Consider the following 54495-nt stretch of genomic DNA (forward strand, 5'->3'; position numbering starts at 1 on the left):
ATAGCTCCTCACCCTTCCAGGTTCCGGAGCCTCCAACCAACCCGGGGTGATCCAGAAGGCTCCACCGGGCCAGCATCCCACCTCCACATCGCGACATGATCACCGTGCAATCAGCCAGGGCGACCAGGGGTCAACCACGGTCACTCACGACCGGGCGAACGCCCAGTTCAGCCACCCCACCTGCCGTGCTCGCCGCACTTCCCAAGCTGACGGTGCATGGCCATGGACGAAGCTGTCGGCCTCCTCTGCCATGATCACCGCGATACGGTCCCGCGGAAGGAACGTGGATGAGCGGTGCGACGCCAGCGACCTATGAATGGCTCTGCCGGGAGTTCACCGATGCCACCGATGTCACCTGGCTCTACGCCTGCTTCATCCGGGGCCTGTCTCCTGAAGCCGCCTTGCAACGGATCGGCGTCACCCCTGGCCCTCTGGGCGACTCCGGATTCGGCGTCGCGGCCTACGGGGCCGATGATGGAGCCGTACTGATCGAATGCGGCTGGGCAGGGATCATCTACGACAGGGCCGACCTGCTGTCCGTGGGCACGGTCGCGGCCTCGGTGTTCGCGACCATCAAGAACGACGGCTTCGCCTACTGCGTCGACGGTGACCTGATCACCACGTTCGACCTGTACTCCTATCCCTACCGGAGCGGTTCCGACCCCGACCGGCTCCAGGCGGATGTCGAAGCCCTCGGCATGGGCGTCGATGGCGAACTACCCGATTTTCCCAGTGATGTCGTCTGCCGTGCTCTCGCCCTTGCCGAACGGGTCACGGGCGTCCATCTGTCCCCGGTTCGCTACGCCGGCCCCGCCCTGATCGGCCCCACTGATCACCTCGACCCTTATCGGTGACGATCCGGAACTTGTCAAGCCCGGAGACACCGGCCGGGGCCGCTTGCTCCAAGGGAGGACCTTCCAGGCTCCGACCGTCAGCGCGATGGGAACCGTGAAGAACTGGCCGACGCCCAGACCCATGAGCGCGGCCAGGCGTAGGTGCTCGAATTCATCGCCCCGCTGGATCCACAGGAGGGGAACCAGCACGGTCCCGCTGAGAAGCCCGATGGCAAGGAAGTGGAAGAACAGCATGATCACATGGTCTCGGACAACGGAAGGGGCGGGTCAAGAGCTGGGGAGGGAAAGTCTTCGTCGGCGGAAAGCGTGGTCTGCGGCTGAATCCCGGTGAGTGAGGGCTGAGGAGCGTGCGGGATATATACCCGGCGGCAGGCCCAGGATCCGAACCTGGGCCTGCCGTCGGCGGAAGAACAGCTCAGGGGCCCTACGGGGCTTCTTGTGCGTTTCGGGGACATGCAGCCGTAGGCTCCCCTGAGCGGCCGCATGCCGACGGTCGCGCAACATGCGCGCAATGATCTTTGTGGCGTTTCACAGGTGAACACGGGTTTCCCGGGCGGTTCGCGAGCGAGAACCGGGCCGGGCGGAACCGGGCCGGGAACGCCGAAGGACCCCGAGGAGCGCTCGGGACCCTGGTCGTACGTTGTGCGTCTCATGGGGCCGGCTACGCCTTCCGCCTCGTCGAAGAACTGCCCGGCCTCCTGATTCCGCGACTCGCCAACCACGTCACGGCCGCCGTTATCGCCCGCGCCATCGGCCGTCCGCTGTACGCGGAGCACGGCCGACAGCGGCCGAACCAATCAACACCGCTGCCGTCGGGAGGCGGGAGCACAGGTGGATCGTGCTCAGCCTGGCAGGGCCACTTGTGTGTCAACTCAGATAGACAGATTGTGTCTAGCGTTCTAGACGAAGGGTGGGTGGCGGCCCTAGGCTGCCGGCTGTGCGCTCACACTTCGAAAAGGTCTTCAGTGAATCCGACCTCGTGGTGAACCTCGACAACGGCGAGAGTGAGGGTGAGGTCACCATCTACCACGCGACCGTCACCCGCATCGGGAAGCAGTGGACCGCCACCATTCGCGATCTTCCTGGCGGACACGTTGTCCAGGCCCAGGGAGCGACCTGGAGAGAAATCAAGGAGAACGTCGCCGACGGTGTCTTCGAACTGCTCCAGGACGAGCCCGACACTGTCGCCATTCAGGTTGTCCCCGCCGATCCGGAGGTCGCGGCCGCCCTGGCCACCGTCGCGGCGGCTCGCGGTGCGCGCGTCTACGCCGAGCAGGCCGAGGGGGATGCAGTCCGCCGCGCCGCCCGTCTTCTTGTCGAGAAGGGCTGGAGCACCCGCGACGCGGGCAGCGCCCTGGGCTTGTCCCACCAGCGCATCTCTCAGATCGTCCCTCGCACCACTGCGTAAGTTTCAGGCGTCCACGCGGAGCCTGTCCTCCAACGCGACGCGTTGATGCGATGAAGGGGCGGGTCATCGATCTCTCGCGGATGTCGGCGGCCGCCGGTGGCGACACGGTTCGGCCACCTGTGACGAAACAGCGTCGCCGGCCGGCGTGACGACGGGCATCGCCCTGCGCTGGGACGGCACGGCCTGGACGGCGCGGCTGCCGAACGGGGCGGGCGACGTCGTGAGCCTGAACGACGTCCACGCGGTTTCCTCCGGCGACGTCTGGGCCGTCGGTCACAAGGTCGTGTTCGACTTTCCCAGGTCGTACTCCGCCGCTGTCGTCCTGCACTATGACGGGACCTCCTGGCATGATGCCGGGGTGCCGGAGGCCGTCGGCTCGGGCGTCTCGCTGGCCGCCGGTGGTGACGGCCTGTGGGTGTCCGTTCAGCTCAACGCTCCCGGTCTGGCGGGTACAGCCCGGTACCTGCGCTACGTGTCGGGCACGTGGGCGGTCGTGAACGGCCCGGCGATCCCCGGCACGGACGTGGTTACGACCCAGGCGATCGCCGCCGTGCCCGGCACCTCGGCGACTTGGTCCGTCGGCTACCAGGCCTCGATGGCCGCCCAGACGACCCTCCCGCACGTCGAGCTGTCGCGTCCCCCGGCTGGGTGAGGCACTTCTCGCTCGCGTACCGCAGGACATGGTGGTTGACGTACCGGACTCGTTCCCCCAGGCGTGCCTCGCTGCTCAGCGGGTGCCCGAGGCGGGCCTGATCATCTCGCGCGTAAGGTCACGGACTTCGGCGTACGGAGATGAGCGACGCGGATGTCTCCGGACAAGGCGATGAACGCCTGCGAATGCCCGTGGAGATCGTCCGGAGGCCTACGGAGCTGTGACCGCTGCGCACTCCCCCGGAAGGGAAGCCGCCGGTGTGCTGGCCACGGTCAGTGGCAGCGAAGGTCCCAACTGGGGTCGTGGAGGTTGTCCTGCACCTCAACGATGATCAGCTTGTCGTCGAAGCTCAAGGGGAAGGGCGGGGTCTCCGAAGGTGTCCAGACGACGACGGAGACTCCGCCCCCTTCGATGCCGATTTTCGCAGCTTCGTAGTGACGTACGACCTCGTCCACCGACAGCTTCGTTTGCAGGTTGAACCTGAGACGGTAGTCGCAGTGGTTGCTGTTGCCCCGCAGAGCCACTGACGCCTGCACCTCGTCATCGGAGAACTCGGTCTCCGGCGGGAGGGGATGGCTCAGGAACCGGTCGGCCAGTCCGCTCAGATGACGGTCATGAATCCACGCAGGCGCCATAGCCAGTACGTAGAGCAGGAGAACCGGCGCAAGGGCGACCGCCGCGCGACGAATTCTCCGCCGTTTCCGGAACCGTTCCCACGACAGCATGTTCTCGGAGTGAGAGCCGCGGAGCTTGCCCTGCATGTCATCCGGTGAAGTAGTCGGCATGGCCGCCCTCTTTCGGGTAGGACTACTGCTCCATTTTCCTGTGCCCAGGAATCTAATCGGTTCGGCGGTTTCCGGGCTCGGGAACGGCGATCGCCGATGTGGGCGGGATGCGGATCGGCGAAGAACGACCGGCACCGGAGCGGGCATTTTCTGAGGACACCGCAATGCGCCCAGCCGTTCGGCCTCGGCGGCGATGGCCGGGAAGGCCTGCCGCTTCCGGGCGTCCACGGCTGATCAGAAGCCGGCGTGTCCGCCGGCGGAGGCACGTGGAGAAGTTCGGCTCTTTGCCGTGAGGTATCCCGCGGCCCTGCCGGGCTCTCGCCCCACCGGGACAGGGCCGCGGGAGGTGAGGTCACCGGGTGGCGCGGGCCGCCGTCTCGATGACCTGGGTGACCGTGTCGGCGTCGCCTTCCCCGGCCTGTCGTCGGCCGTGCGGGCCCAGCTGCTGGCCCTGCCGGCCTTCAACCTCGTCCTCATCGACGCCGACGAGATCGCCGAGGCCGAAAGCCTGCTCCCGCAAGCACTCACGCCGCCGAGCAGACCCGGGACGCCGCCTCGCGCGCCACGCTGCTCGGCGTGGCGTCCATCGTGGCCTGCCACCGGCTCGACGTCTCGCGGGCAGAGGAACTCGCCGACGGGCCGCGGCGCCGGAGGACATGGGCACGGTCGCCGGCCGCGTACCGTTCGGGGACGTCGGCTTTGACGTTGCCGAACGGAGCACGGTCAGTGCCTGGTCCCCGCCGCCCCCGCGGGGTCGGTCCCTGCTCGCCGCCGGTGGCGTGGTTCCGGTCCGGCGTCACCCGAGGGCGGCGCAGACCATCCGGTGCTGCCCGGCGAAGGCCGGCCGGAAGGCAGGCGCGTCGGACCTGCCGCCGCTCCTCGAACCCGCGTTCCGGTTCGCGGGTCAGGAGACGGTGATGTCGTCGAGGCGGATGGAGACGATGAGGGGGTCGGGGACCTTGGCGTTGTTCTCGTCGCGGCCGTAGATCATGCGGGTGGCCGGGACGACCAGGCCGGAGACCTCGCGGTGGTCGGAGATGTAGTGCGCGCTGGGCGCGCCGCCGGCGATGTCGACGTTGTAGTCGCGGCGGCGGAGCAGGCCGTTGCCGTCGACGTAGAGGACCTGCTCGGTGCTGTGCGTGGTCAGGTCCGAGGGGTAGGTCACCTTGAGCCGGCGGAACTTCTCGCCGTCCTCGGTCCACGGGGTGATCTCCTCGGTCCGTACCCCGGGGAACGTCAGGGAGATCGGCTCGGTCAGGTAGGTCCACATGGCGTAGCCGGAGAAGTAGGCCAGCTGCAGCCGGTTCCACGGGGTGGTCAGCTCGTGCCCGGCGAAGGACGCGCGCGGGTTCCGCAGTTCCTCGACCACCTCGCCCTCGGTCGTCTCGACGGCGATCCGGTCCGGGGTGAACGCGGTGCGCCTGCCGGGCTCGAAGAACGGTTCCTGGGTGGTGAACTCGCGATGCAGGTCGACGGTCACCGTGATGCCGTCGAGGGCGCCGGGGTGTCCCTTCAACGGCCAGAGAGCGCCGTCGAAGAACTGCCGGGCCGAGATGCGCCGGGCTTCCTGCCAGCGCGCCAGGCCGCCGTGGGCTTCGAGGACGGTGGTCAGCAGATCGGTCATCGGAGTCTTCCTTCCGTGGGGGCTGCGGGACGGGGTCAGGCGAGGAACGCGGCGATGTCCTTGGCCACCTCGCCGGGGTACTGGAACAGGAACGCGTGGGCGGCGTCGGGGTAGATGCGGATGCGGGCGTCCGGGATGAGCCCGGCCATCAGGTGGCTGGCCTTGGTGGGGATCATCAGGTCGTCGTCGCCCTGCAGGATCAGCGTCGGGCTCCTGATGCCGGTCAGGCGCTGCAGGGCCGCGTGGTCCGGCACGCCCCACTCCAGGACGGCGTCGTACTGCGCGTCACGCGCCGCGAGGCTGCTGGGCGCGTCCCGGTCCTGGTCGCGCTGCAGGAACCGGCCCAGGAACTCCACGCCCTTGGCCTGGCTGGTCTCGGTGTGGGCGAAGAAGATGTAGAGCAGGTCCTCGCCGCCGGGCTCGTCCGCCCGGGCGTGGTCCGCGATGTCCTGCCGCCAGCCGTGCATGCCCGGCGCGCCCTTGGGGCCCGTCCCGGCCAGGATGAGCCGCCGGACGAGATGCGGGCGGACCAGGGCGATGTCCTGGGCGACGAACCCGCCGAGCGAGAACCCGAGCAGGTCGACCTGGGTCAGGCCGAGGGCGTCGGTGAACGCGATGATCTGGCGGGCGGTCTCGGCGACGGTGTGCGCCGGCTGCCCGGTCGAGGAGCTCACGCCGGGGTAGTCCACCAGGATGATCTCCCGGTCCGCGGCAAGCGCGTCGGTGAGCGCGGGGTCCCAGTTGTCGAGGTTGCCGCGGAAGTGCTGCAGCATCAGCAGGGGCGTGCCGCCCGCCGCGCCGAACCGGCGGTAGGCGTAGGCGGTGCCGTCCACCTCGGCGAACCGGGTGGGAGCGGTCTGGTGCGTGGTCATGGGAACCCCTATCAAAATGACCGGTCGTCTTGAATCGGTGAAAAAGACGGCCTCCCGGGGGGAGGGGGGAGGCTCGGATCTCAGGCGCGCAACGCGGCGAGGGCGATGTCGAGCTGCTCCGCCACGGCCGACTGATCTCCCGCCGTCTTCGCGCGCAGTGTGGCGCCCTCGAAGGAGTCGATCAGGAAGGCCGCAAGCGTCCCGGCCGGGCGGGCCGAGGTGATCTCGCCGGCCGCCTGGCCCGCCTCGATCGTTCTGGCTACGGCGTCGGTCCAGGTGTCGAGGATCTGGCGGACGGCGGTGAGCACCTGGTCTCCCGCGGTGGCGCTGTCGCTGGCGAAGGTGCCCAGGAGGCAGCCGAACTCCACACCGGTGCCCCGGGTCCGTTCGGCCTGGGCGAGGAAGTGCTTGCGCAGCCGCTCCAGGGCGGGTTCGTCGCCGTCGAGCATCGAGAAGTCGGCGCCGCGGGCGTAGCGGTGCACGATCTCGGCGGCGAGCGCCTGCTTGCTCTCGAAGTGGTTGTAGAACGAGCCCTTGGGCACGCCGGCGGCCTTGGTGATGTCCTGCACGCTCGCGCCGTTGAATCCCCGGCGGCGGAACACGTCCTCGGCGCTTTCGACCAGCTTGTTCTTCACGCTTACCTGCGGCATGGTTCCAATATGACCGTTCATCTTGAAGGTGTCAAGCCCGTCCGGCGGATGCGCGGCGCGGCGGGAACGGCTGCCGTGGCCACGGAAGCCCCGGCGGGTGCGCCGTGGGCGACGAGCGTCGGCAGGTGTGTCACCGTGCCGTGGTGATCCGTCTGCGCGGTGCGGCTCGCCGGGGTCGACGCGACGGCCGCGGGGGCGCCATGGCCGGCTGTTCCCCACGCGTTCCCGCGACCGGGGGGTACGACGTCCGGGCTCCGGCGTCGGACGGCGAGCGCGAAGTCCTTGCAGAAGCAAGGGACAAGTTCATGTTGACGTGCTGCAATGGGATTTTCCGGTCATTCTCGGTGGTATGACGCACTCGCATTCCCCCAGCGGCGGGACCGGGCATGGGCACGGGCATGGGCATGGGCATGGGCACACTGAGCGGAACCGGACGTGGGCGCGGCTGCGCCACCTGCTCCGCCCGCACCGTCACGAGGCGGCCGACAAGGTGGACGCGGCTGTGGAAGCCAGCGCCGAGGGCATGCGGGCGCTATGGATCTCGCTCGCGGTCCTCGGCGTCACCGCGGTCGTCCAGGCGGCGGTCGTGGCCGCGTCCGGGTCGGTGGCGTTGCTGGGCGACACGATGCACAACGCGGCGGACGCGCTCACGGCCGTGCCGCTGGGGATCGCCTTCCTGCTCGGGAGGAGATCGCCGAACCGGTGCTACACCTACGGGTACGGGCGAGCCGAGGACCTGGCCGGGGTGGTCATCGTGCTGGTCATCGCGGCCTCGGCGGCTGTGGCGGCCTACGAGGCGATCGACCGCCTCATCCACCCTCGTCCCGTGTCGAACCTGCTGATGGTGGCGGGGGCCGCGGTCACGGGCTTCCTCGGGAACCAGTGGGTCGCCCGGTACCGTATCCGGGTCGGGCGGAAGATCGGGTCGGCTGCCCTGGTGGCCGACGGGCTGCACGCCCGGACCGACGCGCTCACCTCTCTGGCCGTCCTGCTGGGAGCGGGCGGGGCCGCCCTCGGCTGGGGATGGGCGGATCCGGTCGTCGGACTGTCGATCGCCGTGGTGATCCTCACGGTGTTGCGTCAGGCGGCACGTGAGGTCTACCGGCGTCTCATGGATGCCGTCGATCCCGCTCTTGTGGACCAGGTGGAGGCGGTGATGCGTGAGACGCCGGGTGTGCTCGACGTGGGAGAGGTCCGGCTCAGGTGGATCGGTCACCGGCTCCGTGCGGAGTGCGCCGTCGTGGTGAACGCCGATGCCACTGTTCTCCAGGCCCATCAGGTGGCGGTCGATGTGGAGCACGCGCTCCTCCACGCGATTCCCCGGCTGTCCGCGGCGCATGTCCACACGGACCCGTTCGCCCCCGAGGGCGTTGACCACCACCTCGTCCTGGTCGCCCATCGTTGAGCGTCACGGCTGCTCGGCACCTGCGGAAGGCCCTTCGCCGCGGAAGCGGGTGAAGGGCTGCCGCTGTCCGCCGACGCGAATCACGTCCGACTTACCGCCCCGGCGCCGGGGTGCGTGTCCGGTGCGGTGGTGTGAAGGCGTACAGGGCCACGATGTCCGGCATCGCGGCCAGACCGGGCCCACCGGCCCGCAGCCAGGCCGCGATGTCGTCCACCACGTCCAGGTCGTTGGCCAGGCCGAGCCAGACCGGGCGCCCGCCTGCGGCCCGTCCGGCGGCCGAGGGCTGGACCACGATGACGTTGGCCTGCTCGCACACGTCCAGGCATTCGGTGACGCGTACGTCGGCGATCCCGGCCAGGCGCCGGACCTGCTCGTCGTGGTCGAGGCGGGGGATCTTTCGGGGGCTGCCGCAGCAGCAGCCGCGGCAGACGGTGATCCTGCTCATGTGTGCGCGCGAGTCCTTTGCCGATGCTGTCGGGGGTTCGGGTTCCGGTGGGGGCCGGTGCCGTCGGGTCCGGGCCCCTGCCGGGTCCGGCGCGCCGACCCTACCCCGGGCTCACCGGTCCGGTGAGCCGGCCCAGCGGCAGGAAGACCCGGGGCAGGCCGTCGTGGCCGCGGTCGACCTCGGCCTCGACCCGGTAGACCGCGCGGAGGAGGTCCTCGGTGACCACCTCCGCCACGGGGCCGTCGGCGACGATCCTTCCACCGTCCAGGACGACGAGGCGGTCGCAGGCGGCGGCCGCGAGCTGGAGATCGTGCAGGGTCACCAGGACGGTGACGGCGAGGGTGCGGATCAACCGCAGGAGATCGACCTGGTGGCGCAGGTCCAGGTGGTTGGTGGGCTCGTCGAGGATCAGCAACCGGGGCTGCTGGACCAGCGCGCGGGCGAGCTGGACCCGCTGGCGCTCACCTCCCGACAGGGTGGCGAACGGCCGCCGGGCGAGGGCGGTGATGTCGCACAGCTCCATCGTCTCCGCGATGAGCGTCCGCTCCGCGGCCGAGAGCCGGCCGAGCGTCCCGAGATGGGGGATCCTGCCCAGGGCGACGACCTGCTCGACGCTGTCGTCGAGGTCGGAGGGGGTGTCCTGGGTGACGACGGCGATCTGCCGGGCGACCTCCCGGGCCGGCGTCCGCCACACGTCGGCACCGCCGATCAGGACCCGGCCGCCGTCCGGGCGGATCCGGCGGTAGACGCACCGCAGCAGGCTGGACTTGCCGCTGCCGTTGGGGCCGATCAGTCCCGTCACCTCCCCCGAACCGACCGTGAGGTTGACGTCGTGCAGCACGTGCAGCCAGGAGACGTCCCGGATGTCGACGTTCACCGCAGGGCCCTTCGGTCGGCGCGGACGAGCAGCATGAGGAAGAAGGGGGAGCCGAGCACCGCGGTGATCACCCCGATGGGGATCTCGTCGGGCCGGTTGAGCATCCGAGCCGCCACGTCGACCCAGACGAGGAGGAGCGCTCCCGTCAGCGCGCCGAGGGGGATCACCCGGCGGTTGTCGCCGCCGAGCGCGAGCCGTACGGCGTGCGGAACCATGAGCGCGACGAAGCCGATGCCGCCGCTCACCGCGACGACCGTGCCGATGACCAGCGCGCACATGACGATCAGACGCAGGCGTAGCCGGTCGACCTCCACGCCCAGGCTGGTGGCTCCCTCGTCGCCGAGCACCAGGGCGTTGAGCAGGCTCGCCCGGGCGGCGGTCCAGACGGTGGCGGCGGCGACGACCAGCGCGGGCACGCCCACGTCCCGCCACTGGGTGCCGGACAGGCCGCCCAGGGTCCAGAACAGCGCCGAGCGCACCTCCTTGTCCGGGGTGGTGAGCACGATGTAGCTGGTGACGGCCTCGGTGAGCGCGGCGACCGCCACACCGGCGAGGATGAGCCTGGTCGGCGCCAGCTGCCCGCCGCGCCGCGAAAGCGCCAGGACCGTCGCGAAGGCGGCCATGGCCCCGGCGAAGGCCGACAGCGGAAGGGACAGCGGCCCGAACGGTGAGAATCCGGTCAGCATCACCAGCACCGCGCCCAGGGACGCCCCGGAGCTCGCCCCGATGATGTAGGGGTCGGCGAGGGGGTTGCGCAGCACGGCCTGCAGCACCGCGCCCGCGACGGCCAGCCCCGCGCCGACCACCGCGCCGAGCAGCACACGGGGGAAACGGATGTCCAGCACGATGACCGCCCGGGGACCGCCCGGCGCTTCCTCCACCAGCCAGGGCAGCAGCCGGTGGCCGAGTATGCGGGCGACGTCGCCGAAGGGAATGCCGACCGGTCCGAGACCGACGGCCGCGATCAGCGAGACGCCCAGCAGCGCCGAGAGCAGGAGCAGGACACCCGGAAAGGTGAGGCGGCCGCCCGGCGCCCGCGACGGGACCGCGGACCCCGGATCCCGCCGCCGTCCGGGCACGGGCTCCCGCCGCCGTGGTGCCGCGGGGGGAGGCTTCTCGTGGGAGCCCGGCGACGGAGCCTGGGGCTCCGCCCCGGTTCCCGTCTCGGAAGACGTCACTTGGCCAATCCGGCGACGAGCGTCTTCAGCGCCCGGCCGCTGCGCAGGCCGGGCTGGGTGTCGTTGACCGGGATCACGATGAACCGCTTCTCCTTGATCGCGGTGACGTTCTTGATCGGCTCGTAGGAGGTGAGGAACCGGATCGCCTTGTCGGCCGGTTCGAACGCCTGGTCCTCGACGACGATGGCGTCCGGGTCGCGCTTGACCAGCTCCTCCCAGGAGATCTGGGAGTAGGAGGTCACCTCGGGGAAGACGTTCTCGCCTCCGGCCCGGCGGATGAGGTCGTCGATCAGGCCGTTCGATCCGGCGGTGCTCGGCTTCTCCAGCCCGCCCGCGTAGTCGAACACCTTCGGGGCGCCGGAGACCGGCTGCACGGCGTCCACCTCGGCCTTCAGCTTCGCCACCAGTTCCCCGGCCCTGGCCTCGGCGCCGAGGATCCGTCCCAGCTCACGAATGTCGGTGTAGGTGTCCTCGACCGTGGCTTTGTGGCCGGGGCAGTTGCCGGACAGCAGATAGGAGTTGACGCCCTCCTTCTGCAGCTGCGCCCGGTCTCCCAATGCCTTGGGGCCGTAGTCGTCGCCGTAGCCGCTGACCACGAAGTCCGGGTCGGCGGCGAACACCGTCTCCTTCGAGGGGGGCGGGAAAGCGGACTTGGCGATGATGTTCACGCCCTTGAAGGATTCGGCGACCTCGGGCAGGAGCTCACCGGGGGCGACGGTGCCGGCCAGCCGGTCCCGGACGCCCAGCGCCAGCACGATCTCGGTGGCGATCGTGCTGGAGGTGACGATGCGCCGCGGCGGGCTGTCGAAGCGGTAGACGGCGCCGCAGTTGTTCACCTCCACCGGGGCGGCCGAGGACTGCGCCGTGGCCTGCGCGGCGACGGTGGGGCTCTCGGTCCGGCCGCACGCGGCGGCGGCGAACAGGGCGGTTCCGGCCAGCAGAGCCTGGGCCGCGCGGGGGGTGACAAGTCTCATCGGAGGTGGTCTCCTTTGGATTGGTGCAGTTTCTTCAGGTGGTGGGCGTACCGGCCGCGCAGCCGGAGGACGTCGAGGATCGCGCCGGGCAGCTCGGCCTCGACTGCGGCGCAGGCGTCGACCAGCGCGGCCTGGTCGGCGGCGAACTCCTCGAGCTGCAGGTCGTCCAGGTCCTCCAGGTCGGCGGCGGGCACGTGGGCGCGAACCCGTTCCACCCAGCCGGCCAGTGCCGCCCCGGCTGGGCGGGGGTGGTGGCGGGTGGCGAGCAGGCGCAGCGTGGCGGCGCGTTCCAGATCGGGGTAGGAGTCCTCCTGCCGTACCGCATCGAGCAGGGCGTTCAGCCGGGCGGGGCCGAGTCCGGTCGAGCGGGGGGCGGGGCGGGTGGCGCGCCACTGCTCGGTCTGCTCCAGGTGCCAGGTGACCGGGGCGGGCTCCGGGCGGCCGAGGACGAGGCGCAGCAGCGTTCGGGCATCTGCGGCTTTGACGCCGCGTTCGCGGCCGGGCAGCCAGTCGCGCAGCACCGGCGTGCCGCTTGCGATGGCCGGCCAGCGCCGGTCGGGATAGTGCAACCGCTTGGCCTCGGCGACCAGCGCCGCGCGGGTCTGTGCGGAGATCACGCCTTCGGCTTCGGCGGCGGCGAGCGTGGCCCGGATGTCGACCATCGCCGTCGAGACCGGACGGTGGCCGTCCTCCGGCCCCAGGTGGGCGACCGCGACCTCGTCGTCGTCGACCAGGTCTCCGGATACGACGGCGGCGTAGACCTCGCCGACGCCGACCATGCCGAACGACGCCAGCTCCGCGGCGCGCAACGCGCCCATGCTGGCCGCGCCGCCCACCCAGACGCCCCGCGACAGCGCCCAGAGGATCTCCTTGTGCCAGACGGCGGGCACCCGCTCGTACACGCCGTCGATGACGGCGATCCAGCGCGGCCGCCGGGCGGCGGGCAGAGCCACCAGGTGGGCGATGTCGCCCTGCGCCACCGGTGGGAGCACGCGGACGCCCTCGGGGATCCCGGTCCGGGGGAGCGTGGGACCGACGAACGCCACGATCTCAGACATCGCCGTCCTCCCCGTCTTCCGCTCCGCCCGCGTCGGCGATCATGCGTTCGGCTCGCGGGCCGGGCAGCACCGGCGCCTCCGTCAGCGCGGAGGCGCCCTCCAATCCGGGGACCAGTACCTTGACCACGGGAATCCCGACCTCCGGGCGGGTGAGGTCGACGGCGACGACATCGGACAGGCCGACCGCGGCCAACCGGCCGAGCAACCATGGCAGCGCTTCGTCGAGCGCCTGAGGGCCCGCACCACCGGATCGCCAGGGGCGGGCGTGCGTCTCGGTGGCGCGCAGGGCGTCGCGCAGCTCCACGGCCGCCTCCACGTCGGCGACCCGGTCGTACTCGGCGCGGGTCACGTCGTCGCGGCTGCCCGAGATGGTGATCAACCGGCTCTGGGCCGCCTCGGCCAGCGCCCGGACCAGTGCCTGCCCCGGATCAGGGTGGCAGCCGAGCCCGGCGGCCGGAGGCAGCGGCCGGAACGGGTCGGGATCCGCCTCGACGATGTGACACAGGACGGCGGGTACGCCGACGTCGGAGGTGATGTCGAAGAGCGCGACCTCCACCCGCGCCGCGGCGTACCGTTCCAGCAGGCCCAGTGCCTGGCCGTGGTCCACGGTCGAGACGTCGATGCGGGTGGCCGCCTGTTCTCCGGCCGGGCGCAGATCCCACAGGGCGGCGGCGTCGCGTTCGACCAGCTCGCACAGAGCGTGCACCACGGCCTCGCGCACGGTGTTGCCCCCGGCCAGCCCGTTGCTGTCGCGGCACAGCCCGAGCGGGACGAGCCCGCGCGGCAGGGTGAAGTCCAGGCTCACCGCCTCGTACGGCACGGCGACCGGCGTGCCGTCGGTGACCCGGCGACCGTCGATCCACAGCACCGGCGTGTGTTCGTCGGCCCCGCTGTCGACGGTGCGGGGCAGCCGCCAGGGGGCGACGGCCTCGGCGAGTTCGGCGGTGCGGACCAGTCGTAGCGAGGCGTCGATGCGTTCGGCGTGCGCATGCTCCACGGCCTCCATCGCGGCCGACACCATCGCGGCCTGAGAAGTCGGCCCCTTGCCCTGGCTGACGGCGAGGCTGCGCGAGTTCGGGCGGTAGGCGGTCGCGACGGGGATCCCGACGGTGTCCAGGCCGGTGATGTCGGAGACCCGGGTGACGCCGAGGGCGGGCAGGAACGGGCGGATCCTCCGCCAGGTCTCGTCGAGGGGAACGGGGCGGGCGAGGTCAGGCATGGGGAACCGGCGACAGATCGGGGCGGGCGGGGAGGGGGTCGGCGCCGTCCCCCAGGAAAGGGAAGGCCGCCGGGGCCGTGGCCCGCAGACCGGGCACGACGACGCGGGCGACGGCCAGCCCGCAGGCGGCGACGTCCGGGGTGGTCAGATCCACCGTGACGGGCGGCAGGCCGCGGGAGGCCAGCGCCGCGTCCAGGTCGAAGCGGCCCGTCGCCGCGGGGGCGACGGGTCCGCCGCGGGCCAGGCGGGCCAGCACCCGGGCGGAGTGGGCGCGGTCGGCCAGGAGCTGCAGGTGGCAGGTGACGTCGGTGACGTCGGCGAAGTCGGGCCGGTAGGCGTCGGCGAAGGCACGGTCGGGGCGGTGGGGCGCGAGCGGGCCGCGCGGGTGTTCCCACTCGGGCAGGGCACCGGCGGCGAGCTGGGCGGTGGTGTCCAGGGACTGGACGGCCTCGGCGGCGGCCTTCCAGGCGGCCGACGTCACCGGGTCGGCGGCGCCGGGAACGAGCGCGCAGCCGACCCCCACCGTCCCGCCGAAATCCTCGCCGGTGTCCTCGGCGACGCACAGCACCACCGGGACGTCCAAAAGATTCGGTACGGCGTGCACGCTCAGCCGCACTCCGGGCACCGGGGGAAGCCGCACCCCGGCGAGCTCCGGGAAGGCGCGGCCCGAGGCCCACGCGGTGGCCAGCGCGTGCCGCTCCACGACTTCCGCCAGCGCGGAGGCACGCGCGGAGGCGAGATCGGGGCCGGCGGCGATCCCCGCCGACACCGGCAGGGTGACCGGCCGGGGCCGCCGGGCTCCCGCCGGAAATGTTCCCGTCGTGGTGTGCGCCGCTGCGGGTGCCCGGACGGCGAACGGGGTGAGCCAGGCGAGCGCGGCGGGCACCCACAGTCGCGTGCCGTCGGAGCGGGTGCCGCGCACCCACTGCGTGCGGTCGGCGCGCGTCAGGCCGGTGAAGGGAAACCCGTCACGGGCGGCCTGCTCGGCCGAGTACAGCGCCAGGGCATGCGGGTCGACGGCGTCGGGGGCCAGCTCGTCCCAGGTGCCCTCCACCAGCCGGCCCGAGGGGACGAGGTGGCCGCAGTAGCGTTCGGCCGCCTCTCCCAATGCGCGGCGGCGGGCTTCGGCGGGGTCGTTCCAGGAGGCGCCGGAGACCGTCGGGTTGCCGAGCGGCAGGCCGTAGCCCGTGGTGGCGGCGAGATCGGCGAAGGCGACGTGCAGGTGTCCGCGCAGGACCGCGGTGCGCACGTCGGTGACGAGGCCGGAGCGGGAGTCGACAGGGATCATGTGTGTGGCAGGGGGACGAAGTTGACGTGGTCGGCCGGGCGCAGGCCGAGCCGTGCGGGGTCCTCGCGCAGGCGGTTCCCGCCGAGGAACGGGAAGGCCGCGGGCGCGTTGGAGTAGGCGCCGGGCACGATCACCCGGGCGACCGACAATCCGGCGGACGCGACGTCGGGGGTGGTCAGGTCGGCCGCGTAGGCGCCCAGTCCCCGGGCCGTGACCCGCTTGAGGTAGCCGTCGAGCGGGTCCCCGTCCACGCGCGGCAGGTCGGCGAGGGCGACCGCGTCGGCGGACGCGGTGATCGGTGCCAGGTGCCCGCGCATCCGGGGGTCAAGCCAGAGTTGGCTGTGGCAGCCGAGGTCGACGACGTCGCGGAAGTCGCTGCGGTAGTCGTCGGCGTAGCGGCGGTCGGTGCGGTGGGGCTTGAAGACCCGTGGGTCGATGACGCCGGCCGCGGCGGCAGCCCAGATCTCCCCGTCGGGGTCGAGCAGGCCCAGCGCGTAGCGGCGCAGGGTGACGGCCTCGGCCAGTGCCTTGCGCACCGCCTCGGCGGGGTCGGGGCGGGCGGCGACGCCGAATGCGGCGATGCCGGTCTCCGGGTCGTCGAGCAGGACGCCGAGGACCGCGACCTCGAAGACGGTGGGGATCACCACGACCCGGTAGCGGCAGCTTCCCGCCGCGCCGTCGGCGCGGTACCAGCCGGGTTCCGCCTCCGGGACCAGCGGCGTCGCGGGGTGGCCGGCGCCGGTGACGGGGCGGGCGGGAAGCGCGTTGGCCCACCAGACGACCGTGGCGTCACGCTCGATGACCTCTTCCAACGCGGCCGTGCGGGCGGCCCGCGCGGAGGGGCCCGCGGCGATGCCGGCGAGCATGGCGTAGTTGGTCGGCGGCTCGTCCTCGCGGGGTGGGCTGAGGTAGTTGACGTAGACGAGGGAGGCGGGCAGCCACGCGGGCGTGCCGTCCGCCAGGTCCGTTCCCCGGGTCCACAACACCTCCAGGTCGGCGGTGAACGGCGTGAACGGGAAACCGGGCTCGGCGTGCTGACCGTCGGAGTACAGGGCGAGCCGGGCCGGGTCCAGGGCGGGCTCGCGCAGTTTCCGGTAGGAGGAGCGGAGGAGGCCGGCGGGGACGAAGTTGCCGCAGTAGCGTTCCACCGCCTCGCCGACGGCGCTCATCACGGCCCGGCCGGGGTCGCCGAAGGCGGTCCCGGTGGCGACGCGGTCGGCGGGCCAGGGCAGCAGCCGGTACGGCGAGCTCACCTCGGCGCTGCAGATCGTCAGCCCGTCGGGCCACCACGGTTCCGGCTCCAGGTGGTCCAGCCTGCGGATCAGGCCGGTTCGGTCGTCGGCCAGGACCGTCAGCGGGTCGTTCCCCGTCCACGCCGTGTCCGGCCGGTCCGCGGCGCCCGCCGTACCGTCGGCCGTGCCGCCTGCGTCCGTCATGCGAAGGCTCCCTTTCTCGGGCGGGGTAGGTGCAGCGCCACGTCGCGGAAGCGGAGTTCGGTCCGCCGCGGCGGCGCCGGGTAGCGAGGGGGGCGCCCGGCGGTCAGCTCCACGTGGAGCCGGTGTCCGGGCGGCAGTTCGGCGGCGGCCGGGGCCAGACGGACCTCGCAGCGGGAGGTGCCGGGCCCGACCGGCGCCGTGCCGTCGGCCATCCGGGTGGCCGTGCCGCAGGGCTGCTCGTGCACGAGGGTGACCACCAGCTCGGCGCCGGCGTCGGCGGTGACCTCGGCGGTGAGCCGCGCCGCGCCGTGCCAGCGCATCGGGCCGTCCAGGCGCAGCCGGACGACGTCACCGCGGCCGGCCAGCGGTGCCAGATCGGCGGAGTGCGGTGCCGACGGGCAGGGGTCGGCCGGATCATGCCGGAGCACCGTGTCCTCTTCGGCGAAGGGCAGGACGGTCCATCCGGGCCGGTGGGGTGGGACCGGATCGGCGTCCGTCCAGCGGCCGGTGCCCAGCAGGAGGCACCCGCTGCGACGCGCGCCGCCCAGCCACTCCAGTGCCAGCGCGAAGGGGTGCGGCCCGGCGGGTTCCGGCAGGGCGCACTCGGGCTGGAGGCGGTGGGTGAGGGCACTCGCCCAGCCGCCGACGACGGCCTCGGCGCGTGGCGACAGCATGGCCTGGCGCAGCGTGGTCTGCGCCGACCGGCAGTACCAGCTGCCCAGGTGCAGGCTGGGCGCCGCGGCGGTGCGCGTGGCCCGCGCCATGCGCCGGGCGGCGGGCTTGTAGGTGCTGGGCGTGGCCGGCCACGGGCCGACGTCCACCGGCCACCCCTCGGTGACGGCTGCCGTCGGGATCAGTCCGGCCAGTTCCGGTGCGCGGGTGAGGGCCGCGTCGTACAGGCCGGTGCGCACCGTCCGCCCGGTGCCCAGGTCGGTGCGCCACCACAGCTCGTCGTCGAGGACGGGGGAGCCGATCGGCGGCCAGGGCTGGCGGCTGACGATCCCGCGGACCGCGGGGTGGGCGGCGGCGCACCAGGCGGCGTACGCCTCGTAGGAGAGGCCGTACAGGAAGACGTCGCCGTCGCACCAGGGTTGAGCCGCCGTCCAGTCCAGGGTCGCGTGGCCGTCGGCGGTCTCGTCGGCGCCGGGGGTGAAGCTTCCCTCCGACAGGTGGCGGCCCCGCAGGTCCTGCACCAGGCAGGCGTATCCGGATTCGGCCAGGGTGAGGGCCTCCGGCAGGCAGCCCGAGGTGCCGTACGGCGTGCGGATCACCACGGCGGGGGCGGGCAGCCGGTCCGGCAGGACCAGGTCGGCCACCAGTCGCGTGCCGTCGGCCGCCGTCACCGTCAGGCCGGTGCGTACCTTGCTCACGCGGGGGTCTCGCGCATCAGGCCGTGGGGCACCGGCAGCACGGGGTGACGGCGGATCTCCCCGGCCGCCAGGTCGATCCCCACCTGGTGCCCGTCGCCGGGCGGCGGCGCGCCGTCGAACCAGGCACGCAGGTCGGTGGTGATGAGGGCGGCGGCGACCTCGGCTCCGGCCGGGTCGGCGGGGGCCGCCGGGCGCCCGCCCGCGTCGAGGAAGGCCCAGTAGGCGGTCAGCTCGTCCGGCCACGGGCAGGCGGCCAGGCGGCGCAGCCGCAGGTCCTCGTAACCGGTGCCGCCGGTCGGCGGGGTGAACGGGCCGACGTACCAGCGGCGGCCCTCGCTGTGGCCGCGGTGCCAGGCGATCCGCAGGTCGCGGCACCGGGCGTCCAACTCCCGCCAGGCCGCGTCGGGAAGGTGCTCGGCGCAGGCGACCAGGGCCGCGGCCTGCGACCCGACGTCGTCACCGGACCGGCCGTGCCGCACGGCCAGGCCCGCCTGGCGCAGGCACCGGGAGAGCGGGTCCAGCAGGGGGCCGTCACCTACCAGGAGGACCTCGGCCGTGTGCGGGAGCACGGCGGCTCCGGTCACCGTACCGGCCGTGTCCTCCGGTGTCGCGGCGAGCTCGGAGACAAGGTCGGCGGCGGCCGGAACGCGTTCCAGCGCGGCCCGCACGCCGAGGTCCCCGCTGATCAGCCCCGTCACGACGGCCCGGTCCTCCGGCGGCACCTGCACGACCATGAAATCCTCGTCGGGGCCGTGGACCAGCCATCCGTCCCCGGTGGGCACGAATGTGGTCCCGGCCGCCCAGCGCGCGGGCCGGTCCAGCCCGGAAGTCATCGCGAGCGCACCTTTCTTCGAAGTAGCATCCGTCGCACCCGGGTGCGGGCGTGGTTGGCTCATGCCCGCACCCGGGGCCTTACTGTGCGACTAGCGCCAGGCCACCTTGGCGAGCGCCACCGTGGCGTGGTTGGACGAGTGAACGGACGCGTTGCGCGCCTTCACCTTCAACTTCTTGACGGTCATTCCGGGTCACCTCCTTTCGACGGTCGGGGGATGGGGGCCTCGGGCGCTCCGGTCAGCAGCACCGTGGTGTCCGCCTGGGAGCGCACGAGACGTTCGTAGGCCTCGCACCGGGCGAGGAGCTCTTCGTGGGTGCCGACGTCGGCGATCCGGCCGCGTTCCAGTACCGCGATCAGGTCGGCGGCGCGCAGGGTGGCCAGCCGGTGGGCGATGACGAGGGTGGTGCGCCCGGCGCGGGCGCGGTCCAGGGCCGCCTGGACGTCCCGTTCCGACAGCGCGTCGAGCTGACTGGAGGTCTCGTCCAGCACCAGCACCGGGGCGTCGCGGAGCAGCGCGCGGGCGATCGCCACCCGCTGCCGCTCACCGCCGGACAGGCGCGCGCCCCGGTCCCCGACGACGGTGTCGATGCCGTCGGGCAGGCGGTCCAGGAAGGAGGTGACCTGGGCGGCGTCACAGGCCGCGGCGATCTGCTCCGGGGCGGCGTCGGGCGCGGCGAGTTCCAGGTTGGCGCGGATGCTGTCGTGCAGCAGGAACACGTCCTGCGGGACGTGGCCGACCAGGCGGGTCAGCTCGGCGTACGGCAGGTCGCGCAGGTCGACGCCGTTCAGCGTGACCCGGCCCCGCTGGGGATCGAAGAAGCGCAGCAGCAGGTGGCCGAGGGTGGACTTGCCCGCGCCGGTGTGGCCGGCCAGGGCGAGGGTCCGGCCCGCGGGGATCGTCAGGTCGATGTCTCCGACCGCCCAGGTCTCGCCGTCCGGACGGGAGTCACCGGCGCGGGTGCCGTCGTACCGGAACGACACGCCGTGGAAGGTCACCTCGACCGGTTCGCCCGGCGCGTCGCCCGTGCCGTCGTCGGGGACGGGGGCGGGCTCCTCCAGCAGGTCGAACACCCGGTCGGCGGCGGCCGAGGTGATGCCCCAGACACGTGTCACGTTGAGCAGGGTCAGCACGGGGGCGAACGCTCCCGCCGCCAGTACGACGGCCGGGGCGAGCGTCGTGGAGTCCAGTCCGCCGCCGGCCACCTGCACCACACCGGCGGCCAGCACGCTGAGCGTTCCGGCGCTGACGGTCAGCGCGGTGACAGCGGTCTCCAGGCCGCCGCGCAGGGCTTGGCGGCGCTGCGCGGCGGCCAGGTCGCGTGTGGCGTCGGCGACGCGGGCGCGGCGGTCGGCACCGCGGCCGAACACCGCGATCTCGCGCAGCCCGTGGACGAGGTCGACGACCTCCACGTTCACCGCGGCGGTCTTCTCCCGCACCGCGCGGCCCTGCTCGGCGGCCCGCGCCCGCAGCCACAGCGGCACGGTGTACGCCAACAGCAGCCAGGGCAGGAGCGCCAGCGCCAGCCAGCCGTTCCAGAAGACCAGGACGGTCACGGCCGCGGGCGGGACGATTCCCGCGACGGCGATGTAGATGGAGGTGTGCGCGTAGAAGATCTCCAGGCTCTCGCTGTCCTGGAGCGCGGTCGACACCATGTCGCCGGCGCGGCGCCGGAGCAGCCCGCCGGGCGCGATGCGCTCGAAGGCCCAGTAGAGCCACTGGCGGACCTGCGCGAGGATGCGGAACGACAGCTCGTGGGAGAGCCACGCCTCCACCCAGGTGGCCACGGCCCTGACCACGACCAGTGCCAGCAGCAGCCCGGTCAGCCGCCACAGCTCGCCGGTGCCGGCTCCGCCGAGGGCGCGTACGACGATGAAGGCGCCGAGCGTGCCGGCGGCGATCCCGCAGGCTTGGTTGAGCACACCGGCCAGGACCGACAGGCCGAACGTCCGGCGGTGGCCGGCCAGTACGGCCAGCAGGCCGGGCAGACCTCGGCGGGGGGCTCCGGCGCGCAGCCGTCCCGCTTCCCAGCGCTCGGCCGTCGGCTCTCCCATGACCGGGACCGGGGCCGAGGCCGTCGTCGCGGCAGGGGCCGTGACCGGGTCCGCTCCGCCGCGGCGCGTCCCTGACGCGTTCACCGGGCGGCCCCCGCCTGGACGGCGACCAGCTCGGCCCAGGCGCCGCCGGTGGCGAACAACTCGGCGGGCGGTCCGTGTTCGACGACGCGGCCTCCGTCGAGGACGGCGACGTGGTCGGCGGTGAGCACCGTGGACAACCGGTGGGCGATCACCAGGGTCGTGCGCTCGGCGGTGATCTCGGCCAGGGCCTCCTGCAGGGCCTTCTCGGTCTGCCCGTCGACGCTGGAGGTCGCCTCGTCGAGCACGAGGATCGGGGCGTTCTTGAGCAGCGCGCGGGCGATGGCCAGGCGCTGGCGCTCCCCGCCGGACAGGGTGGCGCCGCGCTCGCCGATCACGGTCTCGTAGCCGTCGGGCAGGGCCGCGATCACCTCGTGCACGCGGGCTCGCCGGGCGGCATCCTCCAGGCGCTCGCGTGTCGCTTCGGGTGCCGCGATGCGCAGGTTGTCGGCCACGGTGCCGTAGAAGAGGTGGACGTCCTGGCTGACCACGGCGGTCATCGCACGCACGTCGTCGGGAGCGGCCCGGCGCAGGTCGACCCCGTCGATCAGGATCCGGCCTTCCTGCGGGTCGAAGAAGCGCAGCAGCAGCGAGACGAGCGTGGACTTGCCCGCGCCGGAGCGGCCTACGACGGCGAGCGTCGCGCCCGGGGCGATCCGCAGGTCCACCCGGTCCAGCGCGGGTACCCGGGAGCCGGGATAGGCGAAGGTCACGTTCTCGAAGCGGACCTCCGGCGGGCCGGCCGGGTCCAGCGGGATGGCGCGCTCGGGAGCGCGCACCTGCGGTTCGGCGTCCAGCAGGGAGAAGATGCCCCCTGCGGCGGCCAGCCCGTAGAAGCCCTCGTGCCAGTAGTTCTGCAGTTCCTGCAGCGGCCGGAAGCACTCGGCTGCCAGGAACAGGACGGTGAACAGGGCGGCGGCGTCCAGGTGCCCGCCGGCCAGCCGCAGCGCGGCGACGGCGACCGACAGCGCGGTCCCCGCGGTCATCACGAACGCGGTGACGCAGTAGACCCCGGTCGAGGCCGCCAGGTTGCCCATCGTGGCCCGGTACAGGCGCTCGGCGTCGGTGCGCAGCCGCACGCCGTACCGCTCGCCGGCGCCCAGGGTCTTCAGCGTGGTCATCCCCGTCAGCGCGTCGAGGATGCGTGCGGCGAACCGCTCGTAGGCGTCCCAGTGGGCGCTCGCCCGATCGCCCAGCAGCCGCCGCCACAGCGGCCGCGACAGCGGCACCAGCAGCACGCAGGCGCCGACGGTCACCCCGACGACCGGGTCCAGCCAGGTCAGCGTGGCCACGATGGCCAGCGGCCCGGCCAGGCTGACGGCCACCTGGGGCAGGTAGAAGCCGACATAGGCCTGGATCGCCTCCACGCCGTCGCCGACGGTCGCCTGCGTCCTGCCCGCCGGGTGCGTCAGGGTGTGTCCGGGCCCGAGCTTCAGCAGCCGGTCGACCAGCCGGTCACGCAACCGTTCCTTGATCGCATGAGCGGTCCAGGTCGCCGTCATGTCCCTGGCCCACAACAGGGCTGTGCGGGTGGCGACGAGCGCGGCGACCGCCGCGACCGGGACGAGCAGCTCGTCCAGGGGCCGCCCGGTGAACGCCCGGCGCAGGGCCTCGGCGATCGCGAAACCCTGGCCGACGGCGCAGGCCGTACCGCCCAGCGCGAGCAGCACGGTGCACAGCACCGGCACGGGCGTCTCCCGCACCAGACCCACCAGCCGTCGCCTCACCAACACCCTCACTCACTCCTGTTGTCCGTGATGTCCCTACAAGTGATATTGAAAATGAAAATCAATGTCAAGACTTGATCCATGATGACATAGCAATGAAAATCATCACCAACCGATTGTCGGGAGTCCAGGTGGAACCTGCGCGCACTCTGCGCGAGCTGCTCGTCCGCAACCGCGACCTTCGCATGCTCTGGCTCGGCAACCTGATCAGCGTGTGCGGCGGATGGTTCTCCGCGGTCGCGGTGTTCGCGATGGTCTACGAGCACAGCGGCGCCGGCCTGGCCGCCGGGCTCACGCTGGCCGTGCGTTACCTGCCCGGCGTGCTGGCCGGGGTCTGGGGCGGCGTCCTGGCCGACCGGGCCGACCGGCGCGCGGTGATGCTGGTGACCGACGTGCTCATGGCGGCGCTCGCCGCCGCGTTCCTGCTCGCCGACGACCCGGGACGGCTCTGGCTCGTCTACCCGTTGACCTTCGCCTCCGCCGCCGCCGGATTCGTCTTCCAGGCCGCCCGCAACGCGTGGATGCCCAGCCTGGCCCGGCCGGAGGAGTACCCCCTGTACTCGGCGGCCGTGCAGGTCAACGGCCTGGTGTTCCAGGCGCTGGGCGGCGCCGCCGGAGGTCTCGTCGTCACGGTGGTGGGCTGGCGGTGGGCCTTCGCCGTCAACGCCGTCTCCTTCCTGCTGTCGGCCTGGCTCACCGCGACCGTCCGCTCCGGCGACCGGTCCGCGGGCTCCCCCTCGCACGGCTGGTTGCGCTCCCTGCGCGAAGGGGTCACGGTGGCCGTGCGCACCCGCGTCATCGCCGCCCTGCTCCTGTTGGAGGCGCTGTTCTGCCTCGGGCTGGGCGGCACGATCACCGCGATGACCTACCTGGCGCTGCGCGTACACGCCCTCGGCGAGGGCGGGACCGGATGGTTCTACGCCGTCCAGGGCGCGGTGGGAGGCGTGGTCCTGGTGCTCGCCGCCTCCCGGATCCGCGCCATGGGGCCACCCGGGCGTCACCTGGTCATCGGCCTGTCCTGCCTGGTCGAGGGCGGCCTCACCATGCTGCTCGGCCTGCCCGTCGGCGTGCTGCCCGCACTGGTGCTGTGGGGGATGATCTCCGCCGCCGAGGTGGTGTACGGCCCGGCGGCCATGACCACCCTGCTGACCGCGACGTCGAACGAGACCCGCGGCCGGGTCACGTCCCTGTGGAGCGCCACCGCCACCCTCAGCCTGGGTGTCTCGGCGGCCGTCACCGGCGCGCTCGTCGACCGGATGGGCGTCGCCGTCTTCGTCGTGCTCGGCCTGCTCATGGCGGTCGCCGGCGCCGCCTGGCTGGCCGTGCACGGTCGCGCTCCGGCGGCCTCCGGCACCGGAGCGGCTCCCGGGCGGCCGGTCGTGCCCTGACGCCTTCCGCCGGGGGAGCCGACCGGCCGGTCGTGCCCTGACGCCCTCCGCCGGGGGAGCCGATCGGCCGGTCGTGCGCCGACGCCTTCCGCCGGCGGAGCCGACCGGTCGTCCGTGCCGGCGGAGAGCCGGTCCGTGCGGATGTCAGCCCGGGATGATCAGGCCGCGCCGGTAGGCGCGGACGAGCCGGCGGGGCACCAGCAGTTCCCGCCCGTTCACCACGACCGGCACCAGGTCGGGAGCGGTGGCCTTCCACTGGGAGCGGCGGTGGCGGGTGTTGCTGCGCGAGGTCTTGCGCTTGGGAACCGCCACGGTCACCAGCTCGCCTTCGTGACGCCGGGAAGCTCGCCGCGGTGGGCCATTTCGCGGAAGCGGATGCGCGACAGCCCGAACTTGGTCAGGTGGCCGCGGGGGCGGCCGTCGACGGAGTCGCGGTTGCGCACGCGGGTGGCGCTCGCGTCACGCGGCTGGCGGCTCAGCGCGCGTACGGCCTCGGCCCGCTCCTCGGCGGTGCCGGTCCGGATGATCTCCTTCAGCTCGGCGCGGCGCCCGGCGTGCCGGGCGACGACGGCCTTCCTGCGCTCGTTGGCTGCGATCTTGCTCTTCTTGGCCATCAGACCTTTCCTCCTCGTGCCCGGATGCGGGCCACGGCGGCCTCGACGCCGATCTTGTCCACGGTCTTGATCGCTCTGGCGCTGAGGGTGAGGCGGACGAACCGGTTCTCACTGGGCAGCCAGTAGCGGCGGTGCTGGATGTTGGGGTTCCACCGGCGGCGGGTGCGCCGGTGGGAGTGGGAGACGTTGTTGCCGAAGACCGGCGCCGTACCGGTGAGCTGGCAGTGCGCGGACATCAGTTCCTCCCGTAGCGCTGGTTGAACCGCTCGACGCGGCCGGCGGTGTCGAGGACCCGGCTGCGGCCGGTGTAGAAGGGGTGGCTGGCGGAGGAGACGTCGACGTCGACCATCGGGTAGGTGTTGCCGTCCTCCCACTCGATCGTCTTGTCGCTGGTCATGGTGGATCGGGTCAGGAAGGCGACGTTCGCGCCCGGGTCGCGGAACACGACGGGGCGGTAGTCGGGGTGGATGCCCTTCTTCACGGGGTCATCGCTCCTCTCGGAAGAGCACGTGCCGGCGGAGGATCGGGTCGTACTTGCGCAGGGTGAGCCGGTCGGGATCGTTACGCCGGTTCTTGCGGGTGACGTAGGTGTAGCCGGTGCCTGCGGTCGATCGGATCTTGATCACGGGTCGGAGGTCGTTTCGGGCCATGGCGGTCCCTTCCGGGTGACAGCTGTGTCATGATATTGAAAACGGTTTTCATTATGCACCGTCCTTCAACCCGCCCGCCACCGAGCAAGGAGGCCACGTGCGGCACCCGGTCCTCACCGGCCCGTCCCCCGATCGGCAGGCCCCCGGCCTGCTCGACCGCGACCGTCCGGATCCGGCGCCGAGACACTGAGCAGGTGATCGATGGATCATCAGGACGCGCGCGAGCTCCGATCACGAGGCATGGCCGCGACCGGCCGCCGGTTGCTGGTCCTGCGCTTCCTGCGCCTGCAACGGGAGCCCAGGAGCGCCGCGGAGATCCACGCCTGTCTGCGGTCGCACGGCGACCACATCGGCCTGACGACCGTCTACCGCACGCTCGCCATCCTGGTCCGGGCCGACCTCGTGCACGCCTTCAAGCGGAACGGGGAGACGGCCTACCGGATCTGCAACCGGGGCCGCCACTGCCACCTGGTGTGCCGCGGCTGCGGAGCGGTCACCGAGATCGTGGCGTCCGGGCTGGAACCCGCGTCCACGGCGGGCTTCCGGATCGAGGAGATCTACGGAACCTGCTCCGCCTGCCTGGAGAGCGAGCCGCCGGTCCGGCCCGGCACCGGCCCCGGGCCGGGCTCGTCGGCCGGGTGAGGCTGGCGCAAAACCCGGGGCGGCCCGGCGCAAAACCCGAGGCGGCCCGGCGGAAGGCCCGGGGCAGGCCGGCGCGGTGGCCGGTCTCAGGTGCGGGGACGGGAGGTGTAGGGGAGCAGGGCCATCTCGCGGGCGTTCTTGATGGCCTTGGCGAGCTGCCGTTGCTGCTGGACGGTGACGCCGGTGACCCGGCGGCTGCGGATCTTCCCGCGGTCGGAGATGAACCTGCGCAGCAGGTCGGTGTCCTTGTAGTCGATGTAACCGACCCCGAGCAGCGGGTTGGTCTTCTTGCGGGGGGTGCGGCGGGGCTTCATGCGATCTCCTGGAGGTCGAGGATGGGGGCGAACGGGTCGTGGTAGCCGGCCCACGCGCCGGGGCCCGCCTGCTCCTCCGCCTCGGTGAGCAGGCAGGAGTCGAGCAGCGCGCGGATGCGGTCGCGATCCAGATCGGGGCCGGTGAAGACCAGGTGCTGGATGCGGTCGCCGTGTTCGGCGTCCCAGTCCAGGGTGGCCGCCATGCGGCGGGCGGGGGAGACCATCTCCCAGGCGGCCTCGGGCAGCGCCGCCAGCCAGGGGCCGGCGTCCTCCACCGAGACGATGCCGGCCACGGCGTCCCAGGCCAGCATCCGCTCGGCGCGGCCGGCCAGCCAGAACCGGCCGCGCGAGCGCACCGACTCGGTGACCAGCTCGTCCACGGCCTCGAAGAGCCGAGCCGGGTGCAGCGGGCGGCGGCTCCGCCAGACCATGGTGACGATCTCATCGGTCCGGGCGTCGCAGGGCAGCTGGGCGGTGGCGGGGTCGACGCGTTCGGCCAGCTCGGCGGTGCACACCGCGGCGCCGGTGACCTCGGGCATCGCGGTGACCTCGTGGACCGGGGTGACGGGGGCGAGATGGGCGAGCACCCTGCGGGAGAGCTCGACGTCCTCGTCGTCGCCGCCGTGCAGGACGAGGCCGGTGGGGTACTCGATCTGCCGGGCCAGCACCTCGGCCAGGTAGCGCTGGTCGCCCGCGGCGGCCGGCCTGCCGATCTCGGCCAGGCGCTCGCCACGGGTGATGTCCTCGGGCGTGGCCTCGGCGTCCAGCGCGGTGAGCACGGCGGTGAGCCGCAGCAGGTCCCGGGCCTCGTCGCAGTCGATCGCCTCGGCCACCGAACGCGGCTCCACCGAGTCCCACAGGTCCACCACGAGCAGCGAGGCGGCGGCCGCGAGCCGGACGAGCCGTGGGAGCAGGTCCTCGCGGACGGTGCAGGTGACACACCCGTGTGCGAGCTGCACATCGGACGTCTCGAGCACGCCCGACCGGTCGCGGACCACCCGCCGGACGCGGCCTTGCGTGACGGAGCGCAGGTCGTGGTGGATCGCGACCGACCCCGGATGCTCCGCCAGCAGCCGGTCGACCGCGGCCGCGCGGGCGGAGCGGTGCAGACCCGCGACGAGGACGACGGGAATGGACACAGGACCTCCGGCTACATAATGAAAACCGTTATCATTCTTATAGTACAGGTCCGCGTGCGGAGTGCGTCCCCCGCGCCGCGGGGAGAGGAGCCACCTAGACTCCGATCATGGGCGTGGACGTCGTCATGGTGCGCGCGGAGAACCGGGGAACGAGCCCGCGCAGGCGTAAGGTCGTGCCCGTGGCCGATGTCCCGGACCGCGACGACGTCTTCGTGCGGCTCGTGGAGCGGGTGCGCGGGCGGAGCCGGGCGCCGATGCTCGGGCGCGTCGATCCGTACGGAACACTGGTCCTGACCTGCTCGGAGATGCCGCAGCTCCTTCAGGAGCTCGCCTACCTCGCCGGGCTTGCGGTGGACGAGGCCGAGGCGCGGATGATCGACCGGGTGGCGGAGATCGCCCGCGCGTGCGCCGGGGATCCGGCGTCCGAGCTCCGCCTGGACGGCGATTGACCCCCGGGTGGGCGGTGCCGTCCGGGGGCGGTGAGGTCACGGCGGATTCGTCTCGGCGCTGCCGGATCCTGCGCGCGTGCGATGTCCGCCTCGGTGCAGCCGGGACCGGTCTGGTGGACTCGACGGAGAAGATCCGTCTTCCGGATCGAGTACGGCGAGGTCGCGGGGGAGCGTGCCGACGACGTCGTCGCGGCGGCGCTCAAACCGATCTCCAACCTGGAGATCGGCGAGCGGGTTCTCTACGGCCGGATGGAGAACATCGAGGAGGGCACCCTCATCGACTGAGCGCGGCCCAGAGCGTGCCGAACTCCTCGGCGGTCAGCGCGCTGAGGCCGAAGTCGTCGGGGTAGAGCGGGCCCTCGGCCAGGAAGCCGTGCTCGTCTTCGATGCGGTCCCAGGAGTATCTGCGGGCGACGCCGTCCGGGCCCAGCTCGGCGTGGCGCACGGGCCAGTACTCCCCGCCGTCGTCGATGACGGTCTCGAACAGCCACACGTGGCCGTCGGCGTCCGTCCCGTGCCAGTACAGGTGCGGTCTGTCGCTCTCGTCGAGTGCCCGAATCGCTTCTTTGCGGCGGTCCTGCACTGCTGCGCTCCTTCTGCTGCCGAGCAAAAGGCGATCGCACCTGCATGCGCTGCCTTTTGCCGGGTCGCGTGTTCTCGGTCCGCTCCGGGCGGAGGTCGACGGTCGTACGGCGGACCTGGGCGCGTCCCGGCAGCGAGTGGTGGTGGCCGGCTCGTGGCCGCGGGCGGGCACGTGGTCTCCGCCGATCGTTTCATCGATGACCTGTGGCGTGGGCGACCACCGCCCAAGACGCCGGCCGCCCTGCGGGCGCGTGCGCCCGGCCTGCGGTGGGTGCTCGAACCGGCGGGCTGCCCGGGGCCGGGTCACCGCGCCGGTGGGCGCCCGGCGGCGAGGTGGCGCCACGGAGCGTGTTCGGAGCCCGAGAAGCCGCGGATCGGCGGGCGTCGGCCGTACGATGCGAAAGGCCCTCCGGCGGATGATCGTCATCCGCTCGACGGGCGCCGCGAACCCTCCCCCCGAACGTTCTCGACGTGCGACGACGAGGGGAAGAGATGAGAAGGATCGCCGCCGCGCTCGGCCTGGGCGTCATCGGCCTCGCATCCCACGGGGCGGGCGGAGCCGCCGCTTCCGGGAGTGTTCCGGCTCCGCGGCCCGCCGTGGTTCCGGGAAGCGCCTCGGTCGCGGAGCCCGCGGCCGCTCCCGCCGAGCCGGTCTACGTGTTCAACCTTTACGGCGCGGAGGAGGGGCGGGCCGATCACCGGCCCGGGAACCTGGTGCTGTCAGAGTCCAGCACGGTGCGCGGCGTCGCCTGGCGGACCTGGCAGGGGCGGGCGGCGGCCGGCACGGGACTGCTGAGCGGGACCTGGTGCCTGCCGGGCTGCCTCACCGAGCCGTACACCGTGACGGTCACGCTCGGCACCGTGAAGAGGATCGGCGGGAGGAAGTACTTCACCCGCTTCGCCGTCCACGGCGACTTCCCCCGGCCGGAGGAGCCGGACGGCGCGATGTCCGGGGCACTTCCCACGCCGTGAGGGCGTCCGTCCGGACGGCTCCCGATTGATTTCGCATCCCGCTCCAGAGGCGTGTATGGTTACACCTGTCCGCAAGCGAGAGCGACAAGCAGGAGCGACACGGACAAGGCCCCTTTAGCTCAGTCGGCAGAGCGTCTCCATGGTAAGGAGAAGGTCTACGGTTCGATTCCGTAAAGGGGCTCAAAAGCCTGAAGGCCCTGACCGTGCGGTTGGGGCCTTCGGCGTGGAGGGCCGACTCGGTCCATCCGGAAAATGCTCAAGGTTCCCGGCCGTGAACGGGCATAATGGGGTGACCCAGAAGCGATCGCCCCTGACCCGTGCAAGTACGCAGGCACTCTGCGGGTCGGGTATCCTTGCGAGGTCGGTCGATTTCGTCGGCCTCAAGGCGGAGTAGCTCAGTCAGGCAGAGCAAACGGCTCATAATCGTTGTGTCGCCGGTTCAAGTCCGGCCTCCGCTACTACCCACCGGGTCCTCTCCTCAGGAGGGGACCTCTGCGTGGGTTGTCCACTGTCCCGAACGTAGAAAGGCACTCCCAAGTGGCTGCCACCGACGTTAGGCCTAAGATCACGCTGGCCTGCCAGGAGTGCAAGCACCGCAACTACATCACGCGGAAGAACCGGCGCAACGACCCGGATCGGCTTGAGCTGAAGAAGTACTGCCCGAACTGCAAGACGCACCAGGCGCACCGCGAGACCCGCTAGTCCGCGCGGCCTCCCACTTGCACGGGAGACGAGTGCTTCACCGGCACGCAATGAACTCAACGAGAACCGGCGCCTCCATCCGGAGGCGCCGGTTTGTCGTATCCGCGGAACTTTGTCGTTTCCGCACAGCATTTCCCGCCGGGTGTTGACCGCGGCCGACAGCCGGCGTGGGGGCGGACCGGGCTACGGTTTCCTGGTGGCCCGCGGGGGCTACATTCTGGAATCTTGTTCTGTTACTGTCGACCCCACCACCGGTGTCGGTCTCATCAGCTCGGTACTCGGTATCCGCAAAGGAGCACGATGGCTCTGAACCGCGATTTCGTCGGGCGGGCGTCCGCGCCTTCCGCGCCCTACGAGGTCAGTCGCGTGAAGATCAAGGAGTTCGCGACGGCGATCGGCGACGACAACCCGCTCTACCGGGACAGGGAGGCCGCCCGGGCGGCCGGGTACCCCGACGTGATCGCGCCGCCCACGTTCCCGATCGTGTTCAGCCTCGCCGGCGGGTCGATCCTGGCGGACCCCGAGCTGGGTCTGAACTTCGCCATGGTGGTCCACGGCGAGCAGCGCTTCGAGTATCACCGGCCGATCCACGCCGGGGACGAGCTCGTCAGCGTCTCGACGGTGACCGACATCCGCAGCGTCGGCCGCAACGAGTTCATCACCGTCAGGAGTGACGTCACGACCGTCGAGGGTGAGCCCGTGTGCACGACCTACAACACCATCGTCGAGCGTGGAGGGGCGGGCTGAGATGGCCGCGACGGTCAAGTACGACGAGGTCGAGACGGGCCAGGAGATCCCGCCCGTCGACTACCCGGTGCGCCGCGTCAACCTCGTGATGTACGCGGGGGCGTCCGGCGACTTCAACCCCATCCACTGGAACGAGCGGTTCGCCAAGACCGTCGGCCTGCCCGACGTCATCGCGCACGGCATGTTCACCATGGCTCAGGCGGGTCGGTTCGTCACCGACTGGGCGGGTGACCCGGGCGCGGTCGTCGACTACGGCGTGCGGTTCTCCTCCATGGTGGTCGTCCCCGACGACGAGCAGGGCGCCGTGATCACAGTGAGCGGGATCGTCGAGCAGAAGCTGGAGGACAAGCGTGTGGTGGTGGCGCTGACCGCCAGGTCCAACGACTCCCGGGTGCTGTCCAAGGCCCGCGCGGTGGTCCAGCTCTCGTAGGCGCGTCGCGGCGGAGGCGTCGGGCGCGCTCGGCGGGCCGGGATTCTTCTCCCGGTCCGTGGGTAGCGTCCCGGCATGAGCGAAGTACCACCTCACGTGACGGCCCTCGCCGAGCGACGGGCCGAGGCGCGGTCCCGGCGCGATCACGCCGTGGCCGACGCGCTCCGTGACGAGATCGCCGCCGCGGGCTGGCTGGTCCGTGACACCGCGGACGGGTTCGAGCTCGTTCCGGACGCGCCCTTCAAGGTCTGGCCCACGGTGCGGTCCATCCCCGTCCCGTCCGCCCGGCACGCCGGCCCGCAAGGAGCGGCCGCCGCCGCGGAGGGCTCCGCTCCGGGCCCGGAAACCGCCCGCGCCGACCGGACGCCCCCGCCCGCTGGCAGGCACGCCTCCTCCGCCGCACCGGATTCCTCGGCGCGCGCCGACTCCGCGTACCCCGGCCGGCACGCCTCCCCGGAGAGCGCGGACACCGCCGCGACCGGCCGTGACGGGGCCGCCGTGCGCGGGCGGGAAGGCACCGCGGAGGTGGGCCGCGACCGTTCCGGGGTGCTCAGCCGGGACGCCTCGGCCGACGAGAGGCGGGTCGAGGCGGCGGCGGAGCCGGGGCGGCGCCCCGGGGAGCTCGGCGTCGTGGACGCCGAGCGCGTCGCCGAGAAGGAGGCCGCGCCCGAGCAGAAGCCTCGGGGGTCCGAGCTGGTGGGCAGGGCGGACGACCTCGAAGGCCACCCTGAGCGGATGCTCTCCTCCCAGCTGCTGTGGGACGGCAGCCTGTCGATCTCCCGGCTCGACGAGTCGATCACCCCTCCGGCGGAGGTCGAGCGCCCGCGGCCCGCGCGGCCGACCGTGACGGTCGCGCTCCTCGTCGACGGCCGGCCCGACGATCTGCGCGAGTGCGTACGCGCCCTGGTGGCCCGGACCAACGCCAAGATCATGGCCCTGGACCTGGGAGACGTGGACGGCGCGGGCGGGGTTCTGCACGAACTGGTGCGAGAGTTCCCGCGCCGGGTGGAGGCATGGCACGTCGCCGAGACTCCGCACTGGCGGGGAGGTACCGCGGAGTGGGGCGAGAGCCGCGACAAGCTCCTGGCCCTCGACACCTCGGACGTGCACGTCGTGATGGAGACCTCGACCATCCTGGACGGCGACGCGATCACCCCGCTGGTCGACGAACTCGCCGAGGAGGACGTGGTCGCCGCGGGCTGGAAGGGTGTGAACCCACGTGACGACGGCCAGGAGTGGCTGGACGCCGAGCCGGGGGAGGTCCGGGGGCTGCTCGGCCAGCTGTTCGCGGTCAGGCGCGACGCCGCACTCGCCGCCGGAGGTTTTCCCGCCGGGGCCCACCGCTACCGCAACGCCGACCTGGAGTTCTCGCTCGCCCTCCCCGGCACGCTCGTCGCCCTCGGCAAGGACCTGCCGGTCCACGAGACGCGGCACCGCGGCCACCACGACGTCGACCCCGGCTGTCGGGACAGGGAGTCCCGCCGGACCTACGACCGGGTGCTGAGGCTGCTGCGCACCCCGTAGCCCATAGGCTGGTCGCGGATTTCGGCCGGGTCGTAGGGAAGCGCATGACTGAGCGGATGGCAGGGGTGCGGCTGGCGCCGTACACGACGTTGGGGCTGGGCGGACCGGCCGGGGCGTTCGTGGAGGCCGGGTCGGCCGAGGAGATCGTCGAGCTGGTGGCGGCGGCGGACCGGGCGGGCGAGCCGGTGCTCGTGCTCGGCGGCGGCAGCAACTTGGTCGTCGCCGACGACGGGTTCGACGGGCTGGTCGTGCGCGTCGCCTCGCGCGGCGTCGAGGTCGACGGCGGCCGGGTCACCGCCCAGGCCGGCGAAGACTGGGACGCCCTGGTCGAGCGCGCGGTCGCCGAGGGGTGGTCGGGCGTCGAGTGCCTGTCCGGGATCCCGGGCCTGGTCGGGTCCACCCCCATCCAGAACGTCGGCGCCTACGGGCAGGACGTGTCCCAGACGATCACCGGGGTCCGCGTCTACGACCGGCGCGCCGGAGAGGTCAGGGACCTGGACGCGCGCGAGTGCGGGTTCGCCTACCGGCACAGCGCGTTCAAGGCGGATCCCGGGCGCCACGTCGTGCTGGCGGTCACCTACGAGCTGGCCGCGGGCGGGCTGTCCGGTCCCATCGCATACCGGGAGCTGGCCACCCGGCTGGGTGTCGGCCTGGGCGAGCGGGTGCCGCTGGCCCGGGCCCGCGCGGCGGTGCTGGAGCTGCGCCGGGGCAAGGGGATGGTCCTCGACGCGGCCGACCCCGACACCCGCAGCGCGGGGTCGTTCTTCACCAACCCCGTCCTGACCGCGGACGAGGCCGCCGAGCTGGAGCGCCGGTCCCCGGGATTCCCGCGCTGGGACATGCCGGACGGCACCGTCAAGGTCCCGGCGGCATGGTTGATCGAGAACGCCGGCTTCCCCAAGGGTTACCGGCGCGGACCGGCGCGCATCTCCACCAAGCACACCCTCGCCATGACGAATCCCGACCTCTCGGCCACCACGGCCGACCTGCTCGACCTGGCCAGGGAGGTCCGCGACGGGGTGTTGGAGAAGTTCGGCGTCACCCTCGTCAACGAACCGGTGATGGTCGGCACCCGCCTCTGACCCGGTCCCGCTCCGCCACCGCTCCGCCACCGCTCCGCCACCGCTCCGCTCCGGCCCGGGCCCACCCGCCCCGCTCCTCCGATTCCGGTCCGGCCGGCCGGCGGGTTCCGGCGGTGGGCAGCCGGCCGCGGGCCCGGACACCGCGGACGGGTTCCTCCGGGGCGGCGTGCCCGGGAGGCGCGGGGAGACATGCGTCACTCCGGGAATCGGCGCGGCGGGCAGGCTGTTAAGGTCTGAGGAAACACCCGAGGGGGAGTAGTCCCAATCGCGTGATCGACATACTGGCGCCCCGTGGCGCCCGGTCGCGCGGGCCTCGGATCCGCCTGTCCGGGCGTGGTCCGCGGCGGACGAGACCTTCGGCCTGGCAGTCATTCGTCGATGCTGCCGGGCCGAAGACGTGCCCGAAACTCCCCGGGTGCCCGCTTCAGCCCGGCCGCGCGTGCGGGAAGGGCAATCTCGTTGGAAGCGTTCTGGATCAGCCTCGCCGTGATCTTCGTTGCCGAGCTCGGCGACAAGAGCCAGCTCATGGCGATGACCTTCGCGACCCGGTTCAAGCCGTGGCCGGTCCTGGCCGGCATCACCCTGGCCACCACGGTGGTCCACCTGATCAGTGTCGGCATGGGCGGGCTGGCGGGTGACCTCCTGCCCACCACCGCGATCACGATCATCGCGGGTCTCGCGTTCCTCGGCTTCGCCGTGTGGACGCTGCGCGGGGACGAGCTGACCGAGGAGGAGGCCCAGAAGGCGCGGCGCACCACCCGGTCGGCGCTCATCGCGGTGACCGTCGCCTTCTTCCTGGCCGAGCTGGGTGACAAGACCATGCTCGCCACCATCACGCTCGCCACCCAGCACGACTGGGTCGGCACCTGGATCGGCTCGACGGTCGGCATGGTCGCCGCCGACGCGCTGGCCATCGTGGTCGGCCGCATGCTCGGCAAGCACCTGCCCGAGAAGGTCATCCGGTACGGCGCCGCCGTCGCCTTCGCCGTCTTCGGCGTCGCCCTCCTGCTTGAGCCGCTGTTCGCCTGATCCGATCCGACTCCGCCGACCGTCCGGACGAGGCGGTGGGGCCTACGCCGTGCCGGACAGTGAGCCGGAGCAGGCCCGCCAGGCTCTCGGCCATGTCGGGGACGCGGGCAAGGCGACGCCTGATCGCCGCCGGTTTCGCCCCGGATATCCGCCGCGCGGTGGACGCACGGGAAGCCGGGCTCGTCTAGCGTCGTCGAGCCCGGGTTTGGACGGGCGAATGGTTTCGATGGGGTGTATCTATGTTCAAGCAGAAATATGACGTGATGCCGCGCCACGTGCTCTGCGTGCTCGGCTCGGGGCTGGATCTCGGCACGATCGAGGAGGTCGTCGGCGAGGTCGGGGGTCCCGGCTTCACCGTCGACCGGGAGAGTTTCCGGCAGGCTCCCGACCCGCGGATGGTGAGATCGTTCCGTTCCTGCCTGATGGACGACACCTTCGAGAGATCCGACTGGAAGGCCGTGGAGGAGCACGACTCCGTGGCGTACGTGCTGTCGCCGCCGATGGCGGTGCACAGCGGGTTCGACCCCCACCGGCCGACGATCGCCGGTGACGACGACGAGACCTTCGAACTGGTCTGGTACGACGCGTTCGACGCCTCGCGGCTGATGCTGGCGGTGACGGCGGCGCTGCTGCGCTCCGGCGCCACGGCCGCGAAGAACGAGAGCAGCGGCCTCACGCATGGCCGGGACCGGTGGCTCGCCATCGCCGACCGGGCAGCCGGGGCGGACGACTGGGTGGCGTTGGCCGTCGCTCTCTACTACGCCTGGGTCAAGCGGCCGCTCGCCGACGGCAACCTGCTGCGGAGCTGCGGCATGCATCTGCTGGGCGCGCCCGACGTGGAGGTCGAGGCCGCATGGCTGGCCCAGGAGACCGGGAGGCGGCCACCGGGGGCGCAGGTCGACGACAGCGTGGAGCTGATGGACCAGATGGCGCTCTACCTGCTGTGCGAAGATCGGGCACGGAAGATCCAGGATGGTGAGGGGTTCCGGCTCGCCCCCGACGCCCCGCGGTGGATCCTGGAGAGACACCCGTGCCGCCAGTACGACGAAGACGACTTCTACTTCAACCCGTACGGGTACTGGCGTCTCACACCCGACGCGTCTTCCACGCCCGCCGAACGGTAGGCCGCCACCGGTGAACGACGCCCGCCGGACGGCCGGATGTCCCCGTCCGGAGGTGCCCGCGCCCGCCGCCGTCCGGCGGCGATGACCCACAGGGGAGACACGGCAGGACGCCGTGGAGGGCCCTCGGTCCTCGGAGAGCGGGATCAGAGTGAGGACGCGGCGGCGGGCGGCGCCGATGGTGCGGACGTGCTCGGACTCGGCGGCGAAGCGCAGGGTGTCGCCGATCTCATCATGATGGGGGAGGTCAGCCGATCAGGGCGAGGCGGTGGGCGGTCGCGGCGGCCTCGCCGCGGCTGGAGACGCCCAGCTTGCCAAGGATGTTGGAGACGTGGACGCTCACGGTCTTGGCCGAGATGAACAGCTCGGCGGCGATGTCACGGTTGGAGAGCCCCTTGGCGACCAGCCGGAGCACCTCCACCTCGCGCGGGGTCAGGGCGGGCTCCGCGGCGCCGGGCTCGGCGGTCCCGGTCTCCGCGGCGAGGGAGGCGCCGACCCGGCGGGCCAGGGTCTCGATCTCGGCGGCCAGCGGCCGGGCGGAGAGGGCCACCGCGATCGGGTACGCCGTGCGCAGCCGGGTCGCGGCGCCGGCGCGGTCGCCCGCGGCGGCGGCCGCGCGTCCCGCGTGGAGCAGCGACCTGGCCCTCGGGAAGGGACGGCCGAGCCGTTCCCAGGCGGCGGCCGCGGCGTCGTGGTCGTGGATGAGGCCGAGCCGGTAGGCGTCGGCGACGGGGCTGTCCACGGTCATCGTGGCCGCGGCCTTCTCGATCTGGCCGCGCAGCGCCGCCACCCGTCCGGGCGCGAGCCGTTCGACCGCCTCGCAGATTCTCCCGAGCAGGCCGAGCACCCGCCAGCCCAGCATGGGCTTGCTCATGATCCGTGCCTCGCGGACGACGCGCTCGGCCACCTCCAGCGCGGCCAGCGGTTCCCCGCTCAGCATGTGGAAGCCGATCAGCAGCCGGGCGTCGGCCGACAGTTCCTGCATGAACTCCTCATGGGCACCGCCGAAGGCGCCCACCTCGGTCAGGACCGACCTGAGCACCTCCGTCTCGCCGCGGGCGACCGCCACATATCCGCGGACCCGCAACAGGTGGTGGCGGGTCCGCAGGGTCGGGTCCATGCGGAGGGCGTACTCGACGAGCCGGGCGGTCTCCTCGAACCGGCCCAGTGCCTCCAGGGCCTCGGCCCGGTTGTTGGCGATGAACGTGCCCTGCGCCCGGTAGCGGCCGTACTTCCTGGCCAGCCGCTCGCCTTCGAGGGCCAGCTCGATCGCCTCGGCGGAGCGGCCCATGTTGTTGAGCGCGTCCACGTTGTTGCCGATGGCGCGCAGGGTGATGCGGCCGGAGCCGACCCGCTCGCCGATCGCCTGGGCGGTGGCGTTGACGGCGATGGTGGCGGCGAGGTTGCCCGCGATCGAGTGCCCGAGGGCGAGGTTGAGCAGCAGGTCCGCCTCAAGCGACTCGTCGCCGTGCTCGCGGGCGATGCGCAGCGCCTCCTCGGTGAGCGTGGTCCCCTCCGCCACCTCGCCGCTGAACGTCAGGTACGAGCCCAGCTTGGAGAGCACGTCGGCGCGGTCCAGGCCCGGCTCGGGGACCAGCCGCTCGGCGTGGCGCAGGTCGTCGAGCACCCCCGGCTTCCGCCTGGACTTCCTCAGCTGCGACCGCTGCACCAGGAGGCGGGCCACCCGCGCGGGCTCGGCCCGCTCGTCGAGCTCCTCTAGCGCGGCCATGGCGAACTTGCTGCCCCGGTCGACCTCGCCGGAGGCCAGCGCGGCCGCCGCGGCCTTCTCCAGGACGGTGGTGTGGTCCACGCCGATCCGCTCGGCGGCGTCGGGGACCTTGCTCCACAGGGTGAGCACCCGCTCCAGGAGCTTCATCATCTCGTTGTGGGCGAAGGTCTTGGCGGCCTTGCCCGCCGCATCCCAGGCGGAGATGAGGGCCCAGACGTCGTCGCGGGCGGAGTACCAGTGATGGGCGATCTCGATGGCGGCCCGGCCGGGCGGGACCAGCGTGCGGTCCCTGCCGATCTCCTCGGCGAAGCGGGCGTGCAGCCGGACGTGCTCGCCGGGCAGGAGCTCGTCGTGTACGGCCTCGCGGATCAGCGCGTGCCGGAAGACGTAGGCGCGGCCGTCGGCGACCTGCAGCACGTTGGCCGCGATGGCGGGCCGCAGGGCGTCGTCGAGGTCGGGGCCGGACAGGCCGCTGACGGCGGCGAGCAGGTCGTGGCCCACGCGGGTGCCGCCCGCCGCGGCGACGCGCAGCACCCGCTGGGTCTCCTCGGGGAGCTGTTCGACGGAGCCGATGATCAGGTCGTGCAGCGAGTCGGGGAAGGCGCAGTCGCCGCCGCATTCCAGGAGCGCCTCGACGAACAGGGGGATGCCCTCGCTGCGCCGGAAGACCGAGTCGACCTGGGCGAAGTCGGGCACGGTGCCGAGGATCCCGGCCATCTGGGCCGCGACCTCGGCCTGGGTGAGCCGGGGCAGGTCCATCCGCAGGACCCCGTCCAGCCGCCCGAGCTCGGCGAGCACCGGCCGGAGCGGGTGCTGGCGGTGCAGGTCGTCGGAGCGGTAGGTGAGGATCATCAGCAGGGGCGCGGTGCGCAGGTTCCGGCTGAGGAAGGCGATCAGGTCGCGGCTGGACCGGTCGGCCCAGTGGAGGTCCTCGATGACGAGGATCACCGGGCGGTGCCCGGCGAGCCGTTCCAGCAGGGTGAGGATCTGCTCGAAGAGCCGCGCCCGGGCGGTGTCGCTCTCCACGTCGCCGCTCGGCTCGCCGAACTCGGGCAGCAGCCGGGCCAGGTCGCGTGCCCCTCCCTCGGGGAGCAGGGCGGCGACCTCGTCGGCACCGCATTCGCGGACGAGCTGGCGGATCGCCGCGGTGAACGGGGCGTAGGCGAGGCCCTCGGTCGACAGTTCCACGCAACCCCCGACGAGCACGTGGACGCCTTCGGCCGCGGCGCGCTCGGCGAAGCACCCGACGAGCCGGGACTTGCCGACGCCCGCCTCACCTCCGATGAGCACGGTCGCCGCGGAGTTCCCGCGTGCCCTTCTCAGGGCCTCGGCCAGATCCGCGAGCTCCGTCTCCCGTCCCACGAAGACGGGACTTACCGCCCGACCCATCATGTCTAACAGCATTTCATGCCTTATGTGAGGTTATCTCCTGATTTACCGGTCAGCGAAAGGTCCGGCCGGGAAGCCGTCGGCCCAATCAAGAAGACCGTCGGTCCGGTCATGAGGGCCGTCGGCCCGATCGGAGAGGCCGGGGAGCCGGTCAGGGGGCCGACGGCCGCGGGGGCCGGGGCGCCGGTCGGCGGATCAACGGCCGCGGGGCTCCGAAAGGAGCCCGGTCGAGGAGACCGGGAGGACGGCTGAGGAGACCGGGAGGACGGCTAAGGGGGCTGAGGAGCCCGGCCGGACAAGGGGAGACGGCCGGGCTCCGTGGTCGGGGTCACGCCGGGAGGATCTTGCCGAAGAGGCCCCGGCGGCGCTTGCCCTCCGGTTCCTCCTTCTTGGCCTCCCGGGCCTTCTCGGCCGCCTGGACCTGGCGGGCCAGGCGGTGGTTCTCGGCCGCCTCGCGGAGCTCGCCGGTCCGGTGGGCGATCATTTCGAGATGGAGATCGGGACCCATCAGGGTTCCTCCTTGGTGTGTGGTTCGCGCGGCCCGTTCGCGCCGGTGGCGCGAGCGGTGCGACTTCCTTGCACACTCAAGGCTCGTTCTAAGGCCCCCCGCCTCACATCGGGCGGATGCCTTATCCGCCGGCCTCACCCTGCCCCGGGAGTGCCTAGGACATGCCGGTTCGCCTCTAGGCATGCCCGGCCACCGCCTCGGGACCCTCACGGGACGATCTCCGCCGTGCCGTGATCTCCGATCTCCCGGGCTCTGCCGTCCCGTCTCCGGGGGCGGGCCGGAGCGTGGCCGCCGGGCTCAGAAACCGATGGGCTCGCGGACGAGTACGACGGTGCCCCGGCCGGGCAGGGCCTCCCGCTCAAGGATGAGGATCTTGCCGATGAACGACGTCTGACCGTACTTGTCGTTCAGGCGGCGCCATTCCCTGGGAAGGCTGTGGCCGCGGATGCGGCGCAGCCCGGTCTCCAGGTCCGGCACCACCTTCTGGGCGCCGACCACCCAGATGGCCTTGCGGGCGCCCGACGCGTAGGGGGCCAGCTGGCTGCCGCTGGCGGAGGCGACGAGCAGGCTGCCGCCCTCGGTGACGGCGTGCACGCTGCCGACGACCACCTCGGGGGTGGCTCCCAGCCGGATCCGCGCGTCCACGTCGCCCCCCAGGTCGCCCGCCTGCTCGCGGACGGACTGGAACTCGCCGGACTCGTCGACGTCGGCGGCGATGCCGGAGAGCCGCAGCGTCTCGCTGGAGGCGGTGAACACCGGCCTGTCCCTGGGCAGCAGGTCGGCGACGAGCTTGCGCGCCTCGGCCGCGGTGTCCACCAGGTGGACGAGGTAGCCGTTCCCGCGCAGGGCCGACGCCGCGCGGTCAAGCCGTGCCTCGTCGGCGGGGGCGGAGAAGGTCTCGTCGAGTTCGGGTGCCTGTACGGTCATGGCCGTCCTCTCGTGCTCGTCATTGGTTCTTGCTGGTAACTGACCACATTTTGCGGAACCATGAAGCGAGGGCGGAAGACGGCACCTTTTTCTGCCTCTGTGACCTGGAGGGAACCATGCCCGCGAACAGCGCGGATCCGGTCGGCGGCCGGGTGGACGTGAGAATGTCGGCCGTCATGGCGGCCCGCGACGACACGACCTGCCGGGTGCGCGACATCCTGGACAGGGTCGGTGACAAGTGGTCGCTGACCGTCATCGCGGAGCTGGGGAAGGGCGTCCGGCGCTTCACCGAGCTCAAGCACACCATCCCCGGTGTCAGCCAGCGCATGCTGACCGTGACGTTGCGCGGGCTCGAACGCGACGGGCTGGTCAGCCGCACCGTGCACCCCGTGGTGCCGCCCCGGGTCGACTACGAGCTGACCACGCTCGGGCGGACGCTGCTGGAGACCGTGTGGGCGCTCCTGGACTGGGCCCTGCAGCACGTGGACGACATCGACAAGGCCCGCGCCGACTACGACGCGCGGTGAGACCGGGCGTTTCGCGGTGCCGGGCGGCTTCGCAGACCTCGGCGAATGTTGACGAAAACGAGTGAGGGGGCTGGGCGGGGTCCGGTTTGGAACTCATCAGACCAATCGGCATGCTGGAGTGGTGTCAACTATGACGACCTCGCCAGCCGACGTGGCCGCGTCCAACGTCACGCTGCGAACCTTCCTGCACGGCCTGCCCGGTGTCGACCGGGTGGGCGCCGACCAGCGAGCGGCGATGCTCGGCACCCGATCGATCAAGACGACCGCCAAGGCGCGGGCCATCGACCTGGCCATCGGCATGGTGGACCTGACGACCCTCGAAGGAGCCGACACCCCGGGCAAGGTCCGCGCGATGTGCGCCAAGGCCGTCCGCCCCGACCCCTCAGACCCCTCCGTGCCGAAGGTGGCCGCGGTGTGCGTCTACCCCGACCTGGTGGCCCGGGCCGTGGAGGCGCTGAAGGGCTCCGGTGTCAAGGTGGCCAGTGTCGCGACCGCCTTCCCCAGCGGGCGCTCCTCCCTCGACGTCAAGGTCGCCGACACCGCGTTCGCGGTGGCGGCCGGGGCCGACGAGATCGACATGGTCATCGACCGGGGTGCCTTCCTCGCGGGTGACTACCTCAAGGTCTTCGAGGAGATCGCCGCCGTCAAGGCCGCGTGCGGCGACGCGCACCTGAAGGTGATCCTGGAGACCGGCGAGCTGTCCACGTACGACAACGTGCGCCGCGCGTCCTGGCTGGCCATGCTGGCCGGCGGTGACTTCATCAAGACCTCCACGGGCAAGGTCCAGCCCGCCGCGACCCTCCCGGTGACGCTGGTCATGCTGGAGGCGGTCCGCGACTTCCTCGCCTCGACCGGCCGCAAGGTCGGGGTGAAGCCCGCCGGTGGCATCCGGACCACCAAGGACGCCGTCAAGATGCTCGTCCTGGTCAACGAGACCGTCGGCGAGGGCTGGCTGAGCCCCGACTGGTTCCGGCTCGGCGCCTCCTCCCTCCTGAACGACCTGCTGATGCAGCGCCAGAAGATGGCCACCGGCAGGTACGCGGGCCCCGACTACTTCACCCTCGACTAACCCCGACGAAGGCGTTCCCATGTTTGAATACGCACCGGCGCCCGAGTCCCGTGACGTCGTCGACATCCGGCCCTCCTACGGCCTGTTCATCGACGGCGAGTTCGTCGACGGCACCGGAAAACCCTTCAAGACGGTCAATCCCGCCTCCGAGGAGGTCCTGGCCGAGGTGGCCACGGCCTCGCCGGACGACGTCGACCGGGCCGTCCGGGCCGCGCGCAAGGCGTTCGGCGGCTGGTCGGCGCTGCCCGGCGCCGAGCGCGCCAAATACCTGTTCCGGATCGCGCGCATCATCCAGGAGCGCTCGCGCGAGCTGGCCGTGCTGGAGTCGCTGGACAACGGCAAGCCGATCCGCGAGTCACGTGACGTGGACCTGCCCCTGGTCGCGGCGCACTTCTTCTACTACGCGGGCTGGGCGGACAAGCTCGGCTACGCCGGGTACGGCCCCGACCCGCGCCCGCTCGGGGTGGCCGGCCAGGTCATCCCGTGGAACTTCCCCCTGCTCATGCTGGCCTGGAAGATCGCCCCGGCGCTGGCCTGCGGAAACACGGTCGTCCTCAAGCCCGCCGAGACCACCCCGCTGACCGCGCTGCTGTTCGCGGAGATCTGCGGGCAGGCCGGCCTGCCGCCCGGCGTCGTCAACATCGTGACCGGCGCCGGCGAGACCGGCGCGGCCGTCGTGAACCACCCGGACGTCGACAAGGTGGCCTTCACCGGCTCCACCGAGGTCGGCCGCCAGATCGCCCGTGCGGTCGCCGGGTCGGGCAAGAAGGCCACCCTGGAGCTCGGCGGCAAGGCCGCGAACATCGTCTTCGAGGACGCCGCGCTCGACCAGGCCGTCGAGGGCATCGTCAACGGCATCTTCTTCAACCAGGGCCACGTCTGCTGCGCGGGCTCCCGGCTGCTGGTGCAGGAGTCGATCGGGGCGGAGCTGCTCGACGCTCTCAAGCGGCGGCTCGGCACGCTCCGGCTGGGCGACCCGCTGGACAAGAACACCGACATCGGCGCGATCAACTCCGCGGCCCAGCTCGCCAAGATTCGCGAGCTGTCGGACCTCGGCGAGGCGGAGGGCGCCGAACGCTGGTCTCCGTCGTGCGCGCTGCCCGACAAGGGCTTCTGGTTCCCGCCGACCATCTTCACCGGCGTCGCCCAGTCGCACCGGATCGCCCGCGAGGAGGTCTTCGGTCCCGTCCTGTCCGTGCTGACCTTCCGCACCCCGGCCGAGGCGGTGGAGAAGGCCAACAACACCCCGTTCGGCCTGTCCGCCGGCGTCTGGACGGAGAAGGGCTCGCGCATCCTGTGGATGGCGAGCAAGCTCCGCGCCGGCGTCGTCTGGGCCAACACCTTCAACCGGTTCGACCCCACCTCGCCGTTCGGCGGCTACAAGGAGTCGGGATACGGGAGAGAGGGCGGCCGGCACGGGCTGGAGGCGTATCTCGATGTGTGACCACAACGGTGCCGGGCGCCGTTCACGCCGTGCCCAGAGCACCCGGGGCCACGGCTTCGCCCGCGCCGGACGGCCGGCGCTGCGCGGCTGGTTCGCCCACCGGTGCGGCGTGAGCCGCTGCGGCCAGGTCTTCGTACCGGCGCGGCTGGCACAGCAGGAGAGCTCGTGGAGAGGGCGGGGAAATGAGTAAGGCGGAGAAGCCGAGCCGGGCACGCGCGGGCAGACGGGCCGCCGGGCGTCCCGAGGGCGAGGCGGCCGAGCACGCCGGCGGCCCGAAGAGCGCGGTGAAGGCTTCGGAGAGCGGGACCGCCGGGTCCGCGGAGGCGGCGGGGTCTGCGACGGAGACCGGGTCCGTGGAGACGGCCGGGGCTCCGGCGCAGGCCGGGTCCGGGGAGGTCGCCGGGCGTACGGGCGACGGACCGGGCGACGGCGGCCGGGTTCGTGGGCCCGCGCGGCTCGCCGTGCGCAAGACGTACAAGCTGTACATCGGCGGGGCGTTCCCGCGTTCGGAGAGCGGAAGGTCCTACGCCGTGACCTCCTCCAGGGGCGACTTCCTGGCCAACGCCTCCAAGGCCTCCCGCAAGGACGCCCGCGACGCGGTGTCGGCCGCGCGCAAGGCGTTCGGCGGCTGGTCCGGTGCCACTGCCTACAACCGGGGGCAGATCCTCTACCGCGTCGCCGAGATGCTTGAGGGCCGCCGGGCCCAGTTCGCCGCCGAGCTGGCCGAGGCGGGGACGGCCGACCCCGGGCGGATCGTGGACGCGGCCGTCGACCGGCTGGTCTGGTACGCCGGGTGGTCCGACAAGATCGCCGCGGTGGTGGGCTCCGCCAATCCGGTCGCCGGGCCGTACTTCAACATCTCCTCGCCGGAGCCGACCGGCGTGGTCGCGGTGGTCGCCCCCGACGAGCCGCTGCTGGGGCTCGTCTCGGTCGTCGCCCCGGTGATCGTCACGGGCAACACCTGCGTGGTGATCGCGAGTGAGCGGGCGCCGCTGCCCTCGATCACCCTGGCCGAGGTGCTGGCCACCTCGGACCTTCCCGGCGGGGTGGTCAACATCCTCACCGGCTCGGTCAGGGAGATCGCCCCCTGGCTGGCCGGGCACATGGACGTCAACGCCATCGACCTCACCGGGGTCGCCGACGGGGGCCTGGCGGTCGCGTGCGAGGAGGCCGCGGCGGAGAACCTCAAGCGCGTCCTCCGCCCCGCCGGCGCGACCGACTGGTCCGCCGACCCCGGGACCGGGCGCCTGACGGCCTTCCTGGAGACCAAGACCGTCTGGCATCCCACCGCGGTCTGACCCCGCGAACCGTGCGCCCGGCCCTGCGCGGGCCCCGCGGTCCGGCCCCCTCCGGGATCCGGCCCCGCGGGACCCGGGGCCGGATCCCGCCCTCCGGCTCAGGCCGCCGGGGTCCGGCTCAGGCCGCCGGGGCGTGGCGGGGCCAGGGGTGGGCGGCCTCCAACTGCGCGGCCAGGGCCAGCAACTGGGCCTCGCCGCCGGGGGCGGCGACAAGCTGGACGCCGATGGGCGTACCGCTGGAGTGCATGCCGTACGGGACGCTCATGGCCGGCCAGCCGGCCATGTTCCAGGCTCCGGTGGCGGGGGCGTACGTCACGTTGGTGCGGACGTTCGCCAGGAGGCCGCGGCGGCCCCAGCGGTCGGCGGCGGGCGGCACGGCGGCGAGCGTCGGCGTGACGAGCACGTCGGCGTTGCCGAGCCACCGGTCGGCCCCGTTGGCGCGCCAGCGGTCGCGGCCCGCTGCGCCGTCCATGCCCAGCCGGGCGAGGAGCCGGCCCGTCCGCACAAGTGACCTGGTGCGGCGCTCCAGGCCGCGCGGGTCGAGCCCCCGAGCGTCGTCGCGCGCGCAGGAGAACCAGGTGGCGACCGTCGCGTTGCCGAGCCAGACGGGCATTCGCGAGGTGTGCTCCACCACGGTGTGCCCGGCGGCGCCGAGAGCCTCGGCCGCCGCGCTCACCGCCGCCCGGAACTCCGCGTCCACCGAGAACCCGGGCGGCAGCGGCGCGGGCGCCACCGCGATCCGCAACCCCACCGGCTCCGCGGGGGTCAGCCCGCCCGGGTAGTCGTCGATGGCGCTGCCGACCCCGAGGGACTCGCTCTCGCCGGGCGTCGTCAGCGACATGTCGCCCGCCATCACGGCCAGGGCGAGGGCGAGGTCGGCCACGGTCGTGGCGAGCGGGCCGTTCTCCGACATCCCGTACCAGTCGCGCTCGGGCGGCGGGACCACCCCGTGGCCGGGTTTGATCGTGACCAGCCCGCAGCAGGCGGCCGGGATGCGCAGCGAGCCCAGCCCGTCGTTGCCGTGGGCCAGCGGCACCATCCCCGCGGTCACCGCCGCGGCGCTCCCGCCCGACGACCCGCCGGGGGTGCGCCCGAGGTCCCACGGGTTGCGCGTGATCCCGTACACGCTGTCGCAGAAGCCGGACAGGCACAGCTCCGGCACGTTGGTGAGACCGACGACCACCGCCCCCGCCGCCCTGAGCCGGGCCACCACCGGATGGTCGTCGGCGGCCGGCGCGCCGGGGGGCGCCGCGGACCCGTTGCGCGAGGTCTCGCCCCGGACCGCGACGTTGTCCTTGACGGCGACCGGCACCCCGGCGAGCGGCAGCGTGGCCAGGTCCTCGCGCTCCTGCAGGGCACGCGCCTCGGCCAGCGCCTTCTCGGCGCGGACCACGCGGAACGCCCCGATGCGCCCGTCTCGCTCGGCGATGGCGTCGAGGTGCTCCCCGACGACCACGGGCGCGGTGACCTTCCCCTGCCGCACGGCTTCTGAGATCTCCACTGCGGAACTTCCCACCCACGACATGCACCGAGTGTGGTGCGATGCGCGTGTCAGGGGAAGCGTTCCACATCTCAATCGGATGACGTGTCCGGCGCGTCGGCGTTATCCGGGCGGCCCTTCCTGAGTTCGCGGCCCGCCGCCTTGAGCGCCAGGCGCAGCGCGTACTCCAGCTGCGCGTTGACGCTCCTCAGATCGTCGGCCGCCCATCTGGCGATCGCCTCGTAGACGGCCGGATCGAGTCTCAACAGGACCTTCTTGCGCTCGACCATGCTCAGCCATAGAGACTGCCGGCGTTGACCACCGGCTGAGTCGCCCGGTCACCGCACAGGACGACCAGCAGGTTGGACACCATCTGCGCCTTGCGCTCCTCGTCGAGCTCCACGACGTCCTCCTCGCGCAGTTTGTTCAACGCGAGCTGGACCATGCCCACCGCGCCCGCGACGATGTGGGCGCGCGCCGCGACCACCTGGGTGGCCTGCTGGCGGACGAGCATAGCCTGAGCGATCTCCGGCGCGTACGCGAGATGGGTGATCCTCGCCTCCAGCACCTCCACCCCGGCCAGCTGGGTGCGGTCGCTCAGCTCGGCGGTGAGCTCGACGGCCACCTCGGCTCCGTCGCGGAGGCTGGTGCGGCCCTCGTCGTGGGCGTCGTACGGGTGGCTGGTGGCCAGGTGCCGGACGGCGGCCTCCGACTGGATCGCCACGTACTCCTCGTAGTCGTCCACGGAGAACGCCGCCTTGGCGGTGTCGGTCACCCGGTAGACGACGACGGCCGCGATCTCGACCGGGCTGCCGTCGGCGTCGTTCACCTTGAGCTTGGCCGTCTCGAAGTTGCGCACCCGGAGGGTGACGCGCTTCTTGCTGGTGAACGGCAGCACCCACTGGAAGCCGGCCTGGTTCACCGATCCGACATAGCGGCCGAGGAACTGCACGACCTTCGCCTCGTTGGGGTTGACCACCGTGAACCCGGTCATCACGACAACCGCGACGACCCCCCAGACGATCGCCGCGGCGGCCGCCCCCTCCAGCCTCGCGGCCGCCCATCCGGCGGCGACCGCGGCAGCCCCCAGCACCACAAGCCCGAGCAGAACGGCGAAGCCGCTCATCCGGAAAGCGCGTCGTTCCATGAGCCCTACCTTTGCTATCGGAGTGATATCACTACGATATCCCATGCCGGTCGCCCCTGCGAGACCCCGGCTGCCAGGCCAGATGCAAGTCGCCTCCAACCGTCGTTTCGCACACTGGAGACATGTGGCTCTTCGATCGCACGGTCCGCCAGATCCGCGGCAATCCCGTCCTGCTCACCTATCAGCCCCCGGAGCCCGGCAGACTGGAGGAGGTGCTCCGCCTGCACGACCCCCGGCTGAGGCGTTCGGGAGACTGGCTCGTCGCGGGCGGGGCCAAGTTCCGCTGGGCGGAGCTCACCCCGGAGCAGGCCGCCTCGGCGGGCCTCCCGGCCGGCCGGCGCGGCGCGATCATCGTCCGTCACCGGAACCGGACCACGGGCTCGTTCATCCTCAACGGCGTCGCCAGCCGCCTCGGCGGCGCCATCTACCCGCCGGAGGAACAGGACGACTATGTGGACGTCGAGGTGCGCATGCGCAAGAGCGACGGGATCGGCTGCGACGGGGCGGCCCAGCTCATCCGCCCGATCCTCGGCGCGCGGACCGTCGAGCACGATCACGGCCTGGGCATGTGCCAGATCGTCGGAGGGGAGGGCGACCCCGTCGTGGTCACCTACAACTGGCCGGGCGCCGACGCCGAGCACATCGTCGACCTGGAACTCGACGCGGAGGACCCGGCCGACCTCCCCGCTCTGGAGCGCCTCTACCGCGCCGCGGTGGCCATCGCCGAGACCACCGGAGCCAGCATCACCTGCAAGGACTTCCCCGTCACCCGTCTGGAGGACATCGTCCCTCCCACCGACCGCTTCCCCGGCTGAGTCTCCCCGCTTCACCCGCGAAGGTTCCCCGGCCGGTCCGTGGAGCTTCCGGCCTCTCTCCTGCGGAGCGCCCCCGGCTGCCCGTGGAGCTTCCCGCCTCTCCTGCGGAGCGTCACCGGCTCCCCGCTGAGATCGCACGGCGGCCTCCCGGCGCGGCCGGACGGCCCTCCCCCTCGACGGCTCTTCGTCCCTTTCCCGGCTGCCCCGGCTGTTGCGGCGATCGGGCGATGCGGCGGAGACATGGCATGTATCGTCCGTTTTTGATCTTCTTTGATATGGGTGGATAGGGATATCTCGTGACACCGGCGGAGCCCGACTGGTCGGGCGTGCTGAAGTCTCTGTGCCTGGTCGTGAGCTCCGCGCTCCTGCTGGGCGGCGCCCTGCAGGCCGGTTTCCGCGCCGTGGTCTCCTTCGCGGGCTGGGAACGGGAGATGCCCGTCATGGCCGTCGCGGCGCAGGTGGCCAACCCCGACAGGCGCTTCTCCGCCACCGACGTCGACCGGGGGGCGCTGGCGGCGACCTACACGCTCACGGGGGAACCGCGCGGCACCGGGGCGGGCACCCGTGACTACGAGATCGTGGAGGATCTCACCGGCCGCGTCGACGCCCCCCGCCTCGGCGGCCCGGAGGCCACCGCGCTGGGGCGCGCGATCAAGGGGGTCGTCGCGAACACCGCGTTCGTCGACCGGGAGGAGGACAAGGAGCGGCGGGAGGCCACACGGAAGGCCCTCGACGGGCTTCCCGCCGGGCTCAGCGCCGTCGCGGCCGTGGAGTTCGCCGGCCCGATGACCGCGGAGCGGATGATCGCTTTCAACCGGGAACACGGTCTGTGCCCCGGTGCCGACACCGTCTACATCTACTCGCCCTACCGCTACAACGACTCCACCGGTGAGCCCCCGGCCAACGCGATCGCCTGGAACCGGGGGATGGGCTACCGGAGTTCCGGGTGGCTGACCTACCTGTGCGAGGGTGAGCCGCTGCCGGCTCTTGAGGCGTTCCGGGAGTGGACGAGGCAGCTCACCTCCCACCACGACAGAGGGCTGGAGCAGTTCGGGCTGGACCGGCAGTCGCTCGTCGGCGCCGCCCGGGAGGGCCGCGTCCACGGGTTCGTCGCCGACTCCTGGAAGGTCTCCGACCTGCGCAAGCTGCTCGACGCCCCCGAAGTGCGGGGGGTGACGGTCACCGGCGTGGCCTTCGATCCCGAGCGGCTCCGGCCGGTCAGCGGCGAGGGTTGACGCGGCGGGTGGCGACGGCCGACAGGGGGTCTTCGGGCCAGGGGTGCTTCGGGTAGCGGCCGCGGAGCTCGGCGCGGACCGCGCGGTAGCCCTCGCGCCAGAACGAGGCCAGGTCGGCGGTGACGGCCGCCGGGCGGCCGGCGGGGGAGAGCAGGTGAATCAGCAGGGGGACACCGGCGACCCGCGGGGCCTCGGCCCAGCCGAACAGCTCCTGCAGCTTGGCGGCCAGCACCGGTTGCTCGCCCGAGTAGTCGATCCTGATCCGCGACCCGCTGGGCACCTCGACCCGCTCCGGGGCCACCTCCGCCAGGCGCGCGTGCCACGGGACCAGACGCTGCAGGGCGGCGGCCACGTCGACGCGCTCCAGGTCGGACCGGCGGCGGGCGCGCGACAGCTCGGGCTCCAGCCAGCGCTCGGCGGCCTCGACCAGCGCGGCGTCGTCCGTCGCGGGCCACGGGTCGCCGAGCGCGCGGTGACAGAAGGCCAGGCGCTCGCGCAGGGCGACGGCCTCGGGCGTCCAGCGCAGGATCGACAGGCCCTCCGTCCGCAGGCCGTCGAGGACGGCCGGCCGTACGTCGGCGTCGCGCAGCGTCACGGCGGACAGCTCGATCGCGCCCAGCCGCTCCACCCGGCGCGCCGAGACGTCACCGCGCCGCTCTCCCGGCGGGACGCGCCAGGCGATCTCCTCCTCGGTGCCGTACAGCGGGGCGGCGGCGAGCCTGGCGATCTCCTCGTCGATCACCACCGCCTGCCTGATCCGGGCGGACGCGGCTCCCGCCGGGCGGTCCGCGACCGCGACGGCCAGCCACTCCGCCGTGTCCAGCCGCGACCCGCGCGGCAACTCGGCGGCCGTGCCGGAGGCCATCAGGTACGCCCCGCCGCGCCGCCGCGCCACCCGCTCCGGGTAGGCCAGCGCCACGACCGTCCCGGCCACCGCGTCGTCACCGTGCCCGGTGCGGCCCTGTCCCGGGCCGCCCCGCGCCGCGTCACCGTGTCCCGCGGCGCCCGCCCCCGTGGCTGTCCCGGCCACCGCGTCACCCCGGCCGGAACCCGCGCCGCGACCCGGACGGTCGCCGGGGACGACCCGGGCCAGGCGTCTCGCCTCCGCCCGCCAGCGGGCGGCGAAACCGTCGTCCCCGCGGCGGGCGGAGCGCCAGACGGCCACCAGGTCGTCGCTCGCGTCCCGGGGAAGCTGCTCGGACAGCAGCGCCACCACCTCCGCCGCCTGCGGGCCCGCGTCGATCAGGGCCCGGGCCAGGCGCGGGTGGATCCCGGCCCCGGCCATCCGCCTGCCCCGGTCGGTCACCCGGCCCGCGGGATCGAGGGCACCGAGGGCGTGCAGGGTGCGCCGGGCGGCGTCCATCGCGGCGGGCGGAGGCGCGTCGAGGAGGGCCAGGCCGGTGGCGGCCGGGTCGCCCCAGCAGGCGGCCTGGAGGGCGAAGCCGGTCAGGTCGGCCAGGGCGATCTCGGGCTGGGCGTGCTCGGGGAGCCGTTCGTGCTCCGCCGCCGACCAGCACCGGTACACCACACCGGGTGCCTCGCGGCCCGCCCGCCCGGCCCGCTGGGTGGCCGAGGCACGCGAGGCGCGGACGGTGGTGAGCGAGCCGAGCCCGCGGGCGTGGTCGGTGCGCGGCTCCCGGGCCAGGCCGGAGTCGACCACGATCCGGACGCCCGGCACGGTCAGGCTCGACTCGGCGACCGAGGTGGCGAGCACCACCCTGCGCCCCGCGCCGGGCGACAGCACCGCGTCCTGGACGTGGGCCGGGGCCTGGCCGTGGACCTGCAGCACGTCGACGCCGGGGAGCCCGGAAAGGCTCGCGGCCACCCGGCCGATCTCGCCGACCCCGGGCAGGAAGCACAGCACGTCCCCCTCGTGCTCGGCCAGCGCGCGCCGGACGACCCCGGCGACGTGGGCCAGGAACGCCGGGTCGACCCGCAGGCCGTGCGGGGGCGCGATCGTCCCCGCCGGCGGCGCCCAGACGGGCGTGACCGGGTGCATGGTCCCGGAGGCGTGCACGACCGGCGCGAGGCCGTCGGCGCCGTCCGCGCCGTCCATGTCTCGGGGGCCGGAGAGGCCGTCGGGGGAGCCGAGGAGACGGGCCCAGGGCAGGGCGTCGGCGGTGGCGGAGGTGGCGACCAGGCGCAGGTCCGGACGGAGCGTCGCGCGCACGTCGAGGAGGAAGGCCAGGGCCGTGTCGGCGTCGAGATGGCGCTCGTGGCACTCGTCCAGCAGGACCGTGCCGACGCCGTCGAGCTCGGGGTCGCGCTGGAGCCGCTGGAGGAGCACCCCCGTGGTGACGACCTCGACGACCGTCCCGGGACCGGCCCTGCGCTCGCCGCGGATCGAGAACCCGACCTCCGCGCCCACGTCCGACTCCAGCAGCCACGCCATCCGCCGCGCCGCCGCCCGCACCGCCATCCGCCGGGGCTCGGCCACGATCACCCGTCCGGGCGCCGGACCGTCCGGCAGCCCGGCCAGCGCGAGCGGGACGAGCGTGGTCTTGCCGGTGCCGGGAGGGGCGGTGAGCACGGCCACGCCGCGCTCGTCCAGCGCCGCCAGCAACTCGGGCAGCGCATGGCGGACGGGCAGGCCGGACCAGTCTGAACGCACCCGCCCAGTCTCCCCGACCGCGGTGCCCGCCGGGACACGGGATCAGTTCCTTACTCCGTAATATGTCCCCCCACCCGTATCGGGGCGTGTTTCGCCAGAATCCATTACATGGTCGAACAGTCGGACGCGTTCCGCGACGGATCCGTGTCACCCCGCGCGGACGGAGAAGAGTCCGGGGCGCCGGAGACGGACCGGAAGCTGCCGCCGCTCACCCGAGCCCTCGTCGGACCCCCCGGCCGGTGGCTGCTGCCCGGCTTCGCGCTCACCGGTCTGCTGCTGCTCTACGGTTCGAGTATCCCCGGCGGCCACTTCCTGGCCCAGTTGCTCGGCGGCTCCCTCGTGCTGATCCTCGGTTGCGGCTGGGTGTCCCGTTTCGTCGTGGGGCTGCTGCGCGCGGACGGCCGGTCCGGCCTGCGCAGGCACTGGGTGCGCTGGGCCGCGGCACCGGCGATGGTCGCGGCCGTGGCCGCGCTCATCGGCGCGGGCGCCCCCATGGACGCGCGGTTCGCCCTGTCCGAGGCGAGCATGGAGCGGCTGGCGCGGGCGGTGTCCGCCGGGACGCACACCGGGGACGGCGAAGGGTGGGTCGGGCTGTTCCCCGTCTCGTCGGTCGACCGGGTCGAGGGCGGCGTGTCCTTCACCCTGGAGGATGTGGGCTTCGTGACTCGCCACGGCTTCGCCTGGAGGCCCGGCGGGCCGCCCGCGTATGACGACGGGAACCATGACGACGGGGACTTCGTCTACCGGCACATCCGCGGACCCTGGTACGAGTGGACCCAGCTGTGGTGAGGCCGGACAGGCCGGGGTTCTGGGTCGCGGTCGCCGGGCTCGCGCTCCTGGCGGGGTTGATCGGCCCACTTGCGGGAATCATCCCTTTTGTGATCGGGCTCGCCGCCATGTTCGCCGCCGTCGTGACCGCCTACCAGGAAGCCGCCCGGCTGCGGGCGCAGCAGAGCACGTCGCCCGCCGAGGGCGACCCGCCCGGCCCGCCCCGGACCGGCGGGGGGACGGAGTCCCGGTCCTGATCCCACGGAGACCGAGCCCGCCCCCGGAGGAGCGTCAGGCCGAGGGGTCGAGGACGCCCATGCTGACCAGGGCGATGATGACGACGCCCAGGGCGATCCGGTAGATCACGAAACCGGTGAAGCGGTGGGTGCTGATGTACTTCAGGAACCACGAGACCGCCAGGTAGCCCACGACGAAGGAGATCACGGTGGCCAGGATCGTGGGCCCCCAGGCGGGCGCCCCGTCCTCGCCGATCTCGAACAGCTCCAGGAAGCCCGCGCCCAGCACGGCCGGGATGGCCAGCAGGAAGGAGTACTTCGCGGCCTCCTCCCGGCGGTAGTCCAGCAGCAGCCCGGCGCTGATCGTGCCGCCGGAGCGGGAGACGCCGGGGATCAGGGCGAGCGACTGGGCGAGACCGTAGAGCAGGGCGTGGATGGGGTTGAGGTGCCGCTCCAGGGTGAGCTTGTTGCGGGCGCTGCGGTCGGCGAGCCAGAGGACCAGGCCGAAGACGATGAGCGTCGTGCCGATCAGGCGCAGGTCGCGGAAGACGCTCTCGATGGAGTCCTTGAAGGCCAGGCCGAGCAGGACGATGGGGAGCGTGCCGACGATGACGTACCAGCCCATCCGGGCGGCGTGGTGGGCGCGCAGGGCGGGCGTCCACAGGGCGCGCGTCCAGGTGGAGATGATCTCCCAGATGTCCTTCCGGAAGTAGATCAGCACCGCGGCCTCGGTGCCGAGCTGGATCACCGCGGTGAACGCCGCGCCGGGGTCCTGCCAGCCGAAGAGCGCGGAGACGACCCGGATGTGCGCGCTGGAGGAGATTGGCAGAAACTCCGTCAATCCCTGGAGCAGTCCCAGGACCACCGCTTCGAACCAGCCGATCAACTTTGACACCTTCCGTACCCGCGCATGCGTGACCTACGCGAGGCTAGCGGAGCGTTGGGGCGCCTGTGACCTCAGCATTGCACTCGTTACCGTCCGTGATCGGACATGGTGAACGCCGGGTGGAGTCCGGTTGAACATCGGGCTGACCCCGGCTGTATGCGAAACCAACGCGATCCGGTGCGAACCGCGCCCCGGGGCCCGGGGCGCCTCGCGCGAGGCGCCCCGGGCAGGGGGCGAGGCGGAGCCGTCAG

The 54495-nt window shown here is 72.6% G+C and carries 57 protein-coding genes and 2 tRNA genes; 26 read left to right on the top strand and 33 right to left on the bottom strand.

Translation table 11 applies throughout. The features are described from left to right. Positions 1-287: 287 nt before the first annotated feature. The 3 genes from ABD841_RS30145 (at position 288) to ABD841_RS30155 (ending at position 2914) form a co-directional block, all read left to right on the top strand. Entirely contained in the window at positions 288-854 is a 567-nt protein-coding gene (locus ABD841_RS30145; protein ID WP_344978863.1) for a DUF6461 domain-containing protein, read from the top strand. Positions 855-1791: 937 nt separating this feature from the next. Continuing rightward, positions 1792-2262, top strand: coding sequence for a hypothetical protein (locus tag ABD841_RS30150; protein WP_344978865.1), 471 nt, complete (start codon positions 1792-1794; stop codon positions 2260-2262). A gap of 145 nt (positions 2263-2407) precedes the next feature. Further along, positions 2408-2914, top strand: coding sequence for a hypothetical protein (locus ABD841_RS30155; RefSeq protein ID WP_344978867.1), 507 nt, complete (start codon positions 2408-2410; stop codon positions 2912-2914). A 272-nt stretch (positions 2915-3186) separates the two neighbouring features. On the opposite strand, the gene ABD841_RS30160 is transcribed toward ABD841_RS30155, so the two are convergent. From ABD841_RS30160 to ABD841_RS30180, 5 genes are all read right to left on the bottom strand, one after another. Then, the gene (locus ABD841_RS30160; RefSeq protein WP_344978869.1) at positions 3187-3699 is read right to left on the bottom strand and encodes a hypothetical protein; all 513 of its coding nucleotides are present in this window, start codon (positions 3697-3699) and stop codon (positions 3187-3189) included. Between the two features lie 352 nt (positions 3700-4051). Next, entirely contained in the window at positions 4052-4219 is a 168-nt protein-coding gene (locus ABD841_RS30165) for a hypothetical protein (protein ID WP_344978871.1), read from the bottom strand. A gap of 384 nt (positions 4220-4603) precedes the next feature. Beyond that, positions 4604-5323, bottom strand: coding sequence for a hypothetical protein (locus tag ABD841_RS30170; protein ID WP_344978873.1), 720 nt, complete (start codon positions 5321-5323; stop codon positions 4604-4606). Positions 5324-5358: 35 nt separating this feature from the next. Next, positions 5359-6195 carry an alpha/beta fold hydrolase gene (locus ABD841_RS30175; protein ID WP_344978875.1) on the bottom strand — a complete coding sequence of 279 codons (837 nt, stop codon included), beginning with the start codon at positions 6193-6195 and terminating at the stop codon, positions 5359-5361. A gap of 80 nt (positions 6196-6275) precedes the next feature. After that, on the bottom strand, positions 6276-6845 hold the full coding sequence (locus ABD841_RS30180; protein WP_344978877.1) for a TetR/AcrR family transcriptional regulator: 570 nt from the start codon (positions 6843-6845) through the stop codon (positions 6276-6278). Positions 6846-7347: 502 nt separating this feature from the next. On the opposite strand from ABD841_RS30180, the gene ABD841_RS30185 reads away from it, so the two are divergent. Beyond that, positions 7348-8250 carry a cation diffusion facilitator family transporter gene (locus ABD841_RS30185; protein ID WP_344978879.1) on the top strand — a complete coding sequence of 301 codons (903 nt, stop codon included), beginning with the start codon at positions 7348-7350 and terminating at the stop codon, positions 8248-8250. Between the two features lie 91 nt (positions 8251-8341). Here the strand turns inward: ABD841_RS30185 and ABD841_RS30190 are convergent, their stop codons facing one another. The 12 genes from ABD841_RS30190 to ABD841_RS30245 all read right to left on the bottom strand — a co-directional run bounded on the left by ABD841_RS30190 (position 8342) and on the right by ABD841_RS30245 (position 22802). Then, complete coding sequence (locus tag ABD841_RS30190; RefSeq protein WP_344978881.1) at positions 8342-8695, bottom strand: (2Fe-2S) ferredoxin domain-containing protein; 354 nt, start codon at positions 8693-8695, stop codon at positions 8342-8344. 100 nt (positions 8696-8795) lie between these two features. After that, on the bottom strand, positions 8796-9572 hold the full coding sequence (locus ABD841_RS30195; protein WP_344978883.1) for an ABC transporter ATP-binding protein: 777 nt from the start codon (positions 9570-9572) through the stop codon (positions 8796-8798). Then, a complete protein-coding gene (locus ABD841_RS30200; protein ID WP_344978885.1) occupies positions 9569-10651 on the bottom strand; it encodes a FecCD family ABC transporter permease in 1083 nt (360 codons plus the stop codon). Before ABD841_RS30200 ends, ABD841_RS30195 begins: the two co-directional genes overlap by 4 nt. Before the next feature lie 95 nt (positions 10652-10746). Continuing rightward, positions 10747-11724: an ABC transporter substrate-binding protein gene (locus tag ABD841_RS30205; protein WP_344978887.1), complete on the bottom strand. Its 978-nt coding sequence runs from the start codon at positions 11722-11724 to the stop codon at positions 10747-10749. Beyond that, positions 11721-12782, bottom strand: a complete 1062-nt coding sequence (locus tag ABD841_RS30210; protein ID WP_344978889.1) for a TfuA-like protein — start codon at positions 12780-12782, stop codon at positions 11721-11723. The genes ABD841_RS30205 and ABD841_RS30210 overlap by 4 nt, the downstream gene beginning before the upstream one ends. Beyond that, positions 12775-14001: a YcaO-like family protein gene (locus ABD841_RS30215; protein ID WP_344978891.1), complete on the bottom strand. Its 1227-nt coding sequence runs from the start codon at positions 13999-14001 to the stop codon at positions 12775-12777. The genes ABD841_RS30210 and ABD841_RS30215 overlap by 8 nt, the downstream gene beginning before the upstream one ends. Next, complete coding sequence (locus ABD841_RS30220) at positions 13994-15289, bottom strand: YcaO-like family protein (protein WP_344978893.1); 1296 nt, start codon at positions 15287-15289, stop codon at positions 13994-13996. Before ABD841_RS30220 ends, ABD841_RS30215 begins: the two co-directional genes overlap by 8 nt. Further along, complete coding sequence (locus ABD841_RS30225) at positions 15286-16725, bottom strand: YcaO-like family protein (protein ID WP_344978895.1); 1440 nt, start codon at positions 16723-16725, stop codon at positions 15286-15288. Before ABD841_RS30225 ends, ABD841_RS30220 begins: the two co-directional genes overlap by 4 nt. Further along, positions 16722-18095, bottom strand: coding sequence for a CocE/NonD family hydrolase (locus ABD841_RS30230; protein WP_344978897.1), 1374 nt, complete (start codon positions 18093-18095; stop codon positions 16722-16724). The genes ABD841_RS30225 and ABD841_RS30230 overlap by 4 nt, the downstream gene beginning before the upstream one ends. After that, the gene (locus tag ABD841_RS30235) at positions 18092-18928 is read right to left on the bottom strand and encodes a hypothetical protein (RefSeq protein WP_344978899.1); all 837 of its coding nucleotides are present in this window, start codon (positions 18926-18928) and stop codon (positions 18092-18094) included. Before ABD841_RS30235 ends, ABD841_RS30230 begins: the two co-directional genes overlap by 4 nt. 182 nt (positions 18929-19110) lie before the next feature. After that, positions 19111-20982, bottom strand: coding sequence for an ABC transporter ATP-binding protein (locus tag ABD841_RS30240; RefSeq protein WP_344978901.1), 1872 nt, complete (start codon positions 20980-20982; stop codon positions 19111-19113). Positions 20983-21062: 80 nt separating this feature from the next. Continuing rightward, entirely contained in the window at positions 21063-22802 is a 1740-nt protein-coding gene (locus ABD841_RS30245; protein WP_344978903.1) for an ABC transporter ATP-binding protein/permease, read from the bottom strand. Positions 22803-22921: 119 nt separating this feature from the next. On the opposite strand from ABD841_RS30245, the gene ABD841_RS30250 reads away from it, so the two are divergent. Further along, positions 22922-24178, top strand: coding sequence for an MFS transporter (locus ABD841_RS30250; RefSeq protein WP_344978905.1), 1257 nt, complete (start codon positions 22922-22924; stop codon positions 24176-24178). Between the two features lie 144 nt (positions 24179-24322). Here ABD841_RS30250 and rpmF read toward each other — a convergent pair whose 3' ends face one another. Genes rpmF through rpmG (ABD841_RS30275) form a run of 5 tightly spaced genes read right to left on the bottom strand, consistent with a single transcriptional unit; the run spans position 24323 to position 25442 of the window. After that, positions 24323-24490 (bottom strand): 50S ribosomal protein L32, encoded by a 168-nt coding sequence (gene rpmF, locus ABD841_RS30255; protein WP_344978968.1) that lies wholly within the window; start codon positions 24488-24490, stop codon positions 24323-24325. A 2-nt stretch (positions 24491-24492) separates the two neighbouring features. Next, entirely contained in the window at positions 24493-24792 is a 300-nt protein-coding gene (gene rpsN / locus ABD841_RS30260) for a 30S ribosomal protein S14 (protein WP_344978907.1), read from the bottom strand. Next, positions 24792-25028 carry a 50S ribosomal protein L28 gene (rpmB, locus tag ABD841_RS30265; protein ID WP_344978909.1) on the bottom strand — a complete coding sequence of 79 codons (237 nt, stop codon included), beginning with the start codon at positions 25026-25028 and terminating at the stop codon, positions 24792-24794. Before rpmB ends, rpsN begins: the two co-directional genes overlap by 1 nt. Next, positions 25028-25273, bottom strand: coding sequence for a type B 50S ribosomal protein L31 (locus tag ABD841_RS30270; RefSeq protein ID WP_344978911.1), 246 nt, complete (start codon positions 25271-25273; stop codon positions 25028-25030). The genes rpmB and ABD841_RS30270 overlap by 1 nt, the downstream gene beginning before the upstream one ends. Before the next feature lie 4 nt (positions 25274-25277). After that, positions 25278-25442, bottom strand: a complete 165-nt coding sequence (rpmG, locus tag ABD841_RS30275; RefSeq protein ID WP_344978913.1) for a 50S ribosomal protein L33 — start codon at positions 25440-25442, stop codon at positions 25278-25280. Between the two features lie 201 nt (positions 25443-25643). Between rpmG (ABD841_RS30275) and ABD841_RS30280 the strand changes: the two genes are divergently transcribed. Next, on the top strand, positions 25644-26084 hold the full coding sequence (locus ABD841_RS30280; RefSeq protein ID WP_344978915.1) for a Fur family transcriptional regulator: 441 nt from the start codon (positions 25644-25646) through the stop codon (positions 26082-26084). Positions 26085-26170: 86 nt separating this feature from the next. Here ABD841_RS30280 and rpsR read toward each other — a convergent pair whose 3' ends face one another. Then, positions 26171-26398, bottom strand: coding sequence for a 30S ribosomal protein S18 (gene rpsR / locus ABD841_RS30285; RefSeq protein WP_344978917.1), 228 nt, complete (start codon positions 26396-26398; stop codon positions 26171-26173). Then, the gene (locus tag ABD841_RS30290; protein ID WP_344978919.1) at positions 26395-27537 is read right to left on the bottom strand and encodes a CobW family GTP-binding protein; all 1143 of its coding nucleotides are present in this window, start codon (positions 27535-27537) and stop codon (positions 26395-26397) included. Before ABD841_RS30290 ends, rpsR begins: the two co-directional genes overlap by 4 nt. A gap of 107 nt (positions 27538-27644) precedes the next feature. Between ABD841_RS30290 and ABD841_RS30295 the strand changes: the two genes are divergently transcribed. Together ABD841_RS30295 and ABD841_RS30300 are read left to right on the top strand one after the other, a co-directional pair. After that, entirely contained in the window at positions 27645-27986 is a 342-nt protein-coding gene (locus tag ABD841_RS30295; RefSeq protein WP_344978921.1) for a hypothetical protein, read from the top strand. Positions 27987-28067: 81 nt separating this feature from the next. Then, positions 28068-28271 carry a hypothetical protein gene (locus tag ABD841_RS30300; RefSeq protein WP_344978923.1) on the top strand — a complete coding sequence of 68 codons (204 nt, stop codon included), beginning with the start codon at positions 28068-28070 and terminating at the stop codon, positions 28269-28271. Here the strand turns inward: ABD841_RS30300 and ABD841_RS30305 are convergent. Continuing rightward, positions 28261-28569 (bottom strand): hypothetical protein, encoded by a 309-nt coding sequence (locus ABD841_RS30305; RefSeq protein ID WP_344978925.1) that lies wholly within the window; start codon positions 28567-28569, stop codon positions 28261-28263. The two genes, ABD841_RS30300 and ABD841_RS30305, sit on opposite strands and share 11 nt — an antisense overlap. A 491-nt stretch (positions 28570-29060) precedes the next feature. Between ABD841_RS30305 and ABD841_RS30310 the strand changes: the two genes are divergently transcribed. The 10 genes from ABD841_RS30310 to ABD841_RS30355 all read left to right on the top strand — a co-directional run bounded on the left by ABD841_RS30310 (position 29061) and on the right by ABD841_RS30355 (position 36178). Continuing rightward, positions 29061-29540: a hypothetical protein gene (locus ABD841_RS30310; RefSeq protein WP_344978927.1), complete on the top strand. Its 480-nt coding sequence runs from the start codon at positions 29061-29063 to the stop codon at positions 29538-29540. Positions 29541-29648: 108 nt separating this feature from the next. Next, positions 29649-29721: transfer RNA gene (locus ABD841_RS30315), tRNA-Thr, on the top strand. A gap of 203 nt (positions 29722-29924) precedes the next feature. After that, positions 29925-29998 (top strand) — tRNA-Met (locus ABD841_RS30320). Between the two features lie 79 nt (positions 29999-30077). Further along, the gene (gene rpmG / locus ABD841_RS30325) at positions 30078-30242 is read left to right on the top strand and encodes a 50S ribosomal protein L33 (protein ID WP_030921771.1); all 165 of its coding nucleotides are present in this window, start codon (positions 30078-30080) and stop codon (positions 30240-30242) included. 300 nt (positions 30243-30542) lie between these two features. Next, entirely contained in the window at positions 30543-30989 is a 447-nt protein-coding gene (locus ABD841_RS30330; protein ID WP_344978929.1) for a MaoC family dehydratase N-terminal domain-containing protein, read from the top strand. Between the two features lies 1 nt (position 30990). Next, positions 30991-31419, top strand: a complete 429-nt coding sequence (locus tag ABD841_RS30335; protein ID WP_344978931.1) for a MaoC family dehydratase — start codon at positions 30991-30993, stop codon at positions 31417-31419. A 75-nt stretch (positions 31420-31494) separates the two neighbouring features. Then, positions 31495-32943 carry a CysS/YqeB C-terminal domain-containing protein gene (locus ABD841_RS30340; protein WP_344978933.1) on the top strand — a complete coding sequence of 483 codons (1449 nt, stop codon included), beginning with the start codon at positions 31495-31497 and terminating at the stop codon, positions 32941-32943. A 44-nt stretch (positions 32944-32987) separates the two neighbouring features. Next, the gene (locus ABD841_RS30345) at positions 32988-34025 is read left to right on the top strand and encodes a UDP-N-acetylmuramate dehydrogenase (RefSeq protein ID WP_344978935.1); all 1038 of its coding nucleotides are present in this window, start codon (positions 32988-32990) and stop codon (positions 34023-34025) included. 459 nt (positions 34026-34484) lie between these two features. Further along, positions 34485-35054, top strand: a complete 570-nt coding sequence (locus tag ABD841_RS30350; RefSeq protein ID WP_344978937.1) for a TMEM165/GDT1 family protein — start codon at positions 34485-34487, stop codon at positions 35052-35054. 239 nt (positions 35055-35293) lie between these two features. Then, the gene (locus ABD841_RS30355; RefSeq protein WP_344978939.1) at positions 35294-36178 is read left to right on the top strand and encodes a hypothetical protein; all 885 of its coding nucleotides are present in this window, start codon (positions 35294-35296) and stop codon (positions 36176-36178) included. A 244-nt stretch (positions 36179-36422) separates the two neighbouring features. Here the strand turns inward: ABD841_RS30355 and ABD841_RS30360 are convergent, their stop codons facing one another. The 3 genes from ABD841_RS30360 to ABD841_RS30370 all read right to left on the bottom strand — a co-directional run bounded on the left by ABD841_RS30360 (position 36423) and on the right by ABD841_RS30370 (position 40728). Next, positions 36423-39296, bottom strand: coding sequence for an ATP-binding protein (locus tag ABD841_RS30360; RefSeq protein WP_344978941.1), 2874 nt, complete (start codon positions 39294-39296; stop codon positions 36423-36425). 325 nt (positions 39297-39621) lie between these two features. Next, on the bottom strand, positions 39622-39801 hold the full coding sequence (locus tag ABD841_RS30365; protein WP_344978943.1) for a hypothetical protein: 180 nt from the start codon (positions 39799-39801) through the stop codon (positions 39622-39624). A gap of 297 nt (positions 39802-40098) precedes the next feature. Next, positions 40099-40728 (bottom strand): LUD domain-containing protein, encoded by a 630-nt coding sequence (locus tag ABD841_RS30370; RefSeq protein WP_344978945.1) that lies wholly within the window; start codon positions 40726-40728, stop codon positions 40099-40101. A gap of 116 nt (positions 40729-40844) precedes the next feature. On the opposite strand from ABD841_RS30370, the gene ABD841_RS30375 reads away from it, so the two are divergent. The 4 genes from ABD841_RS30375 to ABD841_RS30390 all read left to right on the top strand — a co-directional run bounded on the left by ABD841_RS30375 (position 40845) and on the right by ABD841_RS30390 (position 45066). After that, a complete protein-coding gene (locus ABD841_RS30375; protein WP_344978946.1) occupies positions 40845-41255 on the top strand; it encodes a winged helix-turn-helix transcriptional regulator in 411 nt (136 codons plus the stop codon). Positions 41256-41385: 130 nt separating this feature from the next. Further along, the gene (gene deoC / locus ABD841_RS30380) at positions 41386-42324 is read left to right on the top strand and encodes a deoxyribose-phosphate aldolase (RefSeq protein ID WP_344978947.1); all 939 of its coding nucleotides are present in this window, start codon (positions 41386-41388) and stop codon (positions 42322-42324) included. A 19-nt stretch (positions 42325-42343) separates the two neighbouring features. Continuing rightward, entirely contained in the window at positions 42344-43768 is a 1425-nt protein-coding gene (locus ABD841_RS30385) for an aldehyde dehydrogenase family protein (protein ID WP_344978948.1), read from the top strand. A 461-nt stretch (positions 43769-44229) separates the two neighbouring features. Further along, the gene (locus ABD841_RS30390; protein ID WP_344978969.1) at positions 44230-45066 is read left to right on the top strand and encodes an aldehyde dehydrogenase family protein; all 837 of its coding nucleotides are present in this window, start codon (positions 44230-44232) and stop codon (positions 45064-45066) included. A gap of 118 nt (positions 45067-45184) precedes the next feature. On the opposite strand, the gene ABD841_RS30395 is transcribed toward ABD841_RS30390, so the two are convergent. From ABD841_RS30395 to ABD841_RS30405, 3 genes are all read right to left on the bottom strand, one after another. Then, a complete protein-coding gene (locus ABD841_RS30395) occupies positions 45185-46567 on the bottom strand; it encodes an amidase (RefSeq protein ID WP_344978950.1) in 1383 nt (460 codons plus the stop codon). 71 nt (positions 46568-46638) lie between these two features. After that, positions 46639-46836 carry a type II toxin-antitoxin system antitoxin gene (locus ABD841_RS30400; RefSeq protein WP_344978952.1) on the bottom strand — a complete coding sequence of 66 codons (198 nt, stop codon included), beginning with the start codon at positions 46834-46836 and terminating at the stop codon, positions 46639-46641. A gap of 2 nt (positions 46837-46838) precedes the next feature. Further along, positions 46839-47693 (bottom strand): SPFH domain-containing protein, encoded by an 855-nt coding sequence (locus tag ABD841_RS30405; RefSeq protein WP_344978954.1) that lies wholly within the window; start codon positions 47691-47693, stop codon positions 46839-46841. Positions 47694-47815: 122 nt separating this feature from the next. On the opposite strand from ABD841_RS30405, the gene ABD841_RS30410 reads away from it, so the two are divergent. Next, positions 47816-48508, top strand: a complete 693-nt coding sequence (locus ABD841_RS30410; protein WP_344978956.1) for a hypothetical protein — start codon at positions 47816-47818, stop codon at positions 48506-48508. 296 nt (positions 48509-48804) lie between these two features. After that, positions 48805-49743, top strand: a complete 939-nt coding sequence (locus tag ABD841_RS30415) for a hypothetical protein (protein WP_344978958.1) — start codon at positions 48805-48807, stop codon at positions 49741-49743. On the opposite strand, the gene ABD841_RS30420 is transcribed toward ABD841_RS30415, so the two are convergent. Beyond that, on the bottom strand, positions 49727-52354 hold the full coding sequence (locus ABD841_RS30420) for an ATP-dependent RNA helicase (protein WP_344978960.1): 2628 nt from the start codon (positions 52352-52354) through the stop codon (positions 49727-49729). The two genes, ABD841_RS30415 and ABD841_RS30420, sit on opposite strands and share 17 nt — an antisense overlap. Before the next feature lie 108 nt (positions 52355-52462). On the opposite strand from ABD841_RS30420, the gene ABD841_RS30425 reads away from it, so the two are divergent. Together ABD841_RS30425 and ABD841_RS30430 are read left to right on the top strand one after the other, a co-directional pair. Beyond that, entirely contained in the window at positions 52463-53143 is a 681-nt protein-coding gene (locus ABD841_RS30425) for a hypothetical protein (RefSeq protein ID WP_344978962.1), read from the top strand. After that, on the top strand, positions 53137-53379 hold the full coding sequence (locus ABD841_RS30430; RefSeq protein WP_344978964.1) for a hypothetical protein: 243 nt from the start codon (positions 53137-53139) through the stop codon (positions 53377-53379). Before ABD841_RS30425 ends, ABD841_RS30430 begins: the two co-directional genes overlap by 7 nt. 34 nt (positions 53380-53413) lie before the next feature. On the opposite strand, the gene ABD841_RS30435 is transcribed toward ABD841_RS30430, so the two are convergent. Beyond that, on the bottom strand, positions 53414-54253 hold the full coding sequence (locus ABD841_RS30435) for an undecaprenyl-diphosphate phosphatase (protein WP_344978966.1): 840 nt from the start codon (positions 54251-54253) through the stop codon (positions 53414-53416). Positions 54254-54495 lie beyond the last annotated feature (242 nt).

The organism is Streptosporangium fragile, from assembly GCF_039534445.1.
GTDB lineage: Bacteria > Actinomycetota > Actinomycetes > Streptosporangiales > Streptosporangiaceae > Streptosporangium > Streptosporangium fragile.

Coding starts and splice junctions, on each gene's coding strand:
- ABD841_RS30145 (WP_344978863.1), top strand. CDS start 288: ATGAGCGGTGCGACGCCAGCGACCTATGAATGGCTCTGCCGGGAGTTC.
- ABD841_RS30160 (WP_344978869.1), bottom strand. CDS start 3,699: ATGCCGACTACTTCACCGGATGACATGCAGGGCAAGCTCCGCGGCTCT.
- ABD841_RS30170 (WP_344978873.1), bottom strand. CDS start 5,323: ATGACCGATCTGCTGACCACCGTCCTCGAAGCCCACGGCGGCCTGGCG.
- ABD841_RS30175 (WP_344978875.1), bottom strand. CDS start 6,195: ATGACCACGCACCAGACCGCTCCCACCCGGTTCGCCGAGGTGGACGGC.
- ABD841_RS30180 (WP_344978877.1), bottom strand. CDS start 6,845: ATGCCGCAGGTAAGCGTGAAGAACAAGCTGGTCGAAAGCGCCGAGGAC.
- ABD841_RS30190 (WP_344978881.1), bottom strand. CDS start 8,695: ATGAGCAGGATCACCGTCTGCCGCGGCTGCTGCTGCGGCAGCCCCCGA.
- ABD841_RS30205 (WP_344978887.1), bottom strand. CDS start 11,724: ATGAGACTTGTCACCCCCCGCGCGGCCCAGGCTCTGCTGGCCGGAACC.
- ABD841_RS30210 (WP_344978889.1), bottom strand. CDS start 12,782: ATGTCTGAGATCGTGGCGTTCGTCGGTCCCACGCTCCCCCGGACCGGG.
- ABD841_RS30215 (WP_344978891.1), bottom strand. CDS start 14,001: ATGCCTGACCTCGCCCGCCCCGTTCCCCTCGACGAGACCTGGCGGAGG.
- ABD841_RS30220 (WP_344978893.1), bottom strand. CDS start 15,289: ATGATCCCTGTCGACTCCCGCTCCGGCCTCGTCACCGACGTGCGCACC.
- ABD841_RS30225 (WP_344978895.1), bottom strand. CDS start 16,725: ATGACGGACGCAGGCGGCACGGCCGACGGTACGGCGGGCGCCGCGGAC.
- ABD841_RS30235 (WP_344978899.1), bottom strand. CDS start 18,928: ATGACTTCCGGGCTGGACCGGCCCGCGCGCTGGGCGGCCGGGACCACA.
- ABD841_RS30240 (WP_344978901.1), bottom strand. CDS start 20,982: ATGGGAGAGCCGACGGCCGAGCGCTGGGAAGCGGGACGGCTGCGCGCC.
- rpsN (WP_344978907.1), bottom strand. CDS start 24,792: ATGGCCAAGAAGAGCAAGATCGCAGCCAACGAGCGCAGGAAGGCCGTC.
- rpmB (WP_344978909.1), bottom strand. CDS start 25,028: ATGTCCGCGCACTGCCAGCTCACCGGTACGGCGCCGGTCTTCGGCAAC.
- rpmG (WP_344978913.1), bottom strand. CDS start 25,442: ATGGCCCGAAACGACCTCCGACCCGTGATCAAGATCCGATCGACCGCA.
- ABD841_RS30280 (WP_344978915.1), top strand. CDS start 25,644: ATGGATCATCAGGACGCGCGCGAGCTCCGATCACGAGGCATGGCCGCG.
- rpsR (WP_344978917.1), bottom strand. CDS start 26,398: ATGAAGCCCCGCCGCACCCCCCGCAAGAAGACCAACCCGCTGCTCGGG.
- ABD841_RS30295 (WP_344978921.1), top strand. CDS start 27,645: ATGGGCGTGGACGTCGTCATGGTGCGCGCGGAGAACCGGGGAACGAGC.
- ABD841_RS30300 (WP_344978923.1), top strand. CDS start 28,068: ATGTCCGCCTCGGTGCAGCCGGGACCGGTCTGGTGGACTCGACGGAGA.
- ABD841_RS30310 (WP_344978927.1), top strand. CDS start 29,061: ATGAGAAGGATCGCCGCCGCGCTCGGCCTGGGCGTCATCGGCCTCGCA.
- ABD841_RS30330 (WP_344978929.1), top strand. CDS start 30,543: ATGGCTCTGAACCGCGATTTCGTCGGGCGGGCGTCCGCGCCTTCCGCG.
- ABD841_RS30335 (WP_344978931.1), top strand. CDS start 30,991: ATGGCCGCGACGGTCAAGTACGACGAGGTCGAGACGGGCCAGGAGATC.
- ABD841_RS30340 (WP_344978933.1), top strand. CDS start 31,495: ATGAGCGAAGTACCACCTCACGTGACGGCCCTCGCCGAGCGACGGGCC.
- ABD841_RS30345 (WP_344978935.1), top strand. CDS start 32,988: ATGACTGAGCGGATGGCAGGGGTGCGGCTGGCGCCGTACACGACGTTG.
- ABD841_RS30355 (WP_344978939.1), top strand. CDS start 35,294: ATGTTCAAGCAGAAATATGACGTGATGCCGCGCCACGTGCTCTGCGTG.
- ABD841_RS30360 (WP_344978941.1), bottom strand. CDS start 39,296: ATGATGGGTCGGGCGGTAAGTCCCGTCTTCGTGGGACGGGAGACGGAG.
- ABD841_RS30365 (WP_344978943.1), bottom strand. CDS start 39,801: ATGGGTCCCGATCTCCATCTCGAAATGATCGCCCACCGGACCGGCGAG.
- ABD841_RS30370 (WP_344978945.1), bottom strand. CDS start 40,728: ATGACCGTACAGGCACCCGAACTCGACGAGACCTTCTCCGCCCCCGCC.
- ABD841_RS30375 (WP_344978946.1), top strand. CDS start 40,845: ATGCCCGCGAACAGCGCGGATCCGGTCGGCGGCCGGGTGGACGTGAGA.
- deoC (WP_344978947.1), top strand. CDS start 41,386: ATGACGACCTCGCCAGCCGACGTGGCCGCGTCCAACGTCACGCTGCGA.
- ABD841_RS30385 (WP_344978948.1), top strand. CDS start 42,344: ATGTTTGAATACGCACCGGCGCCCGAGTCCCGTGACGTCGTCGACATC.
- ABD841_RS30400 (WP_344978952.1), bottom strand. CDS start 46,836: ATGGTCGAGCGCAAGAAGGTCCTGTTGAGACTCGATCCGGCCGTCTAC.
- ABD841_RS30405 (WP_344978954.1), bottom strand. CDS start 47,693: ATGGAACGACGCGCTTTCCGGATGAGCGGCTTCGCCGTTCTGCTCGGG.
- ABD841_RS30410 (WP_344978956.1), top strand. CDS start 47,816: ATGTGGCTCTTCGATCGCACGGTCCGCCAGATCCGCGGCAATCCCGTC.
- ABD841_RS30425 (WP_344978962.1), top strand. CDS start 52,463: ATGGTCGAACAGTCGGACGCGTTCCGCGACGGATCCGTGTCACCCCGC.